Source organism: Stenotrophomonas sp. AC248, from assembly GCF_979258185.1.
Map to the genome: position 1 here is coordinate 848,973 of NZ_OZ409840.1, position 55,359 is coordinate 904,331.

Consider the following 55,359-nt stretch of genomic DNA (forward strand, 5'->3'; position numbering starts at 1 on the left):
AGAGCCCCGCTCTACGGTCCGGTTGAACAACGTAGCGCCGGGCTCTGCCCGGCGTTGCCGCGAAGCGGGGCAGAGCCCCGCTCTACGCTGCCGCCCTGCCGTATTCAGACAGGCGGCCCAAAACCTGATATAGTGCGCGGCTTCCTGCCAGGAAGCTGGCAAAAGCAAGGGCCGCCGCGAGGTGGCCTTCTGCGTGAATTCAAAACGCGATGCCGGGACGCGTGATTCCCGGTCCGATGGGGAGCCTGTTGTCGTAAGGCGCTAGCACCCGGAGAGCATACTCATGGCAAAGAAAGTTGTCGGTTATATCAAGCTGCAGGTGAAGGCCGGTCAGGCCAACCCCTCGCCGCCGGTCGGTCCTGCGCTGGGTCAGCGCGGCCTGAACATCATGGAATTCTGCAAGGCCTTCAATGCCGCCACGCAGAAGCTGGAGCCGGGTCTGCCGGTGCCGGTCATCATCACGGCCTACTCGGACCGTACCTTCACCTTCATCACCAAGAGCACCCCGGCTGCCGTGCTGCTCAAGAAGGCTGCTGGCATCTCCTCGGGCTCCAAGCGCCCGAACACCGAAAAGGTGGGCAAGGTGACCCGTAAGCAGCTGGAAGAAATCGCCAAGACCAAGGAAGCCGACCTGACGGCCGCCGACCTGGACGCCGCGGTGCGCACGATTGCCGGTTCTGCCCGTTCCATGGGCCTCGTGGTGGAGGGTTAAGAAGATGGCACAGACCAAGCGTGAGAAGGCCATCAAGGCCGCCGTCGTCCCGGGTAAGGCATATGCCTTCGAGGACGCGATCAAGATCCTGAAGACCGCTACCAAGGCCAAGTTCGTCGAGTCCTTCGACGTTGCTGTGCGCCTGGGCGTGGACGCCAAGAAGTCCGACCAGCAGGTGCGCGGTTCCACCGTGCTGCCGTCCGGTACCGGCAAGAGCGTGCGCGTTGCCGTCTTCGCACCGGCCGGTGCCAAGGCTGACGAAGCCCTGGCCGCTGGCGCAGAAGCCGTTGGCATGGAAGACCTGGCCGAGAAGATGCAGGCCGGCGATCTGAACTATGACGTCGTCATCGCCACCCCGGACGCCATGCGCGTCGTGGGTAAGCTGGGCACCGTGCTCGGCCCGCGCGGCCTGATGCCGAACCCGAAGGTCGGCACCGTGTCGGCCAACCCGGGCGAAGCCGTCAAGAATGCCAAGTCGGGTCAGGTGCGTTACCGCACCGACAAGGCCGGCATCATCCACTGCACCATCGGTAAGGCCGACTTCGCTGAAGACGCGTTGAAGCTGAACCTGCAGGCGCTGCTGATGGACCTGATCAAGGCCAAGCCGGCTACCTCGAAGGGCACCTACCTGCAGAAGGTATCGGTCAGCTCGACGATGGGCCCGGGCGTCACCGTCGACCAGTCGTCGCTGACCCTGAAGTAATCGTTTCAAGCGGGAGCCGGGCACACGTCCGGCTCCCGCGATATTTGAAGGCAATCGAAGTGGGGTCCGCCCCGTGACGATAGCCGTCAAAGACCGCAGGCGCGGTCAGTACATACCGGCGACGGGCAGGGATGCTCGCATTGGCAGGGAGTCGCCGCCGGCGCAGTACCGACCGCTTAATCGATTCCTTCGGGAATCACCCTGCGTAGATGGTGCCCTTCTGGAGTTTTTCTGGTTTACGCACGTCTGGGTTCTCCCAGGTTGGCCATCCAGGTCTAGAACGGCCCACCCTTGGAACATCAACCCGATGTTCCCGGCGTCCAGGACGGATGCCGCCCAGGACCGCACACGGCAGGAGCCGTAAGCGGAGTTCAATTGGAGGAGTGCAATGGCTCTCAATCTGTCCCAGAAGCAAGAAGTAGTCGCGGAGCTGGCAGAAGTCGCCGCCAAGGCTCACTCCTTGATCGCAGCCGAATACGCTGGCACCACGGTCTCCCAGATGACCGCGATGCGCAAGCAGGCACGCGAAACCGGCGTTTTCTTGAAAGTTGTCAAGAACACGCTGGCGGCACGTGCAGTGGAAGGTACCGACTACGCGTGCGCCAAAGACGCACTCGTCGGTCCGCTGCTGTACGCGTTCTCGCTCGAGGAGCCCGGCGCAGCCGGTCGCCTGATCAAGGATTTTGCCAAGACCAACGACAAGCTGCAGGCAAAGGTCGTGGCCATCGGCGGGGAACTGTTCCCGGCTGGCCATGTTGACGTGCTGGCCTCGCTGCCGACCCGTGATCAGGCCCTGGCCATGCTGGCCCGCGTCCTGACCGAGCCGGTCACGATGTTCGCCCGCGCCATCAAGGCCATCGGCGACAAGCAGGGTGGTGGCGAAGAAGCCGCTGCCGATGCTGCCGAACCGGCTGCCGAGACCGCCTGAGTCGACGTTTCCGTGGTTCCTGACGGAACCTCAACCCAGAAAATTATCCAAAGGTAATCAAAATGTCCCTTACCAACGAACAGATCGTCGACGCCATCGCCGAGAAGTCCCTGATGGAAGTGATGGAGCTGGTCAAGGCCATCGAAGAGAAGTTCGGCGTCTCCGCCGCTGCTCCGGTCGCCGCAGCTGCTGCTGCTGGCCCGGCTGCTGCCGTGGAAGAGCAGACCGAGTTCGACGTCATCCTGAAGTCGGCCGGCGAGAAGAAGGTCGAAGTGATTAAGGCTGTCCGCGCCATCACCGGCCTGGGCCTGAAGGAAGCCAAGGACCTGGCTGAAGCCGGCGGCATGATCAAGGAAGGCGCTTCGAAGGACGACGCTGCCAAGTTCAAGAAGGACCTGGAAGCTGCTGGCGCGACTGTCGAAGTCAAGTAAGCAGTTCCTTGCCTCGCCATCGAATCACGGCGATGCAGCCAAGGCTGGGGGCGTAAGCCCCCGGCCTTTGGTCGTTTCAACGCATTACCCGATGTAAAGCCCAACACGGGCTGCGGTCATACCCTGTAACAGCAGCGCCCCTGGCGCGCCGGCAGGGTAGTGGATGCAGACGAGTTGGCAGTTGGAAGTAGCAAGAGAAGGCGTGCTGGTGCCGGCAATACCAGCGACTTCCAACTGACAATTTTCATGTTCCCTTCGGGTCGCGCCTGTACGGCGGCCCGCACAGCCAAGGTGAGACCCCATGACGTCATATTCGTTCACCGAAAAGAAGCGTATCCGCAAGGATTTCGGCAAGCAGCGCTCGATCCTCGAAGTGCCTTTCCTGCTTGCCATCCAGGTGGATTCCTATCGCGAATTCCTGCAGGAAAACATTGATCCGGCCAAGCGCCGTGATCTGGGCCTGCACGCCGCCCTGAAGTCGGTCTTCCCGATCGCCAGCTACAGCGGCAACGCTGCCCTGGAATACGTCGGCTACAAGCTCGGCGACCCGGTCTTCGACGAGCGCGAATGCCGCCAGCGCGGCATGAGCTACGGCGCGCCGCTGCGCGTGACCGTGCGCCTGGTGATCTACGACCGCGAGTCGTCGACCAAGGCCATCAAGTACGTGAAGGAGCAGGAGGTCTACCTCGGCGAAATCCCGCTGATGACCGACAACGGCACCTTCATCGTCAACGGTACCGAGCGCGTCATCGTGTCGCAGCTGCACCGTTCGCCGGGCGTGTTCTTCGACCACGACCGTGGCAAGACCCACAGCTCGGGCAAGCTGCTGTACAGCGCCCGCATTATTCCGTACCGCGGCTCCTGGCTGGACTTCGAGTTCGACCCGAAGGACGCGCTGTTCACCCGTATCGATCGTCGCCGCAAGCTGCCGGTGTCGATCCTGCTGCGTGCGCTGGGCTACAGCAATGAAGAAATGCTGGCCGAGTTCTTCGAGATCAACACCTTCCACATCAACCCCGATGAAGGTGTGCAGCTCGAACTGGTGGCCGAGCGTCTGCGCGGCGAAACCCTGAACTTCGACCTGGCCGACGGCGACAAGGTCATCGTCGAAGCCGGCAAGCGCATCACCGCGCGCCACGTCAAGCAGCTGGAAGCCTCGGGCATCGCCGCCCTGGCCGTGCCGGACGATTACATCGTCGGCCGCATCCTGTCGCACGACGTGGTGGACGCCAACACCGGTGAACTGCTGGCCCAGGCCAACGACGAAATCACCGACGAACAGCTGCAGGCCTTCCGCAAGGCCGGCGTCGATGCCGTGGGCACCCTGTGGGTGAACGACCTGGATCGTGGCCCGTACCTGTCCAACACCCTGCGCATCGATCCGACCAAGACCCAGCTGGAAGCCCTGGTCGAAATCTACCGCATGATGCGTCCGGGCGAGCCGCCGACCAAGGATGCCGCGCAGAACCTGTTCCACAACCTGTTCTTCACCTTCGAGCGCTACGACCTGTCCACGGTCGGCCGCATGAAGTTCAACCGTCGTGTCGGCCGCAAGGCTGTGACCGGCGAAGCGGTGCTGTACGACCGCAAGTACTTCGGTGAGCGCAACGACGAAGAGTCCAAGCGCCTGGTCGCCGAGCACGCCGACACCTCCGACATCCTGGAAGTGATCAAGGTCCTGACCGAGATCCGCAATGGTCGCGGCGTGGTCGATGACATCGATCACCTGGGCAACCGTCGTGTGCGTTCGGTCGGTGAAATGGCCGAGAACGTGTTCCGCGTGGGCCTGGTCCGCGTCGAGCGCGCGGTCAAGGAACGCCTGTCGATGGCCGAATCCGAAGGCCTGACCCCGCAGGAGCTGATCAACGCCAAGCCGGTCGCCGCTGCCATCAAGGAATTCTTCGGTTCCTCGCAGCTGTCCCAGTTCATGGATCAGAACAACCCGCTGTCGGAAGTCACCCACAAGCGTCGCGTCTCGGCCCTGGGCCCGGGCGGCCTGACCCGTGAGCGTGCCGGTTTCGAAGTGCGCGACGTTCATCCGACCCATTACGGCCGCGTCTGCACCATCGAAACGCCGGAAGGCCCGAACATCGGCCTGATCAACTCGCTGGCCGTGTACGCCCGCACCAACCAGTACGGCTTCCTCGAGACCCCGTACCGCAAGGTTGCTGACGGCAAGGTCTCCGACGAGATCGAGTTCCTGTCGGCCATCGAAGAAAACGAGTACGTCATCGCCCAGGCCAACGCCCTGACCGATGCCAAGAGCATGCTCACCGAGCAGTTCGTGCCGTGCCGTTTCCAGGGTGAGTCGCTGCTGAAGCCGCCGGCGGAAGTCCACTTCATGGACGTCTCGCCGATGCAGACCGTGTCGATCGCGGCCGCGCTGGTTCCGTTCCTGGAGCACGATGACGCAAACCGTGCACTGATGGGCGCCAACATGCAGCGCCAGGCCGTGCCGACCCTGCGTGCGCAGAAGCCGCTGGTGGGTACCGGTATCGAACGCGCCGTGGCCCGTGACTCCGGTGTGACCGTGAATGCCCGTCGTGGTGGCGAGATCGTGCAGATCGACGCCGGCCGCATCGTGGTCAAGGTCAACGAAGTGGAGATCACCGACGCGACCGACGCCGGCGTGGATATCTACAACCTGATCAAGTACACCCGCTCCAACCAGAACACCTGCATCAACCAGCGTCCGCTGGTGGAAGTGGGCAACGTGGTGGCGCGTGGCGACGTGCTGGCTGACGGTCCGTCCACCGACATCGGCGAACTGGCCCTGGGCCAGAACATGCTGATCGCGTTCATGCCGTGGAACGGCTACAACTTCGAAGACTCCATCCTGCTTTCCGAGCGCGTGGTGGAAGAGGATCGTTACACCACGATCCACATCGAAGAACTGACCTGCGTTGCGCGTGACACGAAGCTGGGGCCGGAGGAAATTTCCGCCGACATCCCGAACGTGTCCGAGCAGGCGCTGAACCGTCTGGACGAGTCGGGCGTGGTGTACATCGGCGCCGAAGTGCGTGCCGGCGACATCATGGTCGGCAAGGTCACCCCGAAGGGCGAAAGCCAGCTGACCCCGGAAGAGAAGCTGCTCCGCGCGATCTTCGGCGAGAAGGCCTCGGACGTGAAGGACAGCTCGCTGCGCGTGCCGCCGGGCATGGACGGCACCGTCATCGACGTGCAGGTCTTCACCCGCGACGGCATCGAGAAGGACAAGCGCGCCCGTCAGATCGAAGAGTCTGAAATCAAGCGCGTCAAGAAGGACTTCGACGACCAGTTCCGCATCCTGGAAGGCGCCATCTACGCCCGTCTGCGTTCGCAGATCGTGGGCAAGGTGGTCAACGGTGGTGCCAACCTGAAGAAGGGCGACACCGTCACCGACGCGTACCTGGATGGCCTGAAGAAGGCCGACTGGTTCGTGCTGCGCATGAAGGACGACGACGCTTCCGAAGCCATCGAGCGCGCCCAGAAGCAGATCCAGGCGCACGAGAAGGAATTCGAGCGTCGCTTCGCCGACAAGCGCGGCAAGATCACCGCCGGTGACGACCTCGCCCCGGGCGTGCTGAAGATGGTCAAGGTGTTCCTGGCCGTGAAGCGTCGCATCCAGCCGGGTGACAAGATGGCCGGCCGCCACGGCAACAAGGGTGTGGTCTCCAACGTGGTGCCGGTCGAGGACATGCCGTACATGGCCTCGGGCGAAACCGTGGACATCGTGCTGAACCCGCTGGGCGTGCCGTCGCGTATGAACATCGGCCAGATCCTGGAAGTGCATCTGGGCTGGGCCGCCAAGGGCCTGGGTCGCAAGATCCAGGGCATGCTGGAAGCCCAGGCCGCGATCAGCGACCTGCGCACGTTCCTGGACGATGTCTACAACCACGACAAGACCCAGCACGCCAACCACGTCGACCTGACCCAGTTCAGCGACGAGGAGCTGCTGCGCCTGGCCGGCAACCTGACCGACGGCGTGCCGATGGCCACCCCGGTGTTCGACGGTGCCACCGAAGCCGAGATCAAGCACATGCTTGCCCTGGCCGACCTGCCGCTGAGCGGCCAGACCCAGCTGTATGACGGCCGCACCGGTGAGGCATTCGATCGCCACACCACCGTGGGCTACATGCACTACCTGAAGCTGAACCACCTGGTCGACGACAAGATGCACGCCCGTTCGACCGGCCCGTACTCGCTCGTTACCCAGCAGCCGCTGGGCGGCAAGGCGCAGTTCGGTGGCCAGCGCTTCGGTGAAATGGAAGTCTGGGCGCTGGAAGCCTACGGCGCGGCCTACACCCTGCAGGAAATGCTGACGGTGAAGTCCGATGACGTGCAGGGCCGCAACCAGATGTACAAGAACATCGTCGACGGTGAGCACGAGATGGTCGCGGGCATGCCGGAATCCTTCAACGTTCTCGTGAAGGAAATCCGCTCGCTGGCCATCAACATGGAACTGGAAGACAACTGATGGCGCAGGCGCGGCTGCCCCGGCAGCCGCGCCACCCGTTTGTTCGCTGACAGCCCATCGACAAGATTTCCTCCTTTCGGAGAAACACCATGAAAGACTTGCTGAACCTCTTCAACCAGCAGCGCCAGACGCTGGACTTCGACGCGATCAAGATCGCGCTGGCCTCGCCGGACCTGATCCGTTCGTGGTCCTTCGGCGAAGTGAAGAAGCCGGAAACCATCAACTACCGTACCTTCAAGCCGGAGCGTGACGGCCTGTTCTGCGCCGCCATCTTCGGGCCGGTCAAGGACTACGAGTGCCTGTGCGGCAAGTACAAGCGCATGAAGCACCGCGGCGTGGTCTGCGAAAAGTGCGGCACCGAAGTCACCCTGGCCAAGGTGCGCCGCGAGCGCATGGGCCACATCGACCTGGCCTCGCCGGTCGCGCACATCTGGTTCCTCAAGTCGCTGCCGTCGCGCATCGGCCTGATGCTGGACATGACCCTGCGTGACATCGAGCGCGTGCTGTACTTCGAAGCCTACGTGGTGACCGAGCCGGGCCTGACCGCCCTGGAGCGCCGCCAGCTGCTGACCGAAGAACAGTACCTGCAGGCCCGCCAGGAGCACGGCGACGACTTCGACGCCGCCATGGGCGCCGAGGCCGTGTACGAGCTGCTGCGCACCATCGACCTGCAGTCGGAAATGACCCGCCTGCGCGAGGAAATCTCCAGCACCGGTTCGGAAACCAAGCTCAAGCGCCTCACCAAGCGCATCAAGCTGGTCGAAGCCTTCCTCGAGTCGGGCAACCGTCCGGAGTGGATGGTCATGACCGTGCTGCCGGTGCTGCCGCCGGACCTGCGTCCGCTGGTGCCGCTGGACGGTGGCCGCTTCGCGACCTCCGACCTGAACGACCTGTACCGCCGCGTCATCAACCGCAACAACCGCCTGCGCCGCCTGCTCGAGCTGAACGCGCCGGACATCATCGTGCGCAATGAAAAGCGCATGCTGCAGGAATCGGTCGATGCGCTGCTGGACAACGGCCGTCGCGGCCGTGCCATCACCGGCACCAACAAGCGCCCGCTGAAGTCGCTGGCCGACATGATCAAGGGCAAGCAGGGTCGCTTCCGCCAGAACCTGCTGGGTAAGCGCGTCGACTACTCGGGCCGTTCGGTCATCGTGGTCGGTCCGTACCTGCGCCTGCACCAGTGCGGCCTGCCGAAGAAGATGGCGCTTGAGCTGTTCAAGCCGTTCGTGTTCGCCAAGCTGCAGCGTCGTGGCCTGGCCACCACCATCAAGGCCGCCAAGAAGCTGGTCGAGCGCGAAGAAGCCGAAGTCTGGGACATCCTGGAAGAGGTCATCCGCGAACATCCGGTGATGCTGAACCGTGCGCCGACCCTGCACCGTCTGGGCATCCAGGCGTTCGAGCCGGTGCTGATCGAAGGCAAGGCCATCCAGCTGCACCCGCTGGTCTGCACCGCGTTCAACGCCGACTTCGACGGTGACCAGATGGCCGTCCACGTGCCGCTCTCGCTGGAAGCCCAGCTGGAAGCGCGTGCGCTGATGATGTCCACCAACAACATCCTGTCGCCGGCCAACGGCGAGCCGATCATCGTGCCGTCGCAGGACGTCGTGCTGGGTCTGTACTACATGACCCGCTCGCTGGAAAACAAGAAGGGCGAGGGCATGGCCTTCGCCAACATCGCCGAAGTCAAGCGCGCCTACGACAACCGCGTGGTGGAACTGCACGCACGCGTCAAGGTCCGCATCACCGAAGTGGTGACCGACGAAGACGGCAACAAGCAGAACAAGACCTCGATCGTGGACACCACGATCGGTCGCGCCCTGCTGGCTGAAATCCTGCCGGAAGGCCTGCCGTTCGCGCTGGCCAACACCGAGCTGACCAAGAAGAACATCAGCCGCCTGATCAACTCCAGCTACCGCCAGCTGGGCTTGAAGGACACGGTCGTGTTCGCCGACAAGCTGATGTACACCGGCTTTGCCTACGCAACCCGCGCCGGCGTGTCGATCGGTATCGACGACATGCTGATCCCGGACGAGAAGAAGGGCATCCTCACCGAGGCCGAAGCCGAAGTGCTGGAAATCCAGGAGCAGTACCAGTCGGGTCTGGTCACCGCCGGCGAGCGCTACAACAAGGTGGTCGACATCTGGTCGCGCACCAATGAGCGCATCGCCAAGGCGATGATGGACACCATCGGTACCGAAAAGGTCATCAATGCCAAGGGCGAGACCATCGACCAGAAGTCGATGAACTCCCTGTACATCATGGCCGACTCCGGTGCGCGTGGTTCGCAGGCACAGATCCGCCAGCTGGCCGGTATGCGCGGCCTGATGGCGCGTCCGGATGGCTCGATCATCGAAACGCCCATCAAGGCGAACTTCCGTGAAGGCCTGAACGTACAGGAATACTTCAACTCCACCCACGGTGCCCGTAAGGGTCTGGCCGATACCGCGCTGAAGACCGCCAACTCGGGTTACCTGACCCGTCGTCTGGTGGACGTCGCGCAGGACGTGGTCATCACCGAAGTGGATTGCGGTACCACTGAAGGCCTGACCATGACCCCGATCGTGGAAGGCGGCGACGTCGTGGAGCCGTTGAAGGACCGCGTGCTGGGTCGTGTCGTGGCCGAGGACGTGTTCCTGCCGGGCAACGACGAAGATCCGATCGTGACCCGCAACACGCTGCTGGACGAAGCGTGGGTGGCCAAGCTTGAAGATGCCAGCGTGCAGTCGGTGAAGGTCCGTTCGACCATCTCCTGCGCCTCGGCCTTCGGCGTGTGCGCCCATTGCTACGGCCGCGATCTGGCCCGTGGCCACATCGTCAACATCGGCGAAGCGGTCGGCGTCATCGCCGCGCAGTCGATCGGTGAGCCGGGTACCCAGCTGACCATGCGTACGTTCCACATCGGTGGTGCGGCATCGCGTGCGGCTGCCGTGGACAACATCACGGTCAAGACCACCGGTTCGGTCAAGTTCAACAACCTCAAGTCGGTGGCCCATGCCAGCGGTTCGCTGGTTGCGGTCTCGCGCTCGGGTGAAATCTCGGTGCTCGATGCCCACGGTCGTGAGCGTGAGCGCTACAAGCTGCCCTACGGTGCCACCATCACCTCCAAGGACGCCGACTCGGTCAAGGCTGGCCAGACCGTCGCCAATTGGGACCCGCATAACCACCCGATCGTGTCCGAAGTGGCGGGTTTCATCCGCTTCATCGACTTCATCGACGGCGTCACCGTCATCGAGAAGACCGACGAACTGACCGGCCTGGCGTCGCGTGAAATCACCGACCCGAAGCGTCGTGGCTCGCAGGCCAAGGACCTCCGTCCGATCGTGCGTATCGTGGATGCCAAGGGCAATGACCTGACCATCCCGAACACCGATCTGCCGGCCCAGTACCTGCTGCCGCCGCGCTCCATCGTCAACCTGCAGGACGGCGCCGCCGTCGGCGTGGGTGACGTGGTCGCCAAGATCCCGCAGGAAGCGTCCAAGACCCGCGACATCACCGGTGGTCTGCCGCGCGTGGCCGACTTGTTCGAAGCGCGCAAGCCGAAGGATCCGGCGATCCTGGCCGAGCGTTCGGGCATCATCAGCTTCGGTAAGGACACCAAGGGCAAGCAGCGCCTGATCATCAAGGACACCGATGGTTCGGAACACGAAGAGCTGATCCCGAAGTACCGTCAGGTGATCGTGTTCGAAGGCGAACACGTGACCAAGGGCGAAACCATCGTGGACGGCGAGCCGAGCCCGCAGGACATCCTGCGTCTGCTGGGTGTCGAGCCGCTGGCGGCCTACCTGGTCAAGGAAATCCAGGACGTGTACCGCCTGCAGGGCGTGAAGATCAACGACAAGCACATTGAAGTGATCACCCGCCAGATGCTGCGCAAGGTCGAAATCACCGACCAGGGCAGCAGCAAGTTCCTGAATGGCGAGCAGGCCGAGCGCCAGCGCGTCATCGAGGAAAATGCACGCCTGACCACCCGCAACGAGCTGATTGCCCGTTTCGATCCGGTCCTGCTGGGTATCACCAAGGCGTCGCTGGCCACCGAATCGTTCATCTCGGCTGCTTCCTTCCAGGAAACCACCCGCGTGTTGACCGAGGCGGCCGTCCGCGGCACCAAGGACAACCTGCGCGGTCTGAAGGAAAACGTCATCGTCGGCCGTCTGATCCCGGCCGGTACCGGTCTGTCGTACCACGCCAACCGCCGCCGCAACGCGAGCGGGCTGACCGATTCGGAAATGCAGACCCTGGCCGGCACCCCGGTCGCGGCCGCACCGGTCGCCGTGGCTGCCCCGGAAGTGGCGGTCGAATCGACCGACGCCGAGCAGGCTGACGAGTGATGAACGGGTCCGGCCCCTGGCCGGACCAAAAGGTAGGGTCCAGCCGTTGGCTGGACCAAAAGGTAGGACCCGGCCGTTGGCCGGGTCATCGAAAGGGTAGGGCCCCGGCCATTGGCCGCCGGACCCCGCCACTCGGACGCCACCGGCCACTGGCCGGATGGCTGCCGATGAGGTAGGATGCCGGCCCGGTCTCTCAAAGGACCGGGTTGACAACCTGAACGGGGGGCATGGAGAAGGCTCCCCTGTAACGGCCCGGGATCAGGGCTGGCTTGGCGCGTGCGCATTTGACTGCGTTTTCGCCAGGTTGCTACAATCGTCTGTCTCAGCAGGCCGGTTTCTTGCCTGCTCGCACATATCCGCATTCATGGCCGGTTTTTTCACTGGCCTCTCTCAGAAGAACATACTGATGGCGACGATCAATCAGCTTGTCCGCAAGCCGCGGCAGGCAACCACTTATAAGAGTGCCTCCCCGGCCCTCGATAAGTGCCCCCAGCGCCGTGGCGTCTGCACGCGCGTGTACACCACCACTCCGAAGAAGCCGAACTCGGCGCTTCGCAAGGTTGCCAAGGTTCGCCTGACCAACCAGGAAGAAGTGATTAGCTACATCGGCGGCGAAGGCCACAACCTGCAGGAACACTCCGTGGTCCTGATCCGTGGCGGTCGCGTCAAGGATCTGCCGGGTGTGCGTTACCACACCGTGCGTGGCTCGCTGGACGCCTCCGGCGTTGCCAAGCGTCGCCAGGGCCGTTCCAAGTACGGCGCCAAGCGTCCGAAGAGCTAAGGGAAAGTACACATGTCTCGTAAAGGTAATACGCCGCAGCGCTCTGTCCTGCCGGATCCGAAGCACGGAAGTGAAACCATCGCTCGTTTCATCAATATGGTGATGCTGAGCGGCAAGAAGTCGGTCGCTGAAAAGATCGTCTACGGTGCCATGGACGTGATCGGCGAAAAGAACCCGAACTCCGTCGAGCTGGTGCAGAAGGCTCTGGACAACGTGGCTCCGTCGGTCGAAGTCAAGTCCCGTCGCGTCGGTGGTGCCACCTATCAGGTGCCCGTCGAAGTGCGTTCGTCGCGCAAGATGGCCCTGGCCATGCGTTGGCTGATCGACTCGGCCCGTAAGCGTGGTGAAAACACCATGCCGAAGAAGCTGGCTGCCGAACTGCTGGACGCCTCGGAAAACCGTGGCGGCGCCATCAAGAAGCGCGAAGAAACCCACCGCATGGCCGAAGCCAACAAGGCATTCGCCCACTACCGCTGGTGAGTTTGACGGCCTTGCAAAACAGGCAGAGCGGCACTACGTATTAGTGCCGCTTCGCGGCACCTGGGGTGCCGCGCCAATCCGAAGGCCGCCGAAAGGCGGCGTTCGGCCATCCGAATTCCAAGAAATTGAGAGGCTCCCGTGGCCCGCACCACTCCCATCGAGCGTTACCGTAACTTCGGCATCATGGCTCACATCGATGCCGGCAAGACCACCACGTCCGAGCGCATCCTGTTCTACACCGGCAAGAGCCACAAGATCGGTGAAGTGCACGACGGCGCTGCCACCATGGACTGGATGGAGCAGGAGCAGGAGCGTGGCATCACGATCCAGTCCGCTGCGACCACTGCGTTCTGGAAGGGCATGGACAAGTCCCTGCCGGAGCATCGCTTCAACATCATCGACACCCCCGGACACGTCGACTTCACCATCGAAGTAGAGCGCTCGCTGCGCGTGCTCGACGGTGCGGTGTTCGTGCTGTGCGCCGTCGGTGGCGTGCAGCCGCAGTCCGAAACCGTGTGGCGCCAGGCCAACCGGTACAAGGTGCCGCGCATTGCCTTCGTCAACAAGATGGACCGCACCGGTGCCAACTTCACCAAGGTCGTTGGCCAGCTGAAGGCCAAGCTCGGCGCCACCGCCGTGCCGATGCAGCTGCCGATCGGCGCTGAAGACGGCTTCAAGGGCGTGGTCGACCTGATCAAGATGAAGGCCATCCATTGGGATGAAGCCTCGCAGGGCATGAAGTTCGAGTACCTGGAAATCCCGGCCGACATGCAGGCGGAGGCCGACGAGGCCCGCACCTACATGATCGAAGCCGCGGCTGAAGCCAGCGAAGAGCTGATGGAAAAGTACCTGGGCGGCGAAGAGCTGACCGAGGCCGAGATCGTCGAAGCCCTGCGCGTGCGCACCCTGGCTACCGACATCGTGCCGATGTACTGCGGTTCTGCGTTCAAGAACAAGGGCGTGCAGGCCATGCTGGACGGCGTGGTGCAGCTGCTGCCGTCGCCGATCGACGTGCCGGACGTGACCGGTACCGACGTCGACGATGAAACCGTTGCGCTGAGCCGCAAGTCCGACGACAAGGCCCCGTTCTCGGCCCTGGCGTTCAAGATCATCACCGACCCGTTCGTGGGCGCGCTGACCTTCTTCCGTGTCTATTCGGGCACGCTGAACGCTGGCGACCAGCTGCTGAACTCGGTGAAGGGCAAGAAGGAGCGCATCGGCCGCATCCTGCAGATGCACTCCAACGATCGTGAAGAAATCAAGGAAGTGCTGGCCGGTGACATCGCCGCGGCCGTGGGCCTGAAGGACACGACCACCGGTGACACCCTGTGCTCGCAGGACCACCCGATCATCCTGGAGCGCATGGTGTTCCCGGAGCCGGTCATCTCGATGGCCGTCGAACCGAAGACCAAGTCCGACCAGGAAAAGATGGGTCTGGCGCTGGGCCGTCTGGCTCAGGAAGATCCGTCGTTCCGCGTCAAGACCGACGAAGAATCCGGCCAGACCATCATCTCGGGCATGGGCGAGCTGCACCTGGACATCATCGTGGATCGCATGAAGCGCGAGTTCAACGTTGAAGCCAACGTCGGCAAGCCGCAGGTTGCGTACCGCGAAACCATCCAGATGGCCGACGTCAAGTCGGACTACAAGCACGCCAAGCAGTCCGGTGGTAAGGGTCAGTACGGTCACGTCGTGATCGAGCTGTCGCCGATCACCGCTGAAGACCGTGCCGATCCGAAGATCGCCCCGGCGATCAAGGATGACTTCCTGTTCATCAACGACATCACCGGTGGCGTGATTCCGAAGGAATTCATTCCGTCGATCGAAAAGGGCCTGCGCGAAACCATCACCAGCGGTCCGCTGGCGGGCTTCCCGGTCGTGGACGTCAAGGTGAAGCTGGTGTTCGGCTCGTACCATGACGTCGACTCCTCGGAAATGGCGTTCAAGCTCGCGTCCTCGATGGCCTTCAAGCAGGGCTTCCAGAAGGCCAAGCCGGTCCTGCTGGAGCCGATCATGAAGGTCGAGATCGTGACCCCGGAGGATTACCAGGGTGACGTGATGGGCGACGTCAGCCGTCGTCGTGGCGTGCTGCAGGGTTCGAGCACCACCGGTGACGGTTCGGCGAGCATCATCAACGCGATGATCCCGCTGGGCGAAATGTTCGGTTACGCCACCTCGCTGCGTTCGCAGACCCAGGGTCGCGCAACGTTCACGATGGAATTCGACCACTACGAGCCGGCGCCGAACAACATCGCCGAATCCGTGATCAAGAAGGCCTGAGCGTAAGCTCAGGTCTCAACCTCTTTCTTTCTGACATTCAAGGGCTACAACAATGGCAAAGGGTAAGTTCGAGCGCACCAAGCCGCACGTCAACGTCGGCACCATCGGTCACGTCGATCACGGCAAGACCACGCTGACCGCCGCACTGACCAAGATCGGTGCTGAGCGCTTCGGTGGCGAGTTCAAGGATTACTCCTCGATCGACGCCGCGCCGGAAGAAAAGGCACGTGGCATCACGATCTCGACCGCACACGTCGAGTACGAATCCACCGAGCGTCATTACGCCCACGTGGATTGCCCGGGCCATGCTGACTACGTCAAGAACATGATCACCGGTGCCGCCCAGATGGACGGCGCGATCTTGGTCTGCTCCGCTGCTGACGGCCCGATGCCGCAGACCCGCGAGCACATCCTGCTGTCGCGCCAGGTCGGCGTGCCGTACATCGTCGTGTTCCTGAACAAGGCCGACATGGTGGACGACGCCGAGCTGCTGGAACTGGTCGAAATGGAAGTCCGCGAGCTGCTGAGCAAGTACGACTTCCCGGGCGACGACACCCCGATCATCGCGGGTTCGGCCCGTCTGGCGCTGGAAGGCGACCAGAGCGATATCGGCGTGCCGGCCGTGATCAAGCTGGTCGAAGCTCTCGACAGCTGGATCCCGACCCCGGAGCGTGACATCGACAAGCCGTTCCTGATGCCGGTGGAAGACGTGTTCTCGATCTCGGGCCGCGGCACCGTGGTGACCGGTCGTATCGAGCGCGGCGTGATCAAGGTCGGCGAAGAAATCGAAATCGTCGGTATCCGTCCGGTCCAGAAGACCACCGTCACCGGCGTGGAAATGTTCCGCAAGCTGCTCGACCAGGGTCAGGCAGGCGACAACGCCGGTCTGCTGCTGCGCGGCACCAAGCGTGACGACGTCGAGCGTGGCCAGGTCCTGGCCAAGCCGGGTTCGATCAAGCCGCACACCCAGTTCGACGCTGAAGTGTACGTGCTGTCGAAGGACGAGGGCGGCCGTCACACCCCGTTCTTCAAGGGCTACCGTCCGCAGTTCTACTTCCGTACCACCGACATCACCGGCGCTTGCGAACTGCCGGAAGGTGTGGAAATGGTGATGCCGGGCGACAACGTGAAGATGGTTGTCACCCTGATCAACCCGGTCGCCATGGACGAAGGTCTGCGCTTCGCGATTCGCGAAGGCGGCCGTACCGTCGGCGCCGGCGTGGTCTCCAAGATCCTGGCGTAATCTGCTAGAATCTTCGCCCCGATGTTGCCTGGGTAGGGCATCGGGGCGGAACTAAATGGGAAAAGAGGCGCAGGACGCACCTCGTGTTCCCCGGACCAGGAAGGGTCGCGCCATTCAGGCAGTGTCAACAGGTCCCCTGTTGACCGCCGCGTTGTATGCGCGCTATACTTTTTGTCTGGGCAGATCGGGAGACCGGTCTGCCTCGATTTTTGAGGTCTACGGAAAGATCTTGTCGCCGCACGGGAATGTGCGGCGTCTGCATTCAGGATATTCATGGGACAAGGCAACCCAGAGGCCTTGTCCGTCGCTCTTTTAACGAAGGAACCCACCGTCATGGCGGACCAAAAGATCCGGATTCGGCTGAAGGCGTTCGATCATCGTTTGATCGACCGTTCGGCCAGCGAGATCGTAGAAACGGCAAAGCGGACCGGCGCGCAAGTGCGTGGCCCGATCCCCCTGCCGACCAAGATCGAGCGTTACACCATTCTCGTTTCCCCGCACGTCGACAAAGACGCGCGTGACCAGTACGAGACCCGCACGCATAAGCGCGTGCTCGATATCGTTGACCCGAACGACAAGACCGTGGACGCGCTGATGAAGCTCGAACTGGCTGCCGGCGTCGACGTTCAGATCAAGCTGACCTGAGGACTACGACCATGACGAAGAAATATTCGTTGGGCTTCGTGGGCCGCAAGGCTGGCATGAGCCGCGTGTTCACCGAAGATGGCCAGGCCATCCCGGTAACCCTGATTGAAGCTACCCCGAACCGCATCGCGCAGATCAAGACCGTCGAAGCTGACGGCTACAGCGCCGTGCAGGTGACCGTCGGCGCGCGTCGCGCTGCCCTGGTCAACAAGCCGGAAGCCGGTCACTTCGCCAAGGCGAAGGTCGACGCGGGCCGTGGCCTGTGGGAATTCCGCGTTGAAGACGCCCAGCTCGGCGATTTCGCCGTCGGTGGCGAAGTCAAGGCGGACATCTTTGAAGTCGGCCAGATCGTCGACGTCCAGGGTGTCACCAAGGGTAAGGGCTTCCAGGGCACCATCAAGCGCTACAACTTCCGTATGGGTGACGCTACCCACGGCAACTCGCTGTCGCATCGCGCGCCGGGTTCGCTGGGTCAGCGCCAGACGCCAGGTCGCGTGTTCCCGGGCAAGAAGATGTCCGGTCACATGGGCTCGGTGCAGCAGAGCACCCAGAACCTGGAAGTTGTCAAGGTCGACGTCGAGCGCGGTCTGATCGCGGTTCGCGGCGCCGTTCCTGGCGCGGCGGGTGGCGACGTGATCGTCCGTCCGGCGAGCAAGGCATAAGGAGAGATGACGATGGAACTCGTTATCACGGGTAGCAATAACAAGGTCTCGGTCTCCGACGCCGTGTTCGGTCGCGATTTCAGCGAAGATCTGGTTCACCAGGTCGTCGTCGCCTATCGCAACGCCGGCCGCGCCGGCACCAAGGCACAGAAGACTCGCTCTGAAGTGGCTGGTACCACCAAGAAGTCGAAGAAGCAGAAGGGCGGCGGCGCGCGTCATGGCGCACTGACGGCTCCGATCTTCGTCGGCGGCGGTGTCACCTTCGCGGCCAAGCCGCGCAGCTTCGAGCAGAAGGTCAACCGTAAGCAGTACCGTGCAGCCATGTGCGCGATCCTGTCCGAGCTGAACCGTCAGGGCCGTCTGACCATCGTGGAGTCCTTCGATGTCGAAGCGACCAACACGAAGGCTCTGATCGCCAAGCTGGCCGGCCTGGAAGTGGGCAAGCGTCCGCTGATCGTCACCGAAGATGCTTCCGAGCACCTGTACCTGTCGGCGCGCAACATTCCCTACGTGGAAGTGCGTGACGTGCAGGGCCTGGACCCGGTGTCGCTGGTCGGTGCCGACACGGTCGTCATCACCGCTGACGCGGTCAAGAAGGTCGAGGAGTGGCTGGCATGAGCGCCAACGAGAAAATCTTCAGCGTTCTTCGCGCTCCGCGAGTCTCCGAAAAGACCGCGCGCCTGCAGGAACATTCCAACCAGTATGTCTTTGAAGTGTCGAACGAAGCGACCAAGGCTGATGTAAAGGCCGCGGTTGAGCAGCTGTTCGATGTCAAGGTCGAGTCGGTCAACGTGCTGAACGTGAAGGGCAAGAACAAGTCCTTCCGTAACCGCACCGGCCGTCGCGGCGATTGGCGCAAGGCATACGTGCGTCTCGCCGATGGCCAGTCCATCGATGTAACGGCCAAGGCCTGAGGTACATCCCATGCCATTGATGAAATTCAAGCCCACTTCCCCCGGCCGCCGTTCGGCCGTGCGCGTGGTTACGCCCGATCTGCACAAGGGCGCACCGCACGCAGCGTTGCTGGAGCCGCAGAGCAAGTCCGGTGGTCGTAACCACCACGGCCGCATCACCACCCGTCACGTTGGTGGTGGCCACAAGCAGCACTACCGTGTCATCGACTTCAAGCGCAACAAGGAAGGCATTCCGGCGCGCGTGGAACGCATCGAATACGATCCGAACCGCACCGCCCATATCGCCCTGCTGTGCTACGTCGACGGCGAACGCCGCTACATCATCGCACCGAAGGGCCTGAAGGCCGGTGACCAGGTGATCGCGGGTTCGGATGCGCCGATCAAGACCGGTAACACGCTGCCGCTGCGCAACATCCCGGTCGGTACCACTGTCCACGGCATCGAACTGAAGCCGGGCAAGGGTGCTCAGATCGCACGTGCCGCCGGCGCCGCCGTGCAGCTCGTCGCTCGTGAAGGTATCTACGCCACCCTGCGCCTGCGCTCGGGTGAAATGCGTAAGGTGCCGGTCGAGTGCCGCGCCACCATCGGTGAAGTCGGTAACGACGAACACAACCTGGAAAAGCTGGGCAAGGCTGGCGCCAAGCGCTGGCGCGGTGTCCGCCCGACCGTTCGTGGTGCTGCCATGAACCCGGTTGACCATCCGCACGGTGGTGGTGAGGCGAAGGCCGGCCAGGGTAATCCGCATCCGGTCACCCCGTGGGGTGTTCCGACCAAGGGTTACAAGACGCGCAAGAACAAGCGCACCCAGCAATTCATCGTCCGCGATCGTAGGGGCTAATCGACCATGGCACGTTCACTCAAGAAGGGCCCGTTCGTCGATCACCACCTCGTCAAGAAGGTGGAGGCCGCTGCGGGTAGCAAGAAGCCGATCAAGACCTGGTCGCGCCGTTCGATGATCCTGCCGGAAATGGTAGGCATCACCATCGCCGTTCATAACGGCAAGAACCACGTTCCGGTGCTCGTCAACGAGAACATGGTCGGCCACAAGCTCGGCGAATTTGCCATCACCCGGACCTTCAAGGGTCACGGTGGTGACAAGAAGTCGGGCAAGTAAGGAGAGATGACAATGGAAGCGAAAGCAATCCTGCGCTCCGCGCGCATCTCTGCGCAGAAAGCCCGCCTGGTCGCTGACCAGGTGCGCGGCCTGCCGGCCGAGCGTGCGGTCAACCTGCTGAAGTTTTCGGATAAGAAGGCTGCCCACCTGATCAAGAAGGTGGTGGAGTCGGCTATCGCAAATGCCGAAAACAACCAGGGCGCCGACGTCGACGAGCTGAAGGTTCAGACCATCATGGTAGATGAAGGTCCGACCCTGAAGCGTTTCATGGCGCGGGCGAAAGGCCGCGGCACCCGCATCCTCAAGCGCACCAGCCACATCACTGTGGTTGTGGGCGCCGGCAAGTAAGCGGAAAGGAAAACACCATGGGTCATAAAGTTCATCCGATTGGTATCCGCCTCGGTATTTCCAAGGACTGGAACTCCAAGTGGTACGCCAACAAGGGCGAGTTCGCTGGTTACCTGGCGGCCGACCTGAAGGTGCGGGAAATGCTGCGCAAGAAGCTTGCGCAGGCCGGCATCAGCAAGATCCTTATCGAGCGTCCGGCAAAGACCGCTCGCGTGACGATCCACACCGCCCGTCCGGGCGTGGTGATCGGCAAGCGCGGTGAGGACATCGAAAAGCTGCGTAAGGAAGTGAGCGAGATGATGGGCGTTCCGGCGCACATCAACGTCACCGAAGTGCGCAAGCCCGAGCTGGACGCACAGCTGGTTGCCGAGTCGATCGCGCAGCAGCTGGAGCGTCGCATCATGTTCCGCCGCGCAATGAAGCGCTCGGTCGGCAACGCGATGCGCCTGGGTGCCCTGGGCATCAAGGTCAACGTGGGTGGCCGCCTCAACGGTGCAGAAATCGCCCGTTCGGAGTGGTACCGCGAAGGCCGCGTGCCGCTGCACACGCTGCGTGCCGACATCGACTATGGCTTCGCTGAAGCCAAGACGACCTACGGCATCATCGGCATCAAGGTCTGGATCTACAAGGGCGAGGTTTTCGATTTCTCCCAGGTTGGCCAGGAAAAGCAGGACGATTCCCCGCGCAACGATCGTAACGATCGCGGCGACCGCGGTGACCGTCAGCGCCCGGCTCGTGAAGCGAGGTAACGACAATGTTGCAACCCAAGCGAACCAAGTACCGCAAGGTACACAAGGGCCGTAACGATGGCCTGAGCTGGAGCGCCAACGCTGTCAGCTTCGGCGAGTACGGCCTGAAGGCAACCGCTCATGGTCAGCTGACCGCGCGTCAGATCGAAGCGGCTCGCCGCTCGATCAGCCGCTACGTCAAGCGCGGCGGCAAGATGTGGATCCGAGTGTTCCCCGACAAGCCGATCACCAAGAAGCCCATCGAAGTCCGAATGGGTTCTGGTAAGGGCAACGTGGAGTACTGGGTAGCCCAGATCCAGCCCGGCCGCATGATCTATGAAATTGAAGGTGTGGATGAAAGCGTGGCTCGCGAGGCGTTCCGCCTGGCAGCTGCCAAGCTCTCCGTGACCACCACCTTCGTGACCCGGACGGTGATGTAATGGATATCAAACAACTTCGCGAAAAGTCGGCTGACGATCTGAAGGCCCACCTGACCGACCTGCGTAAGGAGCAGTTCTCGCTCCGTATGCAGCAGGTTACTGGCCAGCTGCCGAAGACTCACGAAACCCGCCGGGTCCGCCGCGAGATTGCTCGCGTCAAGACCCTGCTCGGCAGCACCAAGTAAGGATGGCCGCGATGAGCGACAATACTGAAAACAAAGCGCTGCGCACGGTCGAAGGCCGTGTCGTCAGCAACAAGATGGACAAGACGGTCACCGTGTTGGTGGAACGCCTGGTCAAGCACGCCCTGTACGGCAAGTACATCAAGCGTTCGACCAAGCTGCACGCCCACGACGCCGACAACGCCTGCAACGAAGGCGATGTCGTCCGCGTGACCGAGATTGCTCCGATGTCCAAGACCAAGAACTGGCGCGTGGTGGAAGTCATCACGCGTGCGGCTGAATAAGGAGATCTGAATCATGATCCAGATGCAGAGCTACCTCGAGGTCGCGGACAATTCCGGTGCCAAGGAAGTGATGTGCATCAAGGTGCTGGGCGGCTCCAAGCGTCGCTATGCCCACATCGGTGACATCATCAAGGTCACCGTGAAGGATGCGATCCCGCGCGGCAAGGTCAAGAAGGGTGAAGTGTTCGACGCCGTCGTGGTGCGTACCCGCAAGGGTGTGCGTCGCGCCGACGGTTCGCTGATCCGTTTCGACGCCAACGCCGCGGTCCTGCTCAACAACAAGCAAGAGCCGATCGGCACCCGCATCTTCGGACCGGTGACGCGTGAACTTCGTACCGAGAAGTTCATGAAGATCGTCTCGCTCGCTCCCGAAGTGCTGTGAGCGACAGGAGATAATCATGGCTAACCGTATCAAGAAGGGCGACCAGGTCGTCGTCAACACCGGCAAGGACAAGGGCAAGCAGGGCGAAGTCGTCCGCGTCGACGGCGATCGTGTGATCGTCGCCAACGTGAACATCGTCAAGCGCCACACCAAGCCGAACCCGCAGGCAGGCGTTGCCGGCGGCGTGGTCGAGCGTGAAGCGTCGATCCATATCTCCAACGTGAATGTGCTGAACCCGGCTTCGGGCAAGGGCGAACGCGTTGGTTTCAAGGTGCTGGAGGATGGACGCAAACTGCGTGTGTTCCGCTCCAGCGGTGAGGCGCTCGACGCCTGAGGATGCGCTGATGAATACCCGTCTCGAAAAGTTCTACAAGGAAGAAGTGGTGCCGGCGCTGATGAAGCAGTTCGGCTACACCAATCCGATGCAGGTTCCGAAGCTGGTCAAGGTCACCCTGAACATGGGTGTCGGCGAAGCAGCCACGAACAAGAAGATCCTGGAAAACGCCGTCGCCGACATGGCCAAGGTCTCCGGCCAGAAGCCGATCGTGACCAAGTCCCGCGTCTCGGTGGCTTCGTTCAAGATCCGCGATGGTTGGCCGATCGGCTGCAAGACCACGCTGCGTCGTGAAAAGATGTATGAGTTCCTGGATCGCCTGATCAACATCTCGCTGCCGCGCGTGCGCGACTTCCGTGGTGTCTCGGGTCGTTCCTTCGACGGTCGCGGCAACTTCAACATGGGCGTGAAGGAACAGATCATCTTCCCGGAAATCGACTTCGACGCTGTCGACGCGATCCGCGGCATGGATATCGCCATCACCACCACCGCCAAGACCGACGCGGAAGCGAAGGCGCTGCTCGCAGCGTTCAAGTTCCCGTTCCGTAACTGATACGTCGAGGAAACCGAAATGGCAAAGACCTCCATGGTCAACCGCGATCTGAAGCGCGCCAAGCTGGCCGTCAAGTTCGCTGGCAAGCGTGAAGAGCTGAAGAAGATCATCTCCAGCCCGACCGCTTCCTACGCCGACAAGGCCGACGCTGTCGTGAAGTTGCAGAAGCTGCCGCGCGATTCGTCGCCGAGCCGCCACCGCAACCGTTGCGAACTGTCCGGCCGCCCGCGTGGCGTCTACAGCAAGTTCGGCCTCGGCCGCAACAAGCTGCGCGAAGCCACCATGCGTGGCGACGTGCCGGGCCTGCGCAAGGCAAGCTGGTAAGGGATTCGTCCCGGAACCTGTCCCGCATCCCCTGGATGTGGGGCAGGGGGACTGACCGGTTGTTCAGGTTTGTTCCCAATTAAGGAGTCCGACGCAAGTCGGGCTCTTTTTGCCGTATACTCCCGCGTCTTGCTCCGTCACAGGGGCTGGCGTAGAGCGGACCGCTGGTCCGCTGAACAGGTAACAAGGGTTCTGGCCCATCCCAGGAACACAGCAAGATTTTCGCGAAAGCGGATATCGGTGCACTCAAAGGTATCGACTATGAGCATGACTGATCCCATCGCCGACCTGCTGGTACGCATCAAGAATGCGGCCGCGGTTGGCAAGCAGACGGTGAAGGCACCGTCCTCCAAGATCAAGGTTGCAATCGCAGAAGTGTTGAAGGCCGAGGGCTACATCACCGACCTGCGCGTGACCAAGATCGAGAACAACAAGGCCGAGCTTGAAATCGTCCTGAAGTATTTCGAAGGCAAGCCGGTCATCGAGACCCTGAAGCGCTTCTCGCGTTCGGGCCTGCGCCAGTACCGTGGCAAGTCTGAGCTGCCGAAGGTCCTCAACGGCCTGGGCATCTCCATCATCTCCACCTCCAAGGGCATCATGACTGATGCGCAGGCGCGCCAGTTGGGCGTCGGCGGCGAAGTCCTGTGCTTCGTGGCCTAAGGCGAGAAGGAACCAACTATGTCCCGCGTAGCCAAGAAGCCGGTCAACCTGCCCAAGGGCGTTGAACTGAACATCCAGCCGGAATCCGTCAGCGTGAAGGGCCCGAAGGGCTCCCTGTCGCTGCCCAAGGTTGCTGGCGTTGAAATCACCGTCGAAAACGGCGTTGCCAACCTGGCCGCCAACGATCCGAGCCTGCTTGCCCTCACCGGCACCGTGCGCGCGATCCTGGCCAACATGGTCCACGGCGTCACCGAAGGCTTCGAGCGCAAGCTCGAGCTGGTCGGCGTCGGCTACCGTGCCGCCATGCAGGGCAAGGACCTGAGCCTGTCGCTCGGTTTCTCGCACCCGGTCGTGTTCGTGGCGCCGGAAGGCATCACCATTTCGACCCCGACCCAGACCGAAGTTCTGGTCCAGGGCACCGACAAGCAGCGCGTTGGTGAAGTGGCCGCCAAGATCCGTGGCTTCCGTCCGCCGGAGCCCTACAAGGGCAAGGGTGTGAAGTACGCCGGCGAAGTCATCATTCGTAAGGAAGCCAAGAAGGCCTAATCAGGCGCGGGAACTTCCACGGAAACCCGGCCATCACTGGCTGGGTTTCTCAAAGCAAAAGCCCGCTTCACTTCAGCTTTCAAGGAACTCAAATCATGAGCATCAACAAGAACATCGCCCGCCTGCGTCGCGCCAAGTCGACCCGTGCACACATCCGCGTTCTCGGCGTGCCGCGTCTGTCGGTGCTGCGCACCGGTCAGCACCTGTACGCCCAGGTCTTCACCGCCGATGGCTCCAAGGTGCTGGCTGCCGCCAACACCACCCAGGCCGACGTCAAGGAAGGCCTGAAGAACGGCAAGAACAGCGACGCCGCCGCCAAGGTGGGCAAGCTGGTCGCCGAGCGCGCCAAGGCTGCGGGCATCGAGAAGGTCGCTTTCGACCGCTCGGGCTACCGCTACCACGGCCGCATCAAGGCACTGGCCGACGCAGCCCGCGAAGGCGGCCTGCAGTTCTAAGGGATTCGGGGGCAGGGCTCAGCCCTGCCTCCACCTGCCTGCCGGCGCGGGTTGCGCCGGGCGACGTCCTTCTTCTGCAGGGGCGAACGATTCACCGCACCACTTCACAGCTATAAGCGGCCTCGAGCCGTACATACTCAATCAATCAAGGAATCAACATGGCAGAAGAACGTCAGCAGCGGGGTCGCGATCGCGACCGTAACCGCGAAGAGAAAGTCGACGACGGCATGATCGAAAAGCTGGTCGCGGTCAACCGCGTCAGCAAGACCGTCAAGGGTGGTCGTCAGTTCACCTTCACCGCACTGACCGTGGTCGGTGACGGCGCAGGCAAGGTCGGTTTCGGCTATGGCAAGGCACGCGAAGTGCCGGTCGCCATCCAGAAGTCGATGGAGCAGGCGCGCAAGAACCTGGCCGACGTCGATCTGAACAACGGCACCCTGTGGCACCCGGTGAAGTCCGGCCACGGCGCAGCCCGCGTGTTCATGATGCCGGCCTCGGAAGGTACGGGTGTCATCGCCGGTGGTGCCATGCGCGCCGTCCTGGAAGCCGTTGGCGTCAAGAACGTGCTGGCCAAGGCCGTTGGTTCGCGCAACCCGATCAACCTGGTTCGCGCCACGTTGAAGGGTCTGAGCGAAATGCAGTCGCCGGCCCGCATCGCGGCCAAGCGTGGCAAGAAGGTAGAGGATCTCAACCATGGCTAATGACACCACCAAGACCGTCAAGGTCCGTCTGGTTCGCGGCCTGCGTGGTGCCCAGGCGCGTCATCGCCTGTCGGTGCGTGCGCTGGGTCTGGGCAAGCTGAACGATGTCCGTGAACTGAAGGACAGCCCGCAGGTTCGCGGTCTGATCAACAAGGTCCACTACCTCGTCAAGGTTGAGGAATAATCCAATGACCATGCATCTGAATGAATTGAGCCCGGCACCGGGCGCTCGTAAAGAGCGTACCCGCGTCGGTCGTGGTATCGGCTCCGGCCTGGGCAAGACCTGCGGCCGCGGCCACAAGGGTTCGTTCGCCCGTAAGGGTGGCGGCAAGATCAAGGCGGGCTTCGAAGGCGGCCAGACCCCCATGCAGCGTCGTCTGCCGAAGGTCGGTTTCCGTTCCAAGATTGCCAAGGACACCGCTGAAGTGCTGTCCTACCAGCTGGAACGCCTGGAAGCCGGCGAGATCGACTTTGCCGCGCTGCGCGCTGCCAAGCTGGTCCCGAGCTCCGCTAAGCGGGCCAAGATTGTCATGAAGGGCGACGTCACCAAGGCGTTCATCCTGAAGGGCGTCGCTGCAACGGCCAGTGCCAAGGCCGCGATCGAAGCTGCCGGCGGCAGCGTACAGGAGTAAGACATGGCGCAAGCTGGCATTGGCAACCTCGGCGGCGGGCTCGGCAAGTTCACGGAACTTCGCCAGCGTCTGCTGTTCGTCATCGGGGCATTGATCGTCTATCGCATCGGCTGTTATGTGCCGGTGCCGGGCGTGAATCCCGATGCCATGCTTGCGCTCATGCAGGCGCAGGGCGGCGGCATCGTGGACATGTTCAACATGTTCTCGGGCGGCGCCCTGCACCGTTTCAGCATTTTTGCGCTGAACGTGATGCCGTACATCTCGGCGTCCATCGTGATGCAGCTGGCGGTCCATATCTTCCCGGCATTGAAGGCAATGCAGAAGGAAGGTGAGTCGGGCCGTCGCAAGATCACCCAATATTCCCGCATCGGTGCCGTGTTGCTGGCAGTGGTGCAGGGCGGCAGCATCGCGCTGGCGCTGCAGAACCAGCTGTCGCCGAGCGGCGCGCCGGTTGTGTACGCCCCGGGCATGGGCTTCGTGCTCACCGCCATCGTTGCGCTGACCGCCGGTACGATCTTCCTGATGTGGGTTGGCGAGCAGGTCACCGAGCGTGGCATCGGCAACGGCGTCTCGCTGATCATCTTCGCCGGCATCGTGGCCGGCCTGCCGGGCGCGGTCATCCACACCGTGGAAGCCTACCGCGACGGCAACATGAGCTTCATCGCGCTGCTGCTGATCGTGCTGGTGGTGCTGGCCTTCACCTACTTCGTGGTGTTCGTCGAGCGTGGCCAGCGTCGGATCACGGTGAACTACGCGCGCCGCCAGGGCGGTCGCAACGCGTACATGAACCAGACTTCGTTCCTGCCGCTGAAGCTGAACATGGCGGGCGTGATCCCGGCCATCTTCGCCTCGTCGATCCTTGCGTTCCCGACGACCCTGGCCATGTGGTCCGGCCAGGCCAGTTCGGCGACCTGGCTGCAGAAGGTGGCCAACGCGCTGGGTCCGGGCGAGCCGCTGCACATGATCGTGTTCGCTGCGCTGATCACCGGTTTCGCGTTCTTCTATACCGCGCTGGTGTTCAACTCGCAGGAAACCGCCGACAACCTGAAGAAGTCGGGCGCGCTGATTCCGGGCATCCGTCCGGGCAAGGCAACGGCCGACTATGTCGACGCCGTGCTGACCCGCCTGACGGCCGCCGGTTCGCTGTACCTGGTGATCGTCTGCCTGCTGCCGGAAATCATGCGCACCCAGCTGGGCGCGTCGTTCTACTTCGGCGGCACCTCGCTGCTGATCGTGGTGGTGGTGGTGATGGACTTCATTGCGCAGATCCAGGCGCACCTGATGTCGCACCAGTACGAGAGCCTGCTGAAAAAGGCCAACCTGAAGGGCGGCAATCGCGGCGGTTTTGCCCGCGGCTGATAAGCCTGTTACACTTTCGTCTTCCTGACGTGATGGTCCTCCGCTTCGCGGACCTGGCCACACAAACGAAGGGCGGCCCCCGCAGCGGTTCCGGGTGGGGGTGAGATCGGGTGGTCCCGCGCGGGAGTAGCGCGGGCGTCACCGGGAAGGGTACGAAAGTGCCAATTCCTGGAGTCAACCTGATCCGGCGCCGGAGCCTGGGCACACTCCCTGGGCCAAGTTCGTGAAACCTTGTGTTTCACGGGCTTCCAAGTAAACCGGAACCTTGTTAGTATCGCTAGTTCACTTTTTTGATCCATCCTGCCGGATTGGCGCGCCCCATGGTGCGCTGTCGGCCATCACTCAGCTGGAGAACCGCGTCATGGCGCGTATTGCAGGCGTCAACCTGCCAGCCCAGAAGCACGTCTGGGTCGGGTTGCAAAGCATTTACGGCATCGGCCGTACCCGTTCGAAGAAGGTCTGCGACGCCGCAGGCGTTACCTCGACCACCAAGATCCGCGATCTGTCGGAGCCGGAAATCGAGCGTCTTCGTCTCGAAGTCGGCAAGTACATCGTGGAAGGCGATCTGCGCCGTGAAATCGGTATCGCGATCAAGCGCCTGATGGATCTGGGCTGCTACCGCGGTCTGCGTCACCGTCGCGGTCTTCCGCTGCGTGGCCAGCGCACCCGTACCAACGCCCGCACCCGCAAGGGCCCGCGCAAGGCGATCAGGAAGTAAGGGACCTAAGAAATGGCTAAGCCCGTCGCTAAGACCAAGAAGAAGATCAAGCGCGTCGTCACTGACGGCGTCGCCCACGTCCACGCTTCTTTCAACAACACCATCGTGACCATCACCGACCGCCAGGGCAACGCTCTGTCGTGGGCGACCTCCGGTGGCGCTGGCTTCCGCGGTTCGCGCAAGTCCACCCCGTTCGCTGCCCAGGTGGCTGCCGAGAAGGCCGGCCGTGCCGCGCTCGACTACGGCGTCAAGTCCCTGGAAGTCCGCATCAAGGGCCCGGGTCCGGGTCGTGAGTCGGCCGTGCGCTCGCTGAACAACGTGGGCTACAAGATCACCAACATCATCGACGTGACGCCAATCCCGCACAACGGGTGCCGTCCGCCGAAGAAGCGTCGCGTCTAAAGGAGCGATAAGAAATGGCTCGTTATATCGGTCCTACCTGTAAGCTCGCCCGCCGCGAAGGCGCCGACCTTTCCCTCAAGAGCCCGGCGCGCGCGCTGGACTCCAAGTGCAAGCTGGAGCAGAAGCCCGGCCAGCACGGCGCCACTGCCCGTAAGGGCAAGCTGTCCGACTACGCTACCCAGCTGCGCGAAAAGCAGAAGGTCAAGCGTATCTACGGTCTGCTGGAGCGTCAGTTCCGCAACTACTACAAGAAGGCCTCGACCAAGAAGGGCAACACCGGCGAGAACCTCCTGCAGCTGCTGGAAACCCGCCTGGACAACGTTGTCTACCGCATGGGCTTCGCTGTGACCCGTCCGGCTGCTCGTCAGCTGGTCTCGCACCGCGGTGTCACCGTGAACGGCAAGTCGGTCAACCTGGCTTCTTACCAGGTCAAGGCTGGCGACGCTGTCGCGCTGTCCGAGAAGGCTGCCAAGCAGCTGCGCGTTCAGGAAGCCCTGACCGTGTCGGCCACGCACGACCTGCGTCCGTCGTGGGTTGAAGTGGATTCCGGCAAGTTCGCCGGCATCTTCAAGGCGGTTCCGGATCGTGCGGACCTGCCTGCGGATATCAACGAAGCGCTGATCGTCGAGTTGTATTCGAAGTAATTCACATTGGAGAATCCCCGGCGACGGCCGGGGATTCACTAGGAGAACCCGCAACATGACGGTTACCGCCAACCAGGTTCTGCGTCCTCGCGGTCCGCAGATCGAACGCCTTACCGACACCCGCGCCAAGGTCGTTATCGAACCCTTGGAGCGTGGTTACGGGCATACGCTGGGCAATGCCCTGCGTCGCGTGCTGCTGTCGTCCATCCCGGGCTTCGCCATCACGGAAGTTGAGATCGACGGCGTGCTGCACGAGTACACCACCCTTGAAGGCTTGCAGGAGGACGTGCTTGAAGTCCTGCTCAACCTGAAGGACGTGGCGATCCGTATGCATACCGGTGACAACGCAACCGTGTCGCTGTCCAAGCAGGGTCCGGGTGTCGTGACTGCTGCCGATATCAAGGTCGATCACAACGTCGAGATCCTCAACAACGACCATATCATTTGCCACCTGACCAAGGACACGGCAATCAATATGCGTTTGAAGGTCGAGCGTGGTTTCGGCTACCAGCCGGCGGCCGCGCGTCGTCGTCCGGATGAAGAAACCCGTGCCATCGGTCGTCTGGTCCTGGACGCCTCGTTCTCGCCGGTCCGTCGCGTCGCCTATTCGGTGGAAGCGGCCCGCGTTGAACAGCGTACCGATCTGGACAAGCTGGTGCTGGACATCGAAACCAACGGCACGATCGATGCCGAGGAAGCCGTGCGCACTGCCGCGGATATCCTCAGCGATCAGCTGTCGGTCTTCGGTGACTTCACCCACCGCGACCGCGGTGCTGCCAAGCCGGCCAACAACGGCGTGGATCCGGTGCTGCTGCGCCCGATCGACGATCTGGAATTGACCGTTCGCTCGGCCAACTGCCTGAAGGCAGAGAGCATTTACTACATCGGCGATCTGATCCAGAAGACCGAAGTGGAACTGCTCAAGACCCCGAACCTCGGCAAGAAGTCGCTGACCGAGATCAAGGAAGTCCTCGCACAGCGCGGTCTTTCGCTCGGCATGAAGCTGGAGAACTGGCCGCCGGCCGGTGTCGCCCAGCACGGCATGCTCGGCTGATCCAGCGCTACGCAAGATGCTTGACCCCGCACCTTCGGGTGCGGGGGCTTTACCCGCAGTACCTCGCATCGACAGGCCCATAGCCTGCGGTGACGGTCGGCCAGGAGGGCCGGCATCGGACCAACCGCAGTCCAAGCAGCAACGCCAGGATGGCGACAGCGATACCCAACCGATCCAACATTCAATCAAGGAATCACGTCCATGCGTCACATGAAGTCCGGCCGCAAGTTCAACCGCACCAGCGCTCACCGCGAAGCAATGTTCAAGAACATGGCTGCGTCGCTGTTCAAGCACGAGCTGATCAAGACCACGCTGCCGAAGGCCAAGGAACTGCGCCGCGTCGCCGAGCCGCTGATCACCCTGGCCAAGGTCGACTCCGTCGCCAACCGTCGTCTGGCGTTCGCCCGTCTGCGTGACAACGAAGCCGTGGGCAACCTGTTCACCATCCTGGGCCCGCGCTACGCGACCCGTCCGGGTGGCTACCTGCGTCTGCTGAAGTGCGGTTTCCGCGCTGGCGACAACGCTCCGATGGCCTACGTCGAACTGGTCGACCGTCCGGCTGCCGTGGCTGAAGCCGTCGAAGAATAATCGACGCGCAACACCCGTAATTCGGTGAAGAACCCGGCCTTGTGCCGGGTTTTTCCGTTTGTGGCCGTGAGAAAAGGCAAGGGCGGCAGTGCAGTACGTCGGTTCCTGCGATGGGCCCTGGTGGGGGTGGGTCTACGGGACACGCTGCAAGTCCCGCTCCGCGGCCCGGCCCAGCCGCTGGCGGCTGTGCGTTCGGACGCATGCGAGGCAGTGCCTCGCAAGCAATGCGCCCTCACCCATGTAAGCTCCGTCGCCGCATCCATGCGGCTCAGGGTCCCGTAAACCCACCCCCACCAGCGCCTGGACAGTGGGTCGGTGCGCACGGGAAGGGCAAAGCCGTGCTGTCGACCCCAGCGTGCCTTGACGGCGGCTGTGCAGCCCAACCACACCGCTCGATGGCGTGCTGTTCAATGCTGCGGCACCAGCCAACTGTCCAGGCGGCGGTACGGGTGGGTTGGCGGGACCCTGAGCGCCATGGATGGCGCGACGGAGCCTCCAAGGATGGATTTACGGCGTGTCCCGCCAACCCACCCGTGCCGACGCCCCTACTGGGCAACACAGCGTGGGTGTGGACCTTGGAACACGCTGTCTGGTCCAGCGGGCCGATAGCCGGTAGGACGGCAGGGGCCGGGGCCTGCGGCGCCCTGTTAATCTTGGCGCCTTGCACGTTCACGAGTGTTGCCAATGAATCCACTGCGCTGGAATTACCGCGCCCAGTTCCTGCTGGGGTTCCTGATCTGCGCCGGGCTGCTCGCCTATGCGATCTTCCTGCAGCTGAAGATCGGGCTGGAGCCGTGCCCGTTGTGCATCTTCCAGCGCCTGGCGTTCGCCGCGCTCGGCCTGCTGTTCCTGATTGGCGCCCTGCATGGCCCGCGCGAACGTGCCGGCCGTGGCACCTATGGAGTGCTGGCCTTCATTGCCGCCGCCGTCGGTATGGGCATTGCCGGCCGCCACGTCTATGTGCAGCTGCTGCCCAAGGACATGGGCTCCAGCTGCGGCCCGCCGCTGGCCTTCCTCAGCGAAACCATGGGCCCGCTCGAAGTGTTCCGCACCGTGCTGACCGGCACCGGCGATTGCGGCAACATCGACTGGCGTTTCCTCGGCCTCACCATGCCCATGTGGAGCCTGGTGTGGTTCGTGCTGCTGGCCGGTTGGGCCCTGTACGCCTCGTCCCGAAAGCGCCGCGCCTGATCCGGCGCATCCCGGGCCCGCCGGCATATGGCCGGCGGACCGGGTAGCCGCTTAGAAGTCCTGCTGCAGGCTCAGGTAGGCGCCACGGCGCGGGCCCCACTGCGGCGCGAACACCCCGATGCCGCCGCCGTCGCGCAGTTGGTAGCTGCGGTCCAGCGCGTTGACCAGCGCCAGCTGCGCGTGCAGCGGGTGCCCACTGTCGGCGTTGAAATCATGCGCCGCGCTCAGGTTCACCTGCAGGTAGGACGGCAGCTCACCGCCGTTGGGCACGCCCTCGGTATCCGAGCGCAGCCCGCTGCCGAACACGTAGTTCGCGCCCACCCGGTTGTGGCCGGCAAAGGCGTAGCTGACCCCGCCTGACGAGGTCAGCTTCTGGTCGTGGTCCAGGTGGATCCAGTTGTCCTGCACGTAGGCCAGCGCCTCCGGGTCCAGGTTGTACTGGCCGGTGAGCACCTGCTTGCCCATCGCCTTGTTGTAGGCCGCATTGACGTACGCGCTGAGCGGCCCCCGGCTGTAGTCCGCGCTGAACTCCACGCCGTGGATGTGGCCGCGGCGGTAGTTGAAGGTGGAGTAGATATAGGCAGCGCCGAACTGGCCTTCGTCCTGCAGGCGATCGACCTTGCGGTCGTACGCGTCCAGGCCCAGGGTCAGGTGCTCGCCAACCTGCTGGGAGATCCCCACGTCGTAGTAGTCGCTGCGCTCGGACAGCGGCGTGGTGCTGCCGATGGCCGGCTGCGCATTGGTGGTGCCGTCGTACAGCGCGATGTCGCTGCCGGCCACCAGTTCACTGGCTGGCGGCGTGAAGTAGCGCGCGTAGCCGGCGTGCACGGTGGTGCTGTCGGTGGCATTCCAGACCACGCCCAGGCGCGGGCTGAGCTGGCCTTCCGTGCCGCCGAAGGCCCGGTAGCGGTCGCCGCGCAGGCCGTAGTTGAGCGTCCAGTCGGTGCCGATGCGCCATTCATCCTGCACGTACAGCGCCGCGGTGCTGGCGTGGAAGGCGCTGGTGTCGGGGATCACAAGGGGCGTGGTGCTGGCCTGGTGGCCGTCCGCATCGACCGGGAACACCCAGGCGGTACTGCCCGCACGCGCACGTTCGCTGTTGTCATACAGGCCGTAACGCAGGGTGTGGTTGTCGCCGAGCGGGGTGGAGAAGTCAGCCTGCACGGTGGTGGCGCGGTTGCTGCGCTGCACCTGCGAGGCCACCCCGTTGAAGACCAGGTCGCCGGCCACGTCCGGGTTGAACGCCAGGTCGCTGTAACGCTGCCCGGCCGAGACCTGGTAGGCGGTGTCGCCCAGCGTGCCCTGCAGCACCAGCATGCCGAAGCGGGTGGTCTCACGCTGCGTCTCGTCCAGCTGCGCCGACTCCTGCCCGGCGGTATCCAGGTAGCCGAACTGCGGTTCCTGGCCGGGGTTGGTCGGAATCTGGAAGCGGTTGTTGGCGAACCCGGCGAACAGGCTCAGCCGGGTGCTGTCGTTGACCAGGTAGGTGAGGTCGGCGAACGCCTTGCCCTGGTGGGTGTCGTCATGATCGGGCCGGCGCGAGGCGGTCGGGTTTTCCAGGCCAACCTCGTTCTGGTTGTAGTTGCCGGTCAGGTACCAGCTCCAGCGGCCCTGGCTGCCCCACCAGGAGGCGTTGGGGTTGAGCGTGCCGAACGACCCGGTGGTGATGCCGGCGCTGCCGCCATTGCCCAGCTCGGCGCCGCTGCGGGTGGTGATGTCCACCACGGCGGCGGTGCGCTCGCCGAACTGGGCCGGCAGCGCACCATCCATCAGGCGGATGCTCTTGATCGTGCGCGCGTCCAGGGTCTGGCCGAAGCCGGAGATGGATTCGGGCAGCAGGACCCCGTTGAGGCGGTACTGCAGGTTGGCGTGATCGCCCCGCACGTGGACCCCGCCGTAGCTGTCCTGGACCACGCCAGGGGCCTGCAGCAGTACCTGGCTGAGCGGGGCCGACGCACCCAGCGGCTGCTTCTGGATGTCCTCGGCGGTGATCTGGTACTGGCTGCTGCCGATGTCCGGCGAAAGGGTGTTGCGGGCCTGGTCGAGCTGGGCACTGACGGTGACCGCATCCAGGTCGGTGACGGCGGGCGTGGCGGGCGCGTCGGCCAGGGCGGGCAGGCTGGTGACGGTGAGGGCGAAGGCAATGGCGGCGGTGAGCGCAGAGGGCTTCATGGGGGCGGCGTTGGGCTGGGCAGGGAAGGGGGTGCCGGCCTGGCAGTGTTACTCCGTAACAAATCATGCGCCTGTCCGCCGGCCTCTGGGCATGCCGTTCGTGGCCGATCGCGCCGGCCGTTTTCCGGCGTTCAGCTGCCGCCGCCGGGCGCGCGGTGCTTTGCGTCGGCGGCGCGCTCTGCGACCATGGCCGGTCCCCACCCCCTGCCGGAAGTCCGTGATGAGCCCGTCCGCCCCGCCCGTAGCCGATCCTGTCGCGACCGCCGTCGATACCGCCTGGTCGCCGGAAAGCTGGCGCGGCAAGACCGCGCTGCAGATGCCGACCTATCCCGACCCGCTGGCGCTGGACGCGTCCCTGCACGAGCTCAAGCGGCTGCCGCCGCTGGTCACCTCCTGGGAGATCCTGGCGCTCAAGCAGCAGCTGGCCGATGCGCAGGAGGGCAAGCGCTTCCTGCTGCAGGGCGGCGACTGCGCCGAGAACTTCAGCGACTGCGAGTCCACCACCATTTCCAACCGGCTCAAGGTGCTGCTGCAGATGAGCCTGGTGATGGTGCATGGCATGCGCAAGCCGGTGATCCGGGTGGGCCGCTTCGCTGGCCAGTACGCCAAGCCGCGCTCGGCCGATACCGAAACCCGCGACGGCGTGACCCTGCCCAGCTACCGCGGCGATGTGATCAACGCGCCGGAGTTCACCGAGGCCGCCCGCCTGCCCGATCCGCGCCGGATGCTGCAGGCTCACGCGCATTCGGCGATGACCATGAACTTCGTGCGGGCGCTGATCGACGGTGGCTTCGCCGACCTGCACCATCCCGAGTACTGGAACCTGGACTGGGTGCAGCACTCGCCGCTGGCCGCCGACTACCAGAAGATGGTCGCGTCGATCGGCGACGCGGTGCACTTCATGGAGACGCTGGCCGGGGTGCGCGTGCACAACCTCAACCGGATCGATTTCTACACCTCGCACGAAGCGCTGCTGCTGCCCTACGAACAGGCGCTGACGCGCCAGGTGCCGCGCCAGCAGGGCTGGTTGAACCTGAGCACGCACTACCCGTGGATCGGCATGCGCACCGCTGCGCTCGACGGCGCGCACGTGGAATACCTGCGCGGCGTACGCAACCCGATTGCGATCAAGGTGGGCCCGTCGGTGCAGCCGGACCAGCTGCTGCGCCTGATCGACGTGCTCAACCCCGATGACGAACCCGGCCGCCTGAGCTTCATCCACCGCATGGGCGCGGCGCATATCGCCGAGAAGCTGCCGCCGCTGCTGGATGCGGTCAAGCGCGACGGTCGCCGCGTGCTGTGGGTGTGCGATGCGATGCACGGCAACACCGAGAGCACCAGCAACGGTTACAAGACCCGTCGCTTCGACAACGTGCGTGGCGAAGTGGAGCTGTCCTTCGACCTGCATGCCGCCGCCGGTACCCGCCTGGGCGGCGTGCACCTGGAACTGACCGGTGAGGACGTGACCGAATGCACCGGCGGTGCGCGCGAGCTGACCGAACGCGACCTGGAGCGTGCCTACCGGTCGTCGGTGGATCCGCGCCTGAACTACGACCAGTCGCTGGAGATCGCCATGGCGATCGTGCGCAAGCAGCAGCATTACGCCGCCTGATGTAGCCGCCGCCGTCCACGCGCGGCTTACATCCGGCTGACACGCTGGTCATCGCCGCGCTGGCACCCTGCGGTCTTCCGTTGAAGACCGCAGGAGCGTGCAGTGACAGTGGACTGGCAACAGGCGGCGTTGTATCTGTGGCCGATCGGCATCGCGCTGGCGGTGGGTTTCACTGGCTGGTGGCTGTTGATGGCGCTGACCCGACGACTCAAGGGCCGTGACTACCGGCGTGCGCGCATTGCCCGGGTGATCAGCCGCCCGCTGGCGTTCGCGCTGCCGTTGCTGTTGCTGATTCCCGCGCTGGAGGCCACGCCGCTGCAGGGGCGCTGGTTGGAGGGTTCGCTGCGCATGCTGCACATCGGGCTGACGGCCTGCTTCATCTGGCTGCTGGTGCGCGCGGTGGCCGCCGGCGAGCAGGCGATCCTGCGCGACCACCCGATGGAGGTGGCCGACAACCTCGAGGCGCGCCGCGTGCAGACCCAGACCCGGGTGCTCAGCCGCGTGCTGATGGGCGCGATCATCCTGGTGGGCATCTCGCTGATCCTGCTCACCTTCCCGATGGTGCGGCAGATCGGCACCGCATTGCTGGCCTCGGCCGGCATCATCGGCCTGGTCGCGGGTATCGCCGCCAAGCCGGTGTTCGGCAACCTGATTGCCGGCCTGCAGATTGCCTTGACCCAGCCGATCCGGCTGGACGACGTGGTGATCGTGGAGGGCGAGTGGGGGCGGGTCGAGGAGATCGGCAGCAGCTACGTGGTGGTGCGCATCTGGGACGAGCGGCGAATGGTAGTGCCGCTGACGTGGTTCATCGAGAACCCGTTCCAGAACTGGACCCGGCGCAGCGCCGACCTGCTGGGCACCGCGTTCCTGTGGCTGGATTACCGGGCGCCGATTGCGGCGATCCGCGCCGAGCTGGAGCGCATCTGCAAGGGCGAGGCGCTGTGGGATGGCCGGGTGTGCGTGACCCAGGTCACCGAGACCACCGACCACACGCTGCAGGTGCGCCTGCTGGTCAGTGCGCGCAATTCCGGCGATGCCTTCGACCTGCGCTGCATCGTGCGCGAGCGGATGCTGGACTTCCTGGCCCGCGAGCACCCGCAGGCGCTGCCGCGCACCCGTGCCGAACTGCTGCAGCAGCCCGATCCCGGTCTGCGTGGCCCGCGTTCGCAGCCGGCCGACGATGTGCGCTCGCCGGGCGCCGAGGACGGCGCGCCGGCGATCCAGCCGGAACCGTAACGGGCGTGGATGGTCGGTGCGTCGTCGACCGACCAACGGTCGGGCGCTACCGGGGTGTGGCCCGGCGAACGGGGGATGGATCGGTGGCGCGAACGTGCCGAAGCCCGGTAGGTACCGACCGTTGGTCGGTACGCCACCTCAGGGCGGGCTGATATGCGGCAGCAGGCTGTTGGTCCGGAACCGCGGTGGGCGCCGGGCGCGGGTGCGCTGTTCGTAGGCGTAGGCCAGCTCGATCAGGCGCGGTTCGCTCCAGGCCGTGCCCATGAACAACAGGCCCAGCGGCAGGCCGTCCACATGCGCCATCGGCACGCTCAGGCTCGGGTAGCCGGCCACGGCGGCGGCGCTGTAGCTCTCGCCGGGGAAATCATCGCCCGCGCCGGCGCGGATCGGCCAGGCGACACCGGTGGTCGGTGCGATCAGTGCATCCAGCTGTTGCGCGCGCAGGGCGGCGTCGATGCCCTCCGGTCCGGCCAGGCGCCGTGCCTGGCTGCGCGCGGCGATGTAGGTCGCATCGCCCAGCCCACCCACCGCGGCCGCCTCGTCCATCAGGTCCTGGCCGAACGGCATCAGCTCCTTGTCGGCGTGCTCCCGGTTCCAGGCGATCACCTGGTCCAGGCTGCGCACCGGTGCGTTGTAGCGGGTGAGGTAGCGCTGCAGGCCGGCCTTGAACTCATGCAGCAGCACGATGCGCTCGGCATCCTGCCACTGGCCCTGGGTCGGCAACTGCACCGGCACCACCACGGCGCCGGCCTCGCGCAGCACGCTGATCGCGTGTTGCAGCGCCGGGGCGATACCCGGCAGATCGTCAAGCGGACCCTGCAGCACCCCGATGCGCGCGCCGCGCAGGCTGTCGGCGTTCAATCGCGCGGTGTAGTCGTACACCGCGCGCCCGGGCATGGTCGCGGTTGCCGGGTCGGCGTCGTCGCGGCCGGCCATGGCGGTCAGCAGGGCGGCGGCATCGGCGACGCTGCGCGTTATCGGCCCGGCGGTGTCCTGGCTGAAGGAGATCGGGATGATGCCTTCGCGGCTGATCAGCCCGACGGTGGGCTTGAGGCCGACCACGCCGTTGATCGCCGCCGGGCAGACGATGCTGCCGTCGGTTTCGGTGCCCACCGCTGCCGCAGCCAGGTTGGCCGACACCGCCACCGCGCTGCCGCTGCTGGAGCCGCAGGGGGTGTGGCTGAGCCGGTAGGGGTTGCGGGTCTGGCCGCCACGTGCGCTCCAGCCGGAGATCGACTGGCTGGAGCGGAAATTGGCCCACTCGCTCAGGTTGGTCTTGCCCAGCACCACCGCGCCGGCCGCGCGCAGGCGGGTGACCAGGAAGGCGTCGTCGGGGCGGAATTTCGCCAGTGCCAGCGAGCCGGCGCTGTTGCTCATCGGGCGTGCGCCGATGTTGTCCTTGAGCAGCACGGGGATGCCGTGCAGCGGACCGCGCAGCTGCCCGTGCCGGCGTTCGGCATCCAGCGCGGCGGCGTCCTTGAGGGCGTCGGGATTGAGCTCGATCACCGCGTTCAGGCGCGGGCCGGCGCGATCAATGCGCGCGATCCGTTCCAGGTAGGCGCGGGTCAGGGTGACGCTGTCCAGGGCACCGGCGGTCATCTGCGCCTGCAGGTCGACGATGTCGGTCTCGGCGTAGGCGAAGGGCGTATCGGGGGCCGACACGGCAGGGGCGGCGTTGGCTTCGCTGGCGTGAACCGGCGCAGGCGCAGGCGCGCAGCCGCACAGCGACACGATCATCACCATCGATGTCAGCGGCAGACGCATCAGGGTGTCCCGGGAACCGGCGCTCAGGCTAACCAGCCGGTGCCACGCTTTGCAACTCAGTGCGGGGCGGTCGGCGTGGGATGACGCTTGCGGATATCGCGGGCGAGTACGCCGACCACGATCAGGTTGATCACCAGCACCGACCACGAGGCCCAGCCAGGGTGGCGGATGATGGCGTAGATATCGAACGGCAGGTAGATGCCGGCAGTGACGCAGCCCAGCCAGGAGGCCCAGGCCTTGGCGCGCCAGAGGCCCCAGGCCTCGAAGAGATGCAGCACCCCGTAGGCCAGCATGGCCACCGCGGCCAGATGCACCGCATCGGGATTGATCATGTTGAGCAGCGAGGGCAGGGTGCCGTGATCCGGGTCCAGACTGAAACGCCGGATCAGGGCATTGACCGCCTCACGCAGTGGCTGCGGGCCGAGCATTTCCAGCCCGGTTGCCGCCAACAGCGCCAGGACCGCCTTGCTGGCTTCCAGCAAGGCGATCAGGTGCAACCCCGGATGCTTGTGAGGATCCGGGTTGTAGGGCTTGTCGATCACGACAATGGGTCCGATCAGCCGCCGCGCGAAGCCTTCTTGCGGTCGCTTTCGGTCAGGCCCTTCTTGCGCAGGCGGATTTCCTTCGGGGTGATCTCGACCAGCTCGTCGTCTTCGATGAAGTCCAGGGCCTGTTCCAGCGAGTACTTGATCGCCGGGGTCAGCTGGATCGCATCGTCCTTGCCCGACGCGCGCATGTTGGTCAGCGGCTTGGTCTTGATGGCGTTGACGGTCAGGTCGTTGTCCTTGGAGTGGATGCCGACCAGCTGGCCTTCATACACGTTGTCGCCTTCAGCAGCGAACAGCTTGCCGCGTTCCTGCAGCGGCCCCAGGGAGTACGCCGGGGTGGCACCCGGAGCATTGGCGATCATCACGCCGTTCTGGCGCTTGGCGATCGAACCCTGTTCCTTCGGACCGTAATGGTCGAACACGTGGAACAGCAGGCCCGAACCCTGGGTCAGGGTCTTGAACTCGTTCTGGAAACCGATCAGGCCACGGGCCGGGATCTGGTATTCCAGGCGCACGCGGCCCTTGCCGTCCGGCTCCATGTTCTTCAGCTGGCCCTTGCGGGTGCCCAGCTTTTCCATGACGCCGCCCTGGTGCTGTTCTTCGATGTCCACCACCAGCTGCTCGATCGGCTCCATGGCCTGGCCGTCGATCTGCTTGATGATCACTTCCGGGCGCGACACGGCCAGCTCGTAGCCTTCACGACGCATGTTCTCGATCAGCACCGACAGGTGCAGTTCGCCACGGCCGGAGACCAGGAACTTGTCGGCGTCTTCCAGCTGTTCGACCTTCAGGGCCACGTTGTGGACCTGCTCGCGGTCCAGACGGTCCTTGATCTGGCGGCTGGTCAGGAACTTGCCACCGGACAGGTCCTTGTTGCCGGCGAACGGCGAGTTGTTGACCTGGAAGGTCATCGAGATGGTCGGCTCGTCGACGGTCAGTGCCGGCAGCGCTTCCGGGGTTTCCGGGTGGCACAGGGTGTCGGAGATGGTCAGCTCGGCAATACCGGAGATGGCGACGATGTCACCGGCTTCGGCGGAGTCCTGCTCGATGCGCTCCAGGCCCAGGAAGCCCAGCACCTGCGCGACCTTGCCGTTGCGCTTCTTGCCTTCACGGTCGATGACCGCAACCTGCATGTTCTTCTTCAGGGTGCCGCGCTGGATGCGGCCGATGCCGATCACGCCCACGAAGTTGTTGTAGTCCAGCTGGCTGATGCGCATCTGGAACGGACCATCCGGGTCCACTTCCGGCTTCGGCGCGTGCTGCATGATCGCTTCGTACAGCGGGGTCATGTCGCCGTCGCGCACGCTGTCTTCCAGGCCGGCGTAGCCGTTCAGGGCCGAGGCGTAGACGATCGGGAAGTCGAGCTGTTCATTGGTGGCGCCGAGCTTGTCGAACAGGTCGAAGACCTGGTCGATCACCCAATCCGGACGCGAGCCCGGGCGGTCGACCTTGTTGACCACGACGATCGGCTTGAAGCCCATCGCGAAGGCCTTCTGGGTGACGAAGCGGGTCTGCGGCATCGGGCCGTCCATCGCGTCGACGAGGATCAGCACGGTGTCGACCATCGACAGCACGCGCTCCACTTCGCCGCCGAAGTCGGCGTGTCCCGGGGTGTCGACGATGTTGATCCGGTTCTTGATGCCGGTCTTCTTGTCTTCCCAGGTGATGGCCGTGTTCTTGGCCAGGATGGTGATGCCGCGTTCCTTTTCCTGGTCATTGCTGTCCATCACGCGCTCGGCGAGCACGGTGCGCTCGGAGAGGGTGCCGGACTGCTTGAGCAGCTGGTCGACGAGGGTGGTCTTACCGTGGTCGACGTGGGCGACGATGGCGATGTTGCGAAGATTTTCGATAGACATGCGAAAGGGGGCCAGTCGGCGCCGGATTTGGAAAAAGAAGTCCAACATTATACGGCCAACATGACCAATCGCGAAAAGTGCGTTTCAGGTTGTCCCGCATCCCCATTCAGGTAGTGTCGGCAACGGGCTCGCAAACCCATGATCTCCAGCAGGTTTTGCCTGGCTGCCGGCCAGCGGCCGGCACTACCGCCGTCCCCGAGGCATTCAGCAAAGCGTTTCCGTGCCGGCGCGGAGGTGCCTGGGCGCGTGGCGACGCGTTTGTCCAACAGGCGCCCGTTGGTCAGGGGGCGCGGTGTATCCTATGGAGCTAACGACAAACCCCCGTACCCCAAGGATTTGCATGTCCCTCATCGCCACTTTCGACACCACCCAGGGCCCGATCAAGGTCGAGCTGTTCGCCGACAAGGCCCCGCTGACGGTTGCCAACTTCGTCAACCTGGTCAAGCGCGGCTTCTATGACGGTCTGGTCTTCCACCGCGTGATCCCGGACTTCATGATCCAGGGCGGTTGCCCGAAGGGTCAGGGCACCGGCGGTCCGGGCTACAAGTTCGAAGACGAGAAGAACGGCGTGCGCCATCAGGTCGGCTCGCTGTCCATGGCCAACGCCGGTCCGAACACCAACGGCAGCCAGTTCTTCATCACCCACATCAAGACCGATTGGCTGGACGGCAAGCACACCGTGTTCGGCCAGGTCCTGGACGGTCAGGCCATCGTGGACTCGGTCAAGCAGGGCGACGTGATCCATTCGATCACCCTGGAAGGCGACACCGACGCCGTGCTGGCCGCCCAGGCCGAGCGCGTGGCCGAGTGGAACAAGCTGATCCCGGCCTGATCCACCCCTTGAACGGCCCCCTGCGAAGGGGGCCGTTTCTACGTTTCGGCCGCCCCGCCAGGCATGCCCCCGCCCGCGCGGCCATCTCCCACACAGCTACTTAGCCGGCCAGCGGCCGGCACTACAGCTTCTTAGCAGAGGAAATCCCCATGAAAGCACCTGTTCGTGTTGCCGTGACCGGCGCCGCCGGCCAGATCGGCTACGCCCTGCTGTTCCGCATCGCCTCCGGCGAAATGCTGGGCAAGGACCAGCCGGTCATCCTGCAGCTGCTCGAGCTGCCGGTGGACAAGGCCCAGGCCGCGCTGCGCGGCGTGATGATGGAACTGGAAGACTGCGCCTTCCCGCTGCTGGCCGGCATGGTCGGCACCGATGACGCCGAAGTGGCCTTCAAGGACGCCGACATCGCCCTGCTGGTCGGCGCGCGTCCGCGCGGCCCGGGCATGGAGCGCAAGGACCTGCTGCTGGAAAACGCCAAGATCTTCACCGCGCAGGGCGCGGCGCTGAACAAGGTCGCCAGCCGCAACGTGAAGGTGCTGGTGGTCGGCAACCCGGCCAACACCAACGCCTACATCGCCATGAAGTCGGCGCCGGACCTGAACCCGCGCAACTTCACCGCCATGCTGCGCCTGGACCACAACCGCGCGCTGAGCCAGCTGTCGTCCAAGCTGGGCAAGTCGGTCGGCGGCATCGAGAAGCTGGTCGTGTGGGGCAACCACAGCCCGACCATGTACCCGGACTACCGTTTCGCCACCGCCGACGGTGCGTCGGTTGCCGATGCGATCAACGACCAGGAATGGAACGCCGGTACCTTCATCCCGACCGTGGGCAAGCGCGGCGCGGCGATCATCGAGGCCCGTGGTTCGTCCTCGGCCGCTTCGGCCGCCAATGCCGCCATCGACCACGTGCGCGACTGGGTGCTGGGCAGCAACGGCAAGTGGGTCACCATGGGCGTGCCGTCCGACGGTTCCTACGGCATTCCGGAAGGCGTGATCTTCGGCTTTGCGGTGACCACCGAAAACGGTGAGTACACCCTGGTCAAGGACCTGCCGGTGGACGACTTCAGCCAGAAGTACATCGACAAGACCCTGGCCGAGCTGGAAGAAGAGCGCAGCGGCGTGGCCCACCTGCTGGGTTGATCGACCGGCGGCGACCTGCCGGCCCTGTGCCGGTACGCTGTTGAAAAACGCCGGGCATTGCCCGGCGTTTTTTTGTGGGAAACGCCAACCGCCGCCCCGGTAATGCCGGCCGCTGGCCGGCTCTCGACAATCCCCGGTAGTGCCGGCCGCTGGCCGGCTCTCGACAATCCCCGGTAGTGCCGGCCGCTGGCCGGCCCGGTGTACGACCAAGGTCGGGCGGTTCGTTCGCCGCCATCGGACTATGCTCGATCCCATGATTCTGTCTGGGAGGGCTGTCATGCGTTACGAAGAAATGTACCGGCGTTCGGTGGATGAACCCGAAGCGTTCTGGGCCGAAGAGGCGCAGCGCATCTACTGGCATAAAGCGCCGGAGCAGATCCTCGATTACAGCAACCCGCCCTTCCGGCGCTGGTTCGTCGGCGGGGAAACCAACCTCTGCTACAACGCCGTGGACCGCCACCTGGTCGATCGCCCGGACCAGCTGGCACTGGTGGCCATTTCCACCGAAACCAACGTCACCCGCGAGATCACCTACCGGCAGCTGTACCGCGAAGTGAATGCCTTCGCAGCGGTGCTGCAGCGCCTGGACGTGCAGCGTGGCGACCGTGTGGTGATCTACATGCCCAACATGGCCGAGGCGGTGTTTGCGATGCTGGCGTGCGCGCGCATCGGGGCGATCCACTCGGTGGTGTTCGGCGGCTTTGCCGCGCATAACCTGGCGCTGCGCATCGACGATGCCGAACCCAAGCTGCTGATCGCTGCCGATGCCGGCAAACGCGGTGGCAAGGTGATTCCGTACAAGGCGATGGTCGATGCGGCATGTGCCGAAGCCACCTCGCCGCCGCCGCACGTGCTGATCGTCTCGCGCGGGCTGGACCCGGCCGAACCGAAGGTGGCCGGTCGCGATGTCGACTACGCCACGCTGCGCGCCGATGTGGGCGACCAGGACGTGCCGGTGGTGTGGCTGGAAGCCAGCGAGCCCAGCTACCTGCTGTATACCTCCGGCACCACCGGCAAGCCCAAGGGCGTGCAACGCGACGTGGGCGGCTACGCGGTGGCGATGGCGCAGTCGATGCAGACCGTGTTCGACTGCAAGCCGGGCCAGGTGATGTTCTCCACCTCCGACGTGGGCTGGGCGGTGGGCCATTCCTACAACGTGTACGGCCCGCTGATCGGCGGCTGCACCTCGCTGCTGTACGAAGGCCTGCCAACCAACCCGGACCCGGGGATCTGGTGGGCGTTGTGCGAGCAGTACAACGTGCGCACGCTGTTCTCGTCGCCCACCGCCATCCGCGTGCTGAAGAAGCACGACACCGACTTCATCACGCGCCACGACCTGGATGCGCTCAAGTACGTGTTCCTGGCCGGCGAGCCGCTCGACGAACCCACCGCGCACTGGATCAACGACGCGCTGGGCAAGCCGATCATCGACAACTACTGGCAGACCGAAACCGGCTGGCCGGCGCTGACGTTGTTGCCCGGGGTGGACATGAAGCCGGTGCGGTTCGGCTCGCCCGGGTTCCCCAACCTCGGCTACAAGATGAAGGTCATCGACGAGAACACCGGCGATGAAGTGGCGCCCGGGCAGAAGGGCGTGCTGGTGATGACCCCGCCGTTGCCGCCGGGGTGCATGAGCACGGTATGGAAGGACGACGACCGGTTCCTGCAGAGCTATTTCAGCCACTTCAAGGAGCTGCTGTACAGCTCGCTGGACTGGGCGATCCGCGACGCGGACGGCTACACCTTCATCCTCGGCCGCACCGACGATGTGATCAACGTGGCCGGGCACCGGCTGGGCACGCGCGAGATCGAAGAGTGCATCTCCGGCCACCCGCTGGTGGCCGAGGCGGCGGTGATCGGGGTCAAGGACGAGCTCAAGGGCCAGGTGCCGCTGGTGTTCGTCACCCTGCGCCAGGCAGTGGACGGCGATGGCAGCACGGTGATCACCGAGATGATGCAGCGGGTCACCAACTCGCTCGGTGCACTGGCGCGGCCGGCGCACATCCATATCGTCAATGCGCTGCCCAAGACCCGCTCGGGCAAACTGCTGCGGCGCTCGCTGCAGGCGCTGGCCGAAGAGCGCGATCCGGGTGATCTGTCCACGCTGGATGATCCGGCGGCGCTGGACGAGATCCGGCGCGCGCTGGGGCGGTGACCGGCGCGTGCTGCAACGCATTATCGGTGTCGGCCAGCCTCAGGTAAGCTCCGGGAGTGACCGCTGCAGGCCCCAGGGCCGGGCGTCGCGCGCTGGGGACACGGCGCGCGGGGACGCCGGCGTGGAGATCCGCCTGGAACGGTCGCAAGGGGGCGCACGTGCACCGGCCAACGGCCGGAGGACGGGCGTGGCAATGCAGCACGCAACAGGGGGAAGTACATGGCCTACATCCATGGCAAGACGGCCGCCGGCCGCCAGGAAATCGAAGACCGTGCACGTCGGCTGCCGCCGGCGTTGCGCTCCATTCTGCTGATGGTGGATGGTCAGCGCGATGACGATGCGTTGACCGCCTTGTTGCCGGGCCTGCGCGCGCCGGACGACGCGCTGGCCCAGTTGGCAGAGATGGGTCTGATCGACGTGGTCGGCGGTGCCGTCGCGCCGCCCGCCGCGCGTGCGCTCACCGCCGGGCGCGAGCAGGACCCGGATCTGTACAAGCGCCTGTACGACTGGATGAGCGAATCGGTGCGCCGCCATCTGGGCCTCAAGGGCTACTTCATGCAGCTCAAGATCGAGCGCTGCACCAATGCGGCAGGGCTGGAAAAGCTGTGGCCGGACATGGCCGCCGCCGTCGCCAAGGCCAAGAGCCCGGCGTTGGCCAGCCGCTGGTTGAGCGACACCCATGCGCTGCTCGACGCATCGCCGCAGCTGCAGCCCGACGCCAGCGCCGAACCCGTGCCTGGCTGAATCGCCGGCGCCTGCAAGGGTGGTCGTTGCGGCGCGGGGGCGTTACCTTGCCCGGCTACACCTGCAGGAGCACCGCGATGGACCTCACGCACGATGACCACGGCACCCCCGGTTGGGATGCCATCAACGCGGCCTTGGTTGCGCTGTACCCGGGGCAGGAACCCCGGCACTTCGGTACGGCGTTGCCTCACACTCTGGGCGGCAACGACCCGCTGGACGGGATCAGCGTGTACTGGGCCGAATCGCCCCGCCCGCACTGGCATTACGTCACCTATGGCTTCTCCGAGCTGTACGACAAGCAGAGTGACGATGCGGCCGACAGCGGCTACGGTTTCGAGCTGACGTTCCGCCTGGCCGCCGCGTCAGGGCAGGGGCCTGACGACGCGCCGCCGGTGTGGCCGATGAACCTGCTGCAGAACCTGGCGCGCTATGTCTTCAGCAGCGGCAATGTGTTCGAGGCCGGGCACCACCTGGATGCCAACGGTCCGATCGCGCTGGACACCGACACCGTGCTGCGCCACCTGGCGCTGGTGGAGGATCCGCAGCTGCCGCCGCGCGACACCCCCAACGGCCGCGTGCGTTTCCTGCAGATCGTCGGGCTGGTCGATGACGAAATGGCGGCGGTGCGGCGTTGGTCCACCCAGGGCGTGCTGGACGCGCTGCTGCCGGCCATGCCGCTGTGGATCACCGACCTGCAGCGCGGTTCGCTGCTGGCCGACCCGGCCCTGGCCGCGCAGGTGGAGGCGGGCAGTGCGCGTGACGGCTCCACCACCGGCCTGCTGTTCCTGGAAACGCTGGACTGGGCGGCCGAGGGCGACAGCGTGGAGCTGGTGCTGGGCGCCGGCCAGGTGCCGGGGGTGCTGGAGCTGCTGCCGTTGCGGCTGGACCACGGCCACGCGCTGACCCTGCTCAACGCACAGCGCAGCTGGCGCTTCGAGCCCGGTGAGGCTGACCAGCTGGAGATCGCGCCGGACAGCGCGCGATGCGTGCTCAGCCCGGCCACCCTGCGTGCGCTGCTGGACCATCTGCACGCCCAGCGCGGCGTTTACCCGCTGCCCGGTGGCCGCCTGCGGATCCGGGTGGAACCCACCCAGCTGCGCGACGCACAGGGCAACGTGGTGCGCACCGTCGGGTAGAGCCACCCCACGGGTGGCTGCGCGCGGTGCCCGATTCGGTAGAGCCACCCCATGGGTGGCTGTGCGAGGTGCCCGATTCGGTAGAGCCACCCCATGGGTGGCTGTGCGCGGTGCCGGATTCGGGGGCAGCCACCCATGGGGTGGCTCTACCGAGGGACAGGGCCGCCCAAAAAAAGCGCCCGGCAGTGCCGGGCGCTTCGCTTATATATATGTCGCGTGGAACGACTCAGCTCAGGCCTTCGGCCTTCAGCGTGGCCTGCACGCCGGCATCGGCGTCCATGCGGGTCTTGTACGCGGCGATGTTGTCCAGACCGCTCAGGTCGATCTTGGCGCCGGCCGCCCAGCGCAGCGTGATGTAGAAGTACGGGTCGGCGAAGCTGCGGAAACCGGCCAGCCACGGGCGGTCGGCGAGCTGCTTGTCGGCACGCTCGAACAGGCCGCGCAGGCGCTTGCGCGCGGTGGCGCGGAGGGCGTCGTACTGGCTGTCGTCTTCAATGAAGTTGGCCGGGCCGAACAGTGGCTTGAACGCCGGGTGCAGGTCCGAGTTGACGAAGGACAGCCAGCGGGTGGCTTCGGCGCGCTGCTGGGCGCTGCCGTCACCGGCCAGGCCGGCCTGCGGGTACGTGTCGGCGATGTAGCCCATGATGGCCGCGTTCTGGGTCAGGATGAAATCACCATCGACCACCGCGGGCACCGAACCGGCCGGGTTGATCTTCAGGAATGCAGGCGCCTTCAGCGTGTCCTTGTCGAGCAGTTCCACCTCGAACGGCTGGCCGGTCCACTGCAGGGCGATGTGGTCGGCGGTGGAGCAGGCACCGGGCTTGCTGTACAGCTTCATGGGAACTCCGTTGACGGATGGGTGGAAGGTCAGCTGCCCACTATTCCAGAGCAGGCCCCGCATCCTCAACGGTATGGCCGTAACAGACCGTTACGACGTGCGCGGCTTGAGTTTCTGCACGCGGTAGAACGTGTGGTCACCGATGGTGGCCACCTGGTAGGCATTGCGCCAGCTGGGGTTGGCGATCGCCAGGGCCGCGAAGTGGCTGGCACCGGGCACGATCTCCTTTCGCTCACCCACCGGCAGGGCCCAGTTGCGCTCGGCATCGAAGGCCACCGTCATCGCTTCCTGCCAGGCGTCGGCATTGCCCAGCTGGGTGCCGGGCGCCACGATGGTCGGGGCGAACTGCTTGCGCGCGGTCACCACCTTGCACATCGAGTCGCCCCACAGCCCACTGTCCAGGCGGCGCAGGGCCACTTCGGCAACGGCTTGCTGGCCGCGCAGGGTCTGGTCACGCGCTTCCAGGTAGACGGTCGTGCTCAGGCACAACGAATCGGCGGCCGGCTGCGGCAACAACTGCGACAGCCAGAGAATCCAGGCCAGTTTCATAAATCTCCTTGCTCCGTGTAGGCCGCACCTGGCTTGTCCATCCGATCATACGGACGGGGCGTGGATACGACTTGGCGTCATGGGGAGGCGACCATCGGGGTCGCCCGGGGGCGGACCCGAACAAGACGTGGGGTCCGCGCGCTCACTCGAACTGGGTGGTGAGCGGGAAAGTTGGCGCACGATAGGGGGCCATTTCCCAATGCATCCTGAACCTGAAAGCTTGACATTCAGGTTCGGAGCGCGGGCCGGAATGGGCTTCCGGGCCCGTATTCAGGTCGCCAGCGACCCGTTTCAGAGCTGCGCGGCGAGGTGGCTGCCCTGGTGGATCGCACGCTTGGCATCCAGTTCGGCGGCCACGTCGGCGCCGCCGATCAGGTGCGCGTTGACCCCGGCCGCCTGCAGCGCGGCGTGCAGATCGCGGCGCGGTTCCTGGCCGGCGCAGACCACCACGTGATCCACCGGCAGGGTCTGTTCCTGGCCCTCGATGCGCACGCGCAGGCCGGTATCGTCCACGCCCAGATACTCCACGCCGCCCAGCATCTTCACGCCCTTGGCCTTGAGCGTGGCGCGGTGGATCCAGCCGGTGGTCTTGCCCAGGCGCGCGCCGGGCTTGCCCGGGCTGCGCTGCAGCAGCCAGACCTTGCGCGCCGGTGCTTCGGGCGCGGGCTTGGCCAGCGCACCGCGGGCTTCAAAACTGGGGTCCACGCCCCATTCGGCCATCCAGCGGGCGGGATCGAGCGCGCTGGAGGGGCCGTCATGGACCAGGAACTCGCCCACGTCGAAGCCGATGCCGCCGGCGCCGATGATGGCCACCTGCGCGCCGGCCTGGACCCGGCCCAGCAGCACGTCCAGGTAGTTGACCACCTTGGGGTGGTCGGCACCGGGGAAGTCGACCCGGCGCGGGGTGATGCCGGTGGCCACCACCACCTCGTCGAAACCGGCCAGGCCGGCGACGTCGGCCACGGTGTCCAGCTTCACCTCGACCCCGGTCTGCTCAAGCTTGTGGCGGAAGTAGCGCAGGGTCTCGTGGAATTCTTCCTTGCCCGGAATGCGCTTGGCCACGTTGAACTGGCCGCCGATCTCGCTGCCGGCGTCGAACAGGGTCACCTGGTGGCCGCGTTCGGCGGCGACCGTGGCGCAGGCCAGCCCGGCCGGACCCGCGCCGACCACGGCCACGCGCTTGGCGGCGGTGACCGGGCGGTAGACCAGCTCGGTTTCGTGCACGGCGCGCGGGTTGACCAGGCAGCTGGCGGTCTTGTTCTCGAACACGTGGTCCAGGCAGGCCTGGTTGCAGGCAATGCAGGTATTGATCGCTTCGGGGCGACCGGCGCGGGCCTTGTTGGCCCATTCCGGATCGGCCAGCAGCGGCCGTGCCAGCGACACCATGTCCGCGCCGCCGCTGGCCAGGATGCGCTCGGCCACGTCGGGCATGTTGATGCGGTTGGTGGCGATCACCGGCAGCTGCACATGCGGCTTGAGTTTGGCGGTGACCCCGGCGAAGGCCGCGCGCGGCACCGAGGTGGCGATGGTGGGGATGCGCGCTTCGTGCCAGCCGATGCCGGCGTTGATCAACGTCGCGCCGGCCGCCTCGATCGCCTTGGCCTGCTGCACGATTTCATCCCAGTTGCTGCCGCCTTCGACCAGGTCCACCAGCGACAGCCGGTAGATGATGATGAAGTCCGGGCCGCAGGCCTCGCGGATGCGGCGCACGATTTCAACCGCAAAGCGCATGCGCTGCGCGGCGTCGCCGCCCCAGCGGTCGGTGCGCGTGTTGGTGCGCGGGGCGATGAATTCGTTGATGAGATAGCCTTCCGAACCCATCACTTCCACGCCGTCGTAGCCGGCCTCGCGCGCCAGCCGCGCGCTGCGCGCGTAATCGGCGATGTGGCGGTCAACGCCACCGGCGCTCAGCGCACGCGGGGTGAACGGATTGATCGGCGCCTTCAGCTTGCTGGGGGCCACCGACAAGGGGTGGTAGGCATAGCGCCCGGCGTGCAGCAGCTGCAGGCAGATCTTGCCGCCGTTGTCGTGCACTGCGGCGGTCACCTGGCGGTGCGGACGCACTTCCCAGGGCCAGGACAGCTTGCCGCCGAAGGGCTTGAGCCAGCCGACCACGTTCGGTGCGAAGCCCCCGGTCACGATCAGGCCGACCCCGCCGGCCGCGCGCTCGGCGAAATAGGCGGCCAGGCGCGGGAAATCGCGCGCGCGGTCCTCCAGGCCGGTGTGCATGGAACCCATCAGGACGCGGTTGCGCAGCTGGGTGAAGCCCAGGTCCAGCGGGGCGAACAGATGGGGGTAAGCGGGGGATTCGGCGGCTGGCGACATGTCGATACGCTTGCGTACGGAAGCGTGAAGCGTGCCGCGTATGCCCCCCAAGAGCAAGGGGGGACTACGCCATCGCATTCGCGCTGCCGCCCCACGCGTTGCCTGGCAGGCCGGGGGCGTGCGTGGAGCCGGCCAGCGGCCGGCACTACCGGATGCATCGCGGGGGGCGACGGGCATGGGATGCATCGCGGGGGGCGACGGGGCATGGGATGCATCGCGGGGGGCGACGGGGCATGGGATGCATCGCGGTAGGTACCGACCGTTGGTCGGTACGCGTAGGCGGAGGCGTTACGGGGTGGCGGGGGCCGGGGCGGGCTTGCGGATGCCGAACAGCGGCAGCGTCACGCCGCAGAGCGGGCCGATCAGCAGGGCGAAGGCGAGGGTGCCCACCCCGACATTGCCGCCGAGCCACCAGCCGATCAGCAGGACGGTGCCTTCGATGAAGCTGCGTACCACCCAGATCGGCCAGCCGGTGCGGGCGTGCAGGCCGGTCATCAGACCGTCGCGCGGGCCGGGGCCGAAACGTGCGCCGATGTACAGGCCGGTGGCCACGGCCACCATCAGCAGGCCGCACACGAACACCGGCACCTGCCACGCCAGACCGTGCACCTCCGGCAGCAGCCACAGGCCGAACTGCGCGCTCGGGCCGATCAGCATCACGTTGAGGACCGTGCCCAGCCCCGGCTTCTGGCGAATCGGCCACCACAGCAACAGCACCAGTGCGCCGATCACGTTGGTGGCCACGCCGAACGACAGCGGCGTCTGCAATGCGATGCCCTGCGACAGCACATCCCACGGCGCCACTCCGATCGCGGCGCGGATCATCACCGCCGCGCCCATGCCGTACAGGAACAGGCCAAGCAACAGTTGCAACAGGCGCAGGGGGAATGACGTGGGCATGGCAGGTGTCACCGGAGGGGCCCTTGAATGTAGGGCGCGCCCGCCACGCCGGACAGATACAGATGCACGCCAATATGCGCCGACACCTGTGCTGCCGGCGCAGGCATCTACCAGCCCGCCAGCACCAGCTTGCCGACCGTGCCACCGCTTTCCAGTTGCCGGTGGGCCTCGCGCAGATTGGCGGCGTTGATCAGGCCAAGGTGCGCACTGCGCGTGCTGCGCAGTTCGCCCGCATCGACCAGGCTTGCAACGCGGTTCAGGATGCGGTGCTGTTCGATCATGTCCGCCGTGCGGAACTTCGCGCGCGCAAACATGAATTCCCAGTGGATGCCGATGCACTTGGCCTTGTAGGGATCGCCGATGCGCAAGGCGTCGCGCGGTTCGACAATCAGGCCGACATGGCTCTGTGGTGCGAGCAGTTCGCCCAGCACGTCCCAGTAGCGGTCGGTGTCGGCCAGGTTGAGCGCCGCCTGCACCTGCGCGATGCCCAGTGCCTGCAGCTGTGGCGGCAACGGCTGGTGGTGGTCGATCACATGGTGGGCGCCCATCTGCAGGCACCACTGCACCGAGGCGGCGCGTGAGGCTGTGGCGACGACGGTGAAGCCGGCATGCCGGGCAAGCTGGATGGCGATGGAGCCCACGCCGCCCGCACCGCCGATGACCAGCAGCACCTGGCCGGCATGGCGACGGTCATCAAACTGCAATGGCATGCGCTGGAACAGCAGTTCCCAGGCAGTCAGCGTGGTCAGCGGCAGTGCGGCGGCCTCGGCGAAATCCAGCGTGGTCGGCTTGCGCCCGACCAGTCGTTCGTCGACCAGGTGCCACTGCGCGTTGCTGCCGGGGCGTGTCACATCGCCGGCGTAATACACCTCGTCGCCGGGTACGAACGCCACCACATCCGGCCCGACGGCCTCGACGGTTCCGGCCGCGTCGTAGCCAAGAATGCGCGGGGGATCTTCGTGCGCCGGGCGCGGCGCGCGCTGCTTGGTATCCACCGGGTTGACGGAAACGGCCTGTATTCGCACCAACAGGTCCGAACCCGTGGGTGGAGCAGGGTCGGGCAGGGTCAGATCAAGCAGTGCGGCGGGGTCGTCAATCGGCAGATACTGGCGCAAACCCACGGCTTTCATGGCAGCTCCGGTGCAGGACGTTCCTCATCATACGTCCGCCAACAAAGCTGTTCTTGCGCTGAATCAAGGCAGGTGCTGCTTTTTCACGGAATACTGCGATGGCGCAGTCCACAGGTAGCAAAATCCGGTCAGATCCCTTGCCATTGCTGGGTCTTGCGCAATTTCATCAACCTGTATAGGGTGCCACCAGCTGGGCCGGTAGAGGTCTGGCGGTCGTCTTCACATGTTACGTGACTGTTAACATCACCTTCACCCTCCTGAGCATAATGTTCGCGGCGGTGGCGTGCTGAATCGGCAGTCTGAAAACGACGCAGGTGCTGGCCCATGCCTCTACCGGTTTCATACCCCCGAAATAGGAGCTGTACTCAATGAACAAGAAGATCCTCACTGCCGCGCTGCTGGGCGGTCTGGCTTTCGCCCAGGCTGCATCGGCGCAGGATTTTGACGACCGCTGGTACCTGACCGGTTCGGCCGGCTTCAACTTCCAGGATAACGACCGTCTGACCAACGACGCTCCGTTCGTGACCCTGGGCCTCGGTAAGTTCATCAGCCCCAACTGGTCGCTGGACGGTGAGCTGAACTACCAGAACCCGAACTTCGACGCCAACCAGGATCTGAACTGGAGCCAGTACGGCGTGTCGCTGGACATGCGTCGCCACTTCATCGCTGAAGGCCGCGGCTGGAACCCCTACCTGCTGATGGGTCTGGGCTACCAGAAGTCGGAAGAAGAGTACGCTGCCAACAGCCTGAATGGTCCGCGTGAGCGCAAGGACGGCAACTTCGCCGCCAAGCTCGGCGTCGGCCTGCAGACCACCTTCGAAAAGCGCGTTGCTGTTCGCGCCGAAGTGGCCTACCGCGCTGACTTCGACGACCAGAGCATCTCCGCTCCGGACGAGAGCTGGTTCGGCGACGTGCTGGCTTCGGTCGGCGTCGTGATCCCGCTGGGCCCGGCCCCGACCGCTGCTGTGGTTGCCCCGGCTCCGGTGGCTCCGAGCTGCGCCGATCTGGATGACGACGGTGACGGCGTCAACAACTGCGACGACAAGTGCCCGGATTCGCAGCCGGGTCAGACCATCGGTCCGGACGGTTGCCCGGTCCCGGTCTCGATCGATCTGAAGGGTGTGAACTTCGACTTCGACAAGGCGACCCTGCGTCCGGACGCCGTGGCGATCCTGAGCGAAGCCACCGAGATCCTGAAGCGTTACCCGGATCTGCGTGTTGAAGTTGCCGGTCACACCGACTCGAAGGGTACCGACGCTTACAACCAGAAGCTGTCGGAGCGTCGCGCCACCACCGTGTATGACTACCTGACCAAGAACGGCGTGTCCGCTTCGCGTCTGGTGGGCCCGATCGGCTACGGCGAGAGCCGTCCGATTGCGCCGAACACCAACCCGGATGGCTCGGACAACCCGGAAGGTCGTGCAAAGAACCGTCGTACCGAGCTGAACGTCCAGAACTAATCCTTCTGGTAGTACAGTCTCAGAAGAGGGCCCGGCATTGCCGGGCCCTTTTTTTTGTCTTTTTTTTAGGTCAAAAGCCAAAAGCCAAAGCCAGAAAGCTGTCGTTGCCGCCTGGTCCCATGCTGGGCGGGGGTGTGTGGGTTCGCGGGACACGCTGCAAGTACATCCATGTAAGCTCCGTCGCCGCATCCATGCGGCTCAGGGTCCCGCGAACCCACACCCCCCCTCCCTCGACAGTGGGCCGGTGGCCAATGAAAAGCGACGAGCGAAAGCAGGCAGCGGCGTCGCGCTCCGTCTTTTCTGTGCGCACCAGCCATGTGTCGGAGGCTGGTAGGGGTGGGGTTGCGGGACCCTGAGCCGCATGGATGCGGCGACGGAGCCTCCAGGGATGGATTTACGGCGTGTCCCGCAACCCCACCCCTACCAGCCCAGCCCGGGACAAGCGGACATGATGGGCCCCGCACTTGATCCTTGCCTCACGCTCTTGATCAAGAAATCAACAATAAATCCAACAAGTTGCCGTATTCATTGAATGTGGGATCTTGAAAGCCGTTGTGGCGCTGTTAAACTCGCCGCGTCGCCCCTTTTCCCTGGATGCATCCCATGCTGCGTATCGCACTGGCCGCCGTGCTCGGCCTGGCCTTGGTTCCCACCGCCTACGCAGCAGTGGATTGCTCGGCGCATGCCACCAGCGCCTCGCCGCTGCCGCTGCCGGCCACCGCGATTGCCCCGGTCGCAGAAGAGCTTTACATCCGGAATGT

56 protein-coding genes (1 of these 56 cut by a window edge) are annotated in these 55,359 nt (G+C 64.7%); 47 read left to right on the forward strand and 9 right to left on the reverse strand.

The window, feature by feature from the left end:
- The first annotated feature begins 283 nt into the window (after nt 1–283).
- The 38 genes from rplK (at nt 284) to ACZ0AE_RS04000 (ending at nt 32,205) form a co-directional block, all read left to right on the forward strand.
- Complete coding sequence (gene rplK / locus ACZ0AE_RS03815; RefSeq protein WP_019186116.1) at nt 284–712, forward strand: 50S ribosomal protein L11; 429 nt, start codon at nt 284–286, stop codon at nt 710–712.
- Between the two features lie 4 nt (nt 713–716).
- Entirely contained in the window at nt 717–1,415 is a 699-nt protein-coding gene (gene rplA / locus ACZ0AE_RS03820; protein ID WP_038690311.1) for a 50S ribosomal protein L1, read from the forward strand.
- Between the two features lie 388 nt (nt 1,416–1,803).
- Nucleotides 1,804–2,343, forward strand: coding sequence for a 50S ribosomal protein L10 (rplJ, locus tag ACZ0AE_RS03825; protein WP_038690309.1), 540 nt, complete (start codon nt 1,804–1,806; stop codon nt 2,341–2,343).
- Nucleotides 2,344–2,405: 62 nt separating this feature from the next.
- Nucleotides 2,406–2,774 carry a 50S ribosomal protein L7/L12 gene (rplL, locus tag ACZ0AE_RS03830; protein WP_038690307.1) on the forward strand — a complete coding sequence of 123 codons (369 nt, stop codon included), beginning with the start codon at nt 2,406–2,408 and terminating at the stop codon, nt 2,772–2,774.
- 301 nt (nt 2,775–3,075) lie between these two features.
- On the forward strand, nt 3,076–7,230 hold the full coding sequence (gene rpoB, locus ACZ0AE_RS03835; RefSeq protein WP_038690305.1) for a DNA-directed RNA polymerase subunit beta: 4,155 nt from the start codon (nt 3,076–3,078) through the stop codon (nt 7,228–7,230).
- 89 nt (nt 7,231–7,319) lie between these two features.
- Nucleotides 7,320–11,561 carry a DNA-directed RNA polymerase subunit beta' gene (rpoC, locus tag ACZ0AE_RS03840; protein WP_038690303.1) on the forward strand — a complete coding sequence of 1,414 codons (4,242 nt, stop codon included), beginning with the start codon at nt 7,320–7,322 and terminating at the stop codon, nt 11,559–11,561.
- A 406-nt stretch (nt 11,562–11,967) separates the two neighbouring features.
- Nucleotides 11,968–12,342, forward strand: coding sequence for a 30S ribosomal protein S12 (gene rpsL, locus ACZ0AE_RS03845; protein WP_017356008.1), 375 nt, complete (start codon nt 11,968–11,970; stop codon nt 12,340–12,342).
- Nucleotides 12,343–12,354: 12 nt separating this feature from the next.
- Nucleotides 12,355–12,822: a 30S ribosomal protein S7 gene (gene rpsG, locus ACZ0AE_RS03850; protein ID WP_017356009.1), complete on the forward strand. Its 468-nt coding sequence runs from the start codon at nt 12,355–12,357 to the stop codon at nt 12,820–12,822.
- A 138-nt stretch (nt 12,823–12,960) separates the two neighbouring features.
- Entirely contained in the window at nt 12,961–15,102 is a 2,142-nt protein-coding gene (gene fusA, locus ACZ0AE_RS03855) for an elongation factor G (RefSeq protein ID WP_038690302.1), read from the forward strand.
- Between the two features lie 52 nt (nt 15,103–15,154).
- Nucleotides 15,155–16,345 (forward strand): elongation factor Tu, encoded by a 1,191-nt coding sequence (gene tuf, locus ACZ0AE_RS03860; protein ID WP_038690301.1) that lies wholly within the window; start codon nt 15,155–15,157, stop codon nt 16,343–16,345.
- Between the two features lie 333 nt (nt 16,346–16,678).
- Entirely contained in the window at nt 16,679–16,990 is a 312-nt protein-coding gene (gene rpsJ, locus ACZ0AE_RS03865; protein ID WP_010341589.1) for a 30S ribosomal protein S10, read from the forward strand.
- Nucleotides 16,991–17,001: 11 nt separating this feature from the next.
- Nucleotides 17,002–17,652 (forward strand): 50S ribosomal protein L3, encoded by a 651-nt coding sequence (gene rplC, locus ACZ0AE_RS03870; RefSeq protein ID WP_038690298.1) that lies wholly within the window; start codon nt 17,002–17,004, stop codon nt 17,650–17,652.
- 12 nt (nt 17,653–17,664) lie between these two features.
- The gene (gene rplD / locus ACZ0AE_RS03875) at nt 17,665–18,270 is read left to right on the forward strand and encodes a 50S ribosomal protein L4 (protein ID WP_038690296.1); all 606 of its coding nucleotides are present in this window, start codon (nt 17,665–17,667) and stop codon (nt 18,268–18,270) included.
- A complete protein-coding gene (gene rplW, locus ACZ0AE_RS03880; RefSeq protein WP_038690294.1) occupies nt 18,267–18,566 on the forward strand; it encodes a 50S ribosomal protein L23 in 300 nt (99 codons plus the stop codon). The genes rplD and rplW overlap by 4 nt, the downstream gene beginning before the upstream one ends.
- Before the next feature lie 10 nt (nt 18,567–18,576).
- Complete coding sequence (gene rplB / locus ACZ0AE_RS03885; RefSeq protein ID WP_038690292.1) at nt 18,577–19,404, forward strand: 50S ribosomal protein L2; 828 nt, start codon at nt 18,577–18,579, stop codon at nt 19,402–19,404.
- Between the two features lie 6 nt (nt 19,405–19,410).
- Complete coding sequence (gene rpsS, locus ACZ0AE_RS03890) at nt 19,411–19,680, forward strand: 30S ribosomal protein S19 (RefSeq protein ID WP_017355409.1); 270 nt, start codon at nt 19,411–19,413, stop codon at nt 19,678–19,680.
- A 12-nt stretch (nt 19,681–19,692) separates the two neighbouring features.
- A complete protein-coding gene (rplV, locus tag ACZ0AE_RS03895) occupies nt 19,693–20,028 on the forward strand; it encodes a 50S ribosomal protein L22 (RefSeq protein WP_017355410.1) in 336 nt (111 codons plus the stop codon).
- Nucleotides 20,029–20,045: 17 nt separating this feature from the next.
- A complete protein-coding gene (gene rpsC, locus ACZ0AE_RS03900; protein ID WP_038690288.1) occupies nt 20,046–20,777 on the forward strand; it encodes a 30S ribosomal protein S3 in 732 nt (243 codons plus the stop codon).
- 5 nt (nt 20,778–20,782) lie between these two features.
- Nucleotides 20,783–21,196 (forward strand): 50S ribosomal protein L16, encoded by a 414-nt coding sequence (gene rplP / locus ACZ0AE_RS03905; protein ID WP_017355412.1) that lies wholly within the window; start codon nt 20,783–20,785, stop codon nt 21,194–21,196.
- Nucleotides 21,196–21,381: a 50S ribosomal protein L29 gene (gene rpmC / locus ACZ0AE_RS03910; RefSeq protein ID WP_017355413.1), complete on the forward strand. Its 186-nt coding sequence runs from the start codon at nt 21,196–21,198 to the stop codon at nt 21,379–21,381. The genes rplP and rpmC overlap by 1 nt, the downstream gene beginning before the upstream one ends.
- Before the next feature lie 11 nt (nt 21,382–21,392).
- On the forward strand, nt 21,393–21,662 hold the full coding sequence (rpsQ, locus tag ACZ0AE_RS03915) for a 30S ribosomal protein S17 (protein ID WP_038692463.1): 270 nt from the start codon (nt 21,393–21,395) through the stop codon (nt 21,660–21,662).
- A 13-nt stretch (nt 21,663–21,675) separates the two neighbouring features.
- Nucleotides 21,676–22,044, forward strand: coding sequence for a 50S ribosomal protein L14 (rplN, locus tag ACZ0AE_RS03920; protein ID WP_038690286.1), 369 nt, complete (start codon nt 21,676–21,678; stop codon nt 22,042–22,044).
- A gap of 16 nt (nt 22,045–22,060) precedes the next feature.
- On the forward strand, nt 22,061–22,378 hold the full coding sequence (gene rplX / locus ACZ0AE_RS03925; protein ID WP_017355416.1) for a 50S ribosomal protein L24: 318 nt from the start codon (nt 22,061–22,063) through the stop codon (nt 22,376–22,378).
- 10 nt (nt 22,379–22,388) lie between these two features.
- Nucleotides 22,389–22,931 (forward strand): 50S ribosomal protein L5, encoded by a 543-nt coding sequence (rplE, locus tag ACZ0AE_RS03930; RefSeq protein WP_038690283.1) that lies wholly within the window; start codon nt 22,389–22,391, stop codon nt 22,929–22,931.
- An 18-nt stretch (nt 22,932–22,949) separates the two neighbouring features.
- A complete protein-coding gene (rpsN, locus tag ACZ0AE_RS03935; RefSeq protein WP_038690281.1) occupies nt 22,950–23,255 on the forward strand; it encodes a 30S ribosomal protein S14 in 306 nt (101 codons plus the stop codon).
- 261 nt (nt 23,256–23,516) lie between these two features.
- Nucleotides 23,517–23,915: a 30S ribosomal protein S8 gene (rpsH, locus tag ACZ0AE_RS03940; RefSeq protein WP_019186156.1), complete on the forward strand. Its 399-nt coding sequence runs from the start codon at nt 23,517–23,519 to the stop codon at nt 23,913–23,915.
- Between the two features lie 18 nt (nt 23,916–23,933).
- Complete coding sequence (rplF, locus tag ACZ0AE_RS03945; RefSeq protein ID WP_137190958.1) at nt 23,934–24,461, forward strand: 50S ribosomal protein L6; 528 nt, start codon at nt 23,934–23,936, stop codon at nt 24,459–24,461.
- A 95-nt stretch (nt 24,462–24,556) separates the two neighbouring features.
- Nucleotides 24,557–24,916, forward strand: a complete 360-nt coding sequence (gene rplR / locus ACZ0AE_RS03950) for a 50S ribosomal protein L18 (RefSeq protein WP_038690277.1) — start codon at nt 24,557–24,559, stop codon at nt 24,914–24,916.
- A gap of 158 nt (nt 24,917–25,074) precedes the next feature.
- Complete coding sequence (gene rpsE, locus ACZ0AE_RS03955) at nt 25,075–25,617, forward strand: 30S ribosomal protein S5 (RefSeq protein WP_038690276.1); 543 nt, start codon at nt 25,075–25,077, stop codon at nt 25,615–25,617.
- Nucleotides 25,610–25,801: a 50S ribosomal protein L30 gene (rpmD, locus tag ACZ0AE_RS03960; RefSeq protein ID WP_038690275.1), complete on the forward strand. Its 192-nt coding sequence runs from the start codon at nt 25,610–25,612 to the stop codon at nt 25,799–25,801. The genes rpsE and rpmD overlap by 8 nt, the downstream gene beginning before the upstream one ends.
- 4 nt (nt 25,802–25,805) lie before the next feature.
- Entirely contained in the window at nt 25,806–26,249 is a 444-nt protein-coding gene (gene rplO, locus ACZ0AE_RS03965; protein ID WP_038690267.1) for a 50S ribosomal protein L15, read from the forward strand.
- Nucleotides 26,250–26,252: 3 nt separating this feature from the next.
- The gene (secY, locus tag ACZ0AE_RS03970) at nt 26,253–27,608 is read left to right on the forward strand and encodes a preprotein translocase subunit SecY (RefSeq protein ID WP_038690265.1); all 1,356 of its coding nucleotides are present in this window, start codon (nt 26,253–26,255) and stop codon (nt 27,606–27,608) included.
- 361 nt (nt 27,609–27,969) lie between these two features.
- Entirely contained in the window at nt 27,970–28,326 is a 357-nt protein-coding gene (gene rpsM, locus ACZ0AE_RS03975) for a 30S ribosomal protein S13 (RefSeq protein WP_019186163.1), read from the forward strand.
- A gap of 12 nt (nt 28,327–28,338) precedes the next feature.
- Nucleotides 28,339–28,728 (forward strand): 30S ribosomal protein S11, encoded by a 390-nt coding sequence (gene rpsK / locus ACZ0AE_RS03980; RefSeq protein ID WP_017355427.1) that lies wholly within the window; start codon nt 28,339–28,341, stop codon nt 28,726–28,728.
- Between the two features lie 14 nt (nt 28,729–28,742).
- Nucleotides 28,743–29,372, forward strand: coding sequence for a 30S ribosomal protein S4 (gene rpsD, locus ACZ0AE_RS03985; protein WP_038690262.1), 630 nt, complete (start codon nt 28,743–28,745; stop codon nt 29,370–29,372).
- Between the two features lie 55 nt (nt 29,373–29,427).
- Nucleotides 29,428–30,426 (forward strand): DNA-directed RNA polymerase subunit alpha, encoded by a 999-nt coding sequence (locus ACZ0AE_RS03990; RefSeq protein WP_038690260.1) that lies wholly within the window; start codon nt 29,428–29,430, stop codon nt 30,424–30,426.
- Between the two features lie 201 nt (nt 30,427–30,627).
- Nucleotides 30,628–31,014 carry a 50S ribosomal protein L17 gene (rplQ, locus tag ACZ0AE_RS03995; protein WP_038690259.1) on the forward strand — a complete coding sequence of 129 codons (387 nt, stop codon included), beginning with the start codon at nt 30,628–30,630 and terminating at the stop codon, nt 31,012–31,014.
- Between the two features lie 684 nt (nt 31,015–31,698).
- On the forward strand, nt 31,699–32,205 hold the full coding sequence (locus ACZ0AE_RS04000) for a disulfide bond formation protein B (protein ID WP_463600439.1): 507 nt from the start codon (nt 31,699–31,701) through the stop codon (nt 32,203–32,205).
- Between the two features lie 51 nt (nt 32,206–32,256).
- Here ACZ0AE_RS04000 and ACZ0AE_RS04005 read toward each other — a convergent pair whose 3' ends face one another.
- Nucleotides 32,257–34,377 carry a TonB-dependent receptor gene (locus ACZ0AE_RS04005; RefSeq protein ID WP_463600440.1) on the reverse strand — a complete coding sequence of 707 codons (2,121 nt, stop codon included), beginning with the start codon at nt 34,375–34,377 and terminating at the stop codon, nt 32,257–32,259.
- A 220-nt stretch (nt 34,378–34,597) separates the two neighbouring features.
- Here ACZ0AE_RS04005 and ACZ0AE_RS04010 point away from each other — a divergent pair, with 220 nt between their 5' ends.
- Together ACZ0AE_RS04010 and ACZ0AE_RS04015 are read left to right on the forward strand one after the other, a co-directional pair.
- Nucleotides 34,598–35,989 (forward strand): class II 3-deoxy-7-phosphoheptulonate synthase, encoded by a 1,392-nt coding sequence (locus tag ACZ0AE_RS04010; protein ID WP_137190955.1) that lies wholly within the window; start codon nt 34,598–34,600, stop codon nt 35,987–35,989.
- Nucleotides 35,990–36,097: 108 nt separating this feature from the next.
- Nucleotides 36,098–37,225, forward strand: coding sequence for a mechanosensitive ion channel family protein (locus ACZ0AE_RS04015; RefSeq protein ID WP_463602057.1), 1,128 nt, complete (start codon nt 36,098–36,100; stop codon nt 37,223–37,225).
- A gap of 138 nt (nt 37,226–37,363) precedes the next feature.
- On the opposite strand, the gene ACZ0AE_RS04020 is transcribed toward ACZ0AE_RS04015, so the two are convergent.
- From ACZ0AE_RS04020 to typA, 3 genes are read right to left on the reverse strand one after another with little or no spacing between them, the layout of a single operon-like run.
- The gene (locus ACZ0AE_RS04020; RefSeq protein ID WP_463600441.1) at nt 37,364–38,989 is read right to left on the reverse strand and encodes an amidase; all 1,626 of its coding nucleotides are present in this window, start codon (nt 38,987–38,989) and stop codon (nt 37,364–37,366) included.
- A gap of 56 nt (nt 38,990–39,045) precedes the next feature.
- Entirely contained in the window at nt 39,046–39,531 is a 486-nt protein-coding gene (locus ACZ0AE_RS04025) for a DUF2127 domain-containing protein (protein ID WP_038690247.1), read from the reverse strand.
- A gap of 14 nt (nt 39,532–39,545) precedes the next feature.
- Complete coding sequence (gene typA / locus ACZ0AE_RS04030) at nt 39,546–41,393, reverse strand: translational GTPase TypA (RefSeq protein ID WP_038690245.1); 1,848 nt, start codon at nt 41,391–41,393, stop codon at nt 39,546–39,548.
- A 340-nt stretch (nt 41,394–41,733) separates the two neighbouring features.
- Here typA and ACZ0AE_RS04035 point away from each other — a divergent pair, with 340 nt between their 5' ends.
- From ACZ0AE_RS04035 to ACZ0AE_RS04055, 5 genes are all read left to right on the forward strand, one after another.
- Nucleotides 41,734–42,225 (forward strand): peptidylprolyl isomerase, encoded by a 492-nt coding sequence (locus ACZ0AE_RS04035; protein ID WP_038690243.1) that lies wholly within the window; start codon nt 41,734–41,736, stop codon nt 42,223–42,225.
- A gap of 149 nt (nt 42,226–42,374) precedes the next feature.
- Nucleotides 42,375–43,361 (forward strand): malate dehydrogenase, encoded by a 987-nt coding sequence (locus tag ACZ0AE_RS04040; protein ID WP_038690241.1) that lies wholly within the window; start codon nt 42,375–42,377, stop codon nt 43,359–43,361.
- A gap of 277 nt (nt 43,362–43,638) precedes the next feature.
- The gene (prpE, locus tag ACZ0AE_RS04045) at nt 43,639–45,516 is read left to right on the forward strand and encodes a propionate--CoA ligase (RefSeq protein ID WP_463600442.1); all 1,878 of its coding nucleotides are present in this window, start codon (nt 43,639–43,641) and stop codon (nt 45,514–45,516) included.
- A gap of 219 nt (nt 45,517–45,735) precedes the next feature.
- Nucleotides 45,736–46,260: a hypothetical protein gene (locus tag ACZ0AE_RS04050; RefSeq protein ID WP_447592112.1), complete on the forward strand. Its 525-nt coding sequence runs from the start codon at nt 45,736–45,738 to the stop codon at nt 46,258–46,260.
- 77 nt (nt 46,261–46,337) lie between these two features.
- A complete protein-coding gene (locus ACZ0AE_RS04055) occupies nt 46,338–47,396 on the forward strand; it encodes a suppressor of fused domain protein (protein WP_463600443.1) in 1,059 nt (352 codons plus the stop codon).
- 226 nt (nt 47,397–47,622) lie between these two features.
- Here ACZ0AE_RS04055 and ACZ0AE_RS04060 read toward each other — a convergent pair whose 3' ends face one another.
- The 5 genes from ACZ0AE_RS04060 to ACZ0AE_RS04080 all read right to left on the reverse strand — a co-directional run bounded on the left by ACZ0AE_RS04060 (nt 47,623) and on the right by ACZ0AE_RS04080 (nt 53,138).
- On the reverse strand, nt 47,623–48,234 hold the full coding sequence (locus tag ACZ0AE_RS04060; protein WP_038690231.1) for a glutathione S-transferase N-terminal domain-containing protein: 612 nt from the start codon (nt 48,232–48,234) through the stop codon (nt 47,623–47,625).
- A 90-nt stretch (nt 48,235–48,324) separates the two neighbouring features.
- Nucleotides 48,325–48,783, reverse strand: coding sequence for a cell wall hydrolase (locus ACZ0AE_RS04065; RefSeq protein WP_038690229.1), 459 nt, complete (start codon nt 48,781–48,783; stop codon nt 48,325–48,327).
- A 291-nt stretch (nt 48,784–49,074) separates the two neighbouring features.
- Nucleotides 49,075–51,108 (reverse strand): NADPH-dependent 2,4-dienoyl-CoA reductase, encoded by a 2,034-nt coding sequence (locus ACZ0AE_RS04070; protein WP_038690227.1) that lies wholly within the window; start codon nt 51,106–51,108, stop codon nt 49,075–49,077.
- A gap of 288 nt (nt 51,109–51,396) precedes the next feature.
- Nucleotides 51,397–52,008 (reverse strand): membrane protein YczE, encoded by a 612-nt coding sequence (yczE, locus tag ACZ0AE_RS04075; RefSeq protein ID WP_463600444.1) that lies wholly within the window; start codon nt 52,006–52,008, stop codon nt 51,397–51,399.
- Between the two features lie 107 nt (nt 52,009–52,115).
- Nucleotides 52,116–53,138: a zinc-binding alcohol dehydrogenase family protein gene (locus tag ACZ0AE_RS04080; RefSeq protein WP_463600445.1), complete on the reverse strand. Its 1,023-nt coding sequence runs from the start codon at nt 53,136–53,138 to the stop codon at nt 52,116–52,118.
- 368 nt (nt 53,139–53,506) lie between these two features.
- On the opposite strand from ACZ0AE_RS04080, the gene ACZ0AE_RS04085 reads away from it, so the two are divergent.
- Together ACZ0AE_RS04085 and ACZ0AE_RS04090 are read left to right on the forward strand one after the other, a co-directional pair.
- On the forward strand, nt 53,507–54,598 hold the full coding sequence (locus ACZ0AE_RS04085) for an OmpA family protein (protein ID WP_038690221.1): 1,092 nt from the start codon (nt 53,507–53,509) through the stop codon (nt 54,596–54,598).
- A 603-nt stretch (nt 54,599–55,201) separates the two neighbouring features.
- Nucleotides 55,202–55,359, forward strand: the beginning of a protein-coding gene (locus ACZ0AE_RS04090) for a hypothetical protein (protein ID WP_038690219.1). Its footprint extends 352 nt past the window's final position; 158 of the gene's 510 nt are visible here — the first part of the coding sequence; its start codon is at nt 55,202–55,204; its stop codon lies off the right edge, out of view.

Excerpts from the sequence above, each read along its gene's own strand:
- rplK (WP_019186116.1), top strand. The coding sequence starts at position 284 with ATGGCAAAGAAAGTTGTCGGTTATATCAAGCTGCAGGTGAAGGCCGGT.
- rplA (WP_038690311.1), top strand. The coding sequence starts at position 717 with ATGGCACAGACCAAGCGTGAGAAGGCCATCAAGGCCGCCGTCGTCCCG.
- rplJ (WP_038690309.1), top strand. The coding sequence starts at position 1,804 with ATGGCTCTCAATCTGTCCCAGAAGCAAGAAGTAGTCGCGGAGCTGGCA.
- rplL (WP_038690307.1), top strand. The coding sequence starts at position 2,406 with ATGTCCCTTACCAACGAACAGATCGTCGACGCCATCGCCGAGAAGTCC.
- rpoB (WP_038690305.1), top strand. The coding sequence starts at position 3,076 with ATGACGTCATATTCGTTCACCGAAAAGAAGCGTATCCGCAAGGATTTC.
- rpoC (WP_038690303.1), top strand. The coding sequence starts at position 7,320 with ATGAAAGACTTGCTGAACCTCTTCAACCAGCAGCGCCAGACGCTGGAC.
- rpsL (WP_017356008.1), top strand. The coding sequence starts at position 11,968 with ATGGCGACGATCAATCAGCTTGTCCGCAAGCCGCGGCAGGCAACCACT.
- rpsG (WP_017356009.1), top strand. The coding sequence starts at position 12,355 with ATGTCTCGTAAAGGTAATACGCCGCAGCGCTCTGTCCTGCCGGATCCG.
- tuf (WP_038690301.1), top strand. The coding sequence starts at position 15,155 with ATGGCAAAGGGTAAGTTCGAGCGCACCAAGCCGCACGTCAACGTCGGC.
- rpsJ (WP_010341589.1), top strand. The coding sequence starts at position 16,679 with ATGGCGGACCAAAAGATCCGGATTCGGCTGAAGGCGTTCGATCATCGT.
- rplC (WP_038690298.1), top strand. The coding sequence starts at position 17,002 with ATGACGAAGAAATATTCGTTGGGCTTCGTGGGCCGCAAGGCTGGCATG.
- rplD (WP_038690296.1), top strand. The coding sequence starts at position 17,665 with ATGGAACTCGTTATCACGGGTAGCAATAACAAGGTCTCGGTCTCCGAC.
- rplW (WP_038690294.1), top strand. The coding sequence starts at position 18,267 with ATGAGCGCCAACGAGAAAATCTTCAGCGTTCTTCGCGCTCCGCGAGTC.
- rplB (WP_038690292.1), top strand. The coding sequence starts at position 18,577 with ATGCCATTGATGAAATTCAAGCCCACTTCCCCCGGCCGCCGTTCGGCC.
- rpsS (WP_017355409.1), top strand. The coding sequence starts at position 19,411 with ATGGCACGTTCACTCAAGAAGGGCCCGTTCGTCGATCACCACCTCGTC.
- rplV (WP_017355410.1), top strand. The coding sequence starts at position 19,693 with ATGGAAGCGAAAGCAATCCTGCGCTCCGCGCGCATCTCTGCGCAGAAA.
- rpsC (WP_038690288.1), top strand. The coding sequence starts at position 20,046 with ATGGGTCATAAAGTTCATCCGATTGGTATCCGCCTCGGTATTTCCAAG.
- rplP (WP_017355412.1), top strand. The coding sequence starts at position 20,783 with ATGTTGCAACCCAAGCGAACCAAGTACCGCAAGGTACACAAGGGCCGT.
- rpmC (WP_017355413.1), top strand. The coding sequence starts at position 21,196 with ATGGATATCAAACAACTTCGCGAAAAGTCGGCTGACGATCTGAAGGCC.
- rpsQ (WP_038692463.1), top strand. The coding sequence starts at position 21,393 with ATGAGCGACAATACTGAAAACAAAGCGCTGCGCACGGTCGAAGGCCGT.
- rplN (WP_038690286.1), top strand. The coding sequence starts at position 21,676 with ATGATCCAGATGCAGAGCTACCTCGAGGTCGCGGACAATTCCGGTGCC.
- rplX (WP_017355416.1), top strand. The coding sequence starts at position 22,061 with ATGGCTAACCGTATCAAGAAGGGCGACCAGGTCGTCGTCAACACCGGC.
- rplE (WP_038690283.1), top strand. The coding sequence starts at position 22,389 with ATGAATACCCGTCTCGAAAAGTTCTACAAGGAAGAAGTGGTGCCGGCG.
- rpsN (WP_038690281.1), top strand. The coding sequence starts at position 22,950 with ATGGCAAAGACCTCCATGGTCAACCGCGATCTGAAGCGCGCCAAGCTG.
- rpsH (WP_019186156.1), top strand. The coding sequence starts at position 23,517 with ATGAGCATGACTGATCCCATCGCCGACCTGCTGGTACGCATCAAGAAT.
- rplF (WP_137190958.1), top strand. The coding sequence starts at position 23,934 with ATGTCCCGCGTAGCCAAGAAGCCGGTCAACCTGCCCAAGGGCGTTGAA.
- rplR (WP_038690277.1), top strand. The coding sequence starts at position 24,557 with ATGAGCATCAACAAGAACATCGCCCGCCTGCGTCGCGCCAAGTCGACC.
- rpsE (WP_038690276.1), top strand. The coding sequence starts at position 25,075 with ATGGCAGAAGAACGTCAGCAGCGGGGTCGCGATCGCGACCGTAACCGC.
- rpmD (WP_038690275.1), top strand. The coding sequence starts at position 25,610 with ATGGCTAATGACACCACCAAGACCGTCAAGGTCCGTCTGGTTCGCGGC.
- rplO (WP_038690267.1), top strand. The coding sequence starts at position 25,806 with ATGACCATGCATCTGAATGAATTGAGCCCGGCACCGGGCGCTCGTAAA.
- secY (WP_038690265.1), top strand. The coding sequence starts at position 26,253 with ATGGCGCAAGCTGGCATTGGCAACCTCGGCGGCGGGCTCGGCAAGTTC.
- rpsM (WP_019186163.1), top strand. The coding sequence starts at position 27,970 with ATGGCGCGTATTGCAGGCGTCAACCTGCCAGCCCAGAAGCACGTCTGG.
- rpsK (WP_017355427.1), top strand. The coding sequence starts at position 28,339 with ATGGCTAAGCCCGTCGCTAAGACCAAGAAGAAGATCAAGCGCGTCGTC.
- rpsD (WP_038690262.1), top strand. The coding sequence starts at position 28,743 with ATGGCTCGTTATATCGGTCCTACCTGTAAGCTCGCCCGCCGCGAAGGC.
- ACZ0AE_RS03990 (WP_038690260.1), top strand. The coding sequence starts at position 29,428 with ATGACGGTTACCGCCAACCAGGTTCTGCGTCCTCGCGGTCCGCAGATC.
- rplQ (WP_038690259.1), top strand. The coding sequence starts at position 30,628 with ATGCGTCACATGAAGTCCGGCCGCAAGTTCAACCGCACCAGCGCTCAC.
- ACZ0AE_RS04000 (WP_463600439.1), top strand. The coding sequence starts at position 31,699 with ATGAATCCACTGCGCTGGAATTACCGCGCCCAGTTCCTGCTGGGGTTC.
- ACZ0AE_RS04005 (WP_463600440.1), bottom strand. The coding sequence starts at position 34,377 with ATGAAGCCCTCTGCGCTCACCGCCGCCATTGCCTTCGCCCTCACCGTC.
- ACZ0AE_RS04010 (WP_137190955.1), top strand. The coding sequence starts at position 34,598 with ATGAGCCCGTCCGCCCCGCCCGTAGCCGATCCTGTCGCGACCGCCGTC.
- ACZ0AE_RS04020 (WP_463600441.1), bottom strand. The coding sequence starts at position 38,989 with ATGCGTCTGCCGCTGACATCGATGGTGATGATCGTGTCGCTGTGCGGC.
- typA (WP_038690245.1), bottom strand. The coding sequence starts at position 41,393 with ATGTCTATCGAAAATCTTCGCAACATCGCCATCGTCGCCCACGTCGAC.
- ACZ0AE_RS04035 (WP_038690243.1), top strand. The coding sequence starts at position 41,734 with ATGTCCCTCATCGCCACTTTCGACACCACCCAGGGCCCGATCAAGGTC.
- ACZ0AE_RS04040 (WP_038690241.1), top strand. The coding sequence starts at position 42,375 with ATGAAAGCACCTGTTCGTGTTGCCGTGACCGGCGCCGCCGGCCAGATC.
- prpE (WP_463600442.1), top strand. The coding sequence starts at position 43,639 with ATGCGTTACGAAGAAATGTACCGGCGTTCGGTGGATGAACCCGAAGCG.
- ACZ0AE_RS04050 (WP_447592112.1), top strand. The coding sequence starts at position 45,736 with ATGGCCTACATCCATGGCAAGACGGCCGCCGGCCGCCAGGAAATCGAA.
- ACZ0AE_RS04055 (WP_463600443.1), top strand. The coding sequence starts at position 46,338 with ATGGACCTCACGCACGATGACCACGGCACCCCCGGTTGGGATGCCATC.
- ACZ0AE_RS04060 (WP_038690231.1), bottom strand. The coding sequence starts at position 48,234 with ATGAAGCTGTACAGCAAGCCCGGTGCCTGCTCCACCGCCGACCACATC.
- ACZ0AE_RS04065 (WP_038690229.1), bottom strand. The coding sequence starts at position 48,783 with ATGAAACTGGCCTGGATTCTCTGGCTGTCGCAGTTGTTGCCGCAGCCG.
- ACZ0AE_RS04070 (WP_038690227.1), bottom strand. The coding sequence starts at position 51,108 with ATGTCGCCAGCCGCCGAATCCCCCGCTTACCCCCATCTGTTCGCCCCG.
- yczE (WP_463600444.1), bottom strand. The coding sequence starts at position 52,008 with ATGCCCACGTCATTCCCCCTGCGCCTGTTGCAACTGTTGCTTGGCCTG.
- ACZ0AE_RS04080 (WP_463600445.1), bottom strand. The coding sequence starts at position 53,138 with ATGAAAGCCGTGGGTTTGCGCCAGTATCTGCCGATTGACGACCCCGCC.
- ACZ0AE_RS04085 (WP_038690221.1), top strand. The coding sequence starts at position 53,507 with ATGAACAAGAAGATCCTCACTGCCGCGCTGCTGGGCGGTCTGGCTTTC.